The sequence below is a fragment of the Melioribacteraceae bacterium 4301-Me genome (assembly GCA_041538185.1).
In the GTDB taxonomy this organism is placed as follows: domain Bacteria; phylum Bacteroidota; class Ignavibacteria; order Ignavibacteriales; family Melioribacteraceae; genus Pyranulibacter; species Pyranulibacter aquaticus.
The window spans coordinates 461,372-519,042 of sequence record JBGORM010000001.1; the positions used below are offsets into that span (position 1 = coordinate 461,372).

Consider the following 57,671-nt stretch of genomic DNA (forward strand, 5'->3'; position numbering starts at 1 on the left):
ATGCAGTGTGTTTGGCAAAGGCGAAAGCGATTTTAACATGTGTAAGCTTTTGGCAGGCTCCGAAGGTACTTTAGCTTTTACCGTCGAATTGAAATTAAATCTGCTGCCTTTGTTCCCAAAAGTTGTAGGTGTAATTCCTATTCACATGAATTCACTTGAAGAAACTTTCGAAGCAAATTTAATAGCATTAAAATACAAGCCTGGAGCAGTAGAATTAATTGACAACAAAATTTTAGAATGTACAAAAGTAAATATAGGTCAACAAAAAAATCGTTTTTTTATTAAAGGTGACCCGGCAGCGCTTTTAGTAGTAGAGTTTGCACGCGATACAAAAGATGAAATAATGGAAATTGCTTCTCAATTGGAAAGTGAAATGCGAAAAGCTGGCTATGGCTTTCATTTTCCAGTGTTATTTGGAGATGATGTTAATAAAGTCTGGTCGTTAAGAAACGCAGGACTTGGATTATTATCTAATATTCCGGGTGATAAAAGACCCGAACCTTTTATAGAGGATACCTGCGTGCGTCCTGTAGATTTACCTAATTACATGAAAGAATTTCATGCGATATTAAAAAAAAATAATCTCGATTGTGTTTACTATGCTCACATTGGCTCAGGCGAACTGCACCTTAGACCCATGTTAAATCTAAAAGACTCATTCGATGTCAAATTGTTTTACTCAATTACTAATGAAATAGCTCATCTTGTAAAAAAATATAAAGGCTCGCTAAGCGGTGAACACGGAGATGGCAGACTGCGCGGAGAATTTATTCCAATTATTATTGGCCAGCATAATTATGAATTATGTAAAGAAATAAAAAAAGTATGGGACCCCAAAAATATTTTCAATCCGGGCAAAATTGTTGATACACCTAAAATGAACACTTCACTTCGATATGAAGTGGATAAAGGCACTCGGGAAATTCAAACGATTTATGATTTCAGTTCTACGAAAGGGATTTTAAGAGCTGCGGAAAGATGCAATGGCTCTGGTGATTGCAGAAAATCAGATTTAATTGGCGGTACTATGTGTCCAAGTTACAGAGCCACAAGAGATGAAAAAAATACTACTAGAGCTCGAGCAAATACTTTACGAGAAATTTTAACTCGATCGAAAAAAGAAAATCCATTTGACCATAAAGAAATTTATGAGGTGATGGATCTTTGTCTTTCATGCAAAGCATGTAAATCAGAATGCCCATCTAGTGTTGATATGGCAAAATTGAAAAGTGAGTTTTTACAACACTATTACGATGCAAACGGAATCCCTTTAAGAACCAAATTAATCGCTTATTTACCAAAAATAAATTCTTTCGCTTCAAACTTTTCTATAATTGTTAATCAATTCCTAAAGTTAAAGTTAATTAATAAATTAATTGGTTTTTCAACCCGCAGAAAAATCCCATTGTTATCTAAACAAACTTTTGTGAAGTGGTACAGAAAAAATAGTGGGAAATATTCAAAGAATAATTTTACTAAAGGCAAAATTTATTTGTTCGTTGATGAGTTCACAAATTATAATGAAGCAGATTTAGGAATAAAAACTTTTCTTCTACTTACAAAATTAGGATACGAAGTAATTGTCCCTAAACATCTCGAAAGCGGGAGGACATTTATTACAAAAGGTTTGTTAAGGAAAGCTAAAAATATAGCCAACGAGAATATAAAATTGTTGAAGGATTTTGTTTCCGAAGAAAATCCTTTAGTTGGTATTGAAGTTTCAGCCATATTAGCTTTTAGAGATGAGTACCTTGATTTGGTTAATTCTGATTTAAAACCATATGCGGAAAAAATAGCGAAATATTCTTTTACAATTGAAGAATTCCTTTCGTCTGAGATTAAAAAGGGGAAAATTTCTAAAGATTCATTCACGACTGAAAAAAAGAAGATAAAACTACATGGTCATTGTCAGCAGAAAGCTATTGCTTCCACTCAACCAACAATAGAAGTTTTATCATTTCCACTGAACTACCAAGTAGAAGAAATTCCTTCAGGTTGTTGTGGCATGGCTGGTTCATTTGGTTATGAAAAAGAGCATTATGAGATTTCAATGAAAATTGGTGAATTAGTACTTTTCCCAGCAATTAGAAATTTAGATGATGAAACACTTATTTGTGCACCAGGTACCAGCTGTCGACATCAAATAAAAGATGGGGTGCAGAGAGCTGCTTACCATCCTGTCGAAATTATTTATGATGCTTTAATTAAATGAATATATGTATGAACAAAAAATTTTATCAAGACAAGAGTAATATTTTTTTGATGGAAAGCGCTCCGGGTGCACAAACCATAATTAACGGAAAGCTTTACAATTACTTTGGCGGCACAAGTTATTATGAGCTTCATAATAATAAAGAAGTAATTAATGCGGCAATTAAGGCTTTGAATAAATATGGAATAAACAGCTCTTCATCACGCAACAGTTATGGCACAACACCACTTTTACTTGAGGTAGAAAAGCAAGCAGCAGAGTTCTTTAATTGCGAAGATTCTGTTTATTTAGCTTCAGGCTTTTTAAGCGACATTGCAGCTGTTCAGGCTTTGGTTAATATGAACTTGTTTGATTCTGTTTTTATCGATGAGATTTCACATTACAGCAATAACTATGCTGCAAAAATAAGCGGCAAAAAAATCAACAAGTTCTCGCACTTAAATCCTAATGACCTTGAAGAAAAAATAAAGAAAACATTGAAAAAAGGAGGACGTCCTTTAGTTATTACTGACGGCATCTTTCCAATTACAGGCAAAATCGCACCCATTAAATTATACTTGAATATTGTAAAAAAATATGATGGGATTATGTGGATTGATGATGCCCACGCTTTGGGAGTTATAGGTGAAAATGGCAGAGGGACTGCAGAACATTACAAATTAAAATCCAAGAGATTATATTTTGGCGGTACAATGTCTAAAGCATTAGGTGGGTTTGGCGGAATTATACCCGGTTCTAAAAAATTTATTTTAGAGATTAAGCAAAGTTATACTCAATTTGGCTCTACACCCCCGCCATCTTCTGCTGCCGCTGCAAGTCTGATGGGATTAAAAATCCTAAAAGAAAATCCGCAAATGAAAATTAAATTATGGGAAAATGCTCGAAAACTAAAAAACGGCCTCAAGAATCTTGGCGTTGAAGTAGATGATTCAGTGGTTCCAATTGCTGCTTTTAATTTAGATAGTTACGAATCAATGAGACGAGTGCATCAAAGACTAATGGAAAAACGAATAATGATTCAGCTTATCAATTATATCGGTGCAGGTAAATCCGGCTCGCTTCGGATTGTTGTCTTTTCAACTCACACTGAAGAACAAATAGAACATTTACTCTATGAACTAGGAAAAATTTTATGAGAAATAGTTCTTTTTAAGATTGATATTATTCTACAGGATATAAAGTATGCTAAACAGCACTTCTAATCTCAATAGAGAAAAACTTCTTTACTATGCCTCTAAATATGGAACGCCGCTTTATGTTTATGATGGTGATCTAATTGTTCGTAAGTATAAAGAGCTGTATGAATACATTAAGTGGCCTAAGCTGAAAATTCTTTATGCAGTAAAAGCAAACTACAATGTAGGTATCTTAAAATTGTTGAAAAGTGTTAATGCATCTTTGGATACTGTGAGTCCAGCAGAAGTTCATCTTGCATTGAAGTTGGGATTTTCTAAAGAATCTATTTTATATACTGCCAACAATATAACAGATAGTGAGATGGAAGAAGTTAAAAAGCTTGGTGTGCTTTTTAATATTGGTTCAATTTCACGACTCAAAAAATATGCAAAGGCATACCCTAATACTGAGGTTTGCCTAAGATTTAATCCGGATGTAGTTGCAGGTGCACATAAAAATGTTATGACAGGCGGCGATATAACTAAATTTGGTATTTTGTTATCAGAAGTTGAAGAAGCAAAAAGAATTGTTAAACAATATAATTTAATTGTAGTTGGACTCCATGAGCATACAGGTTCAGGCATTGCAGAGACCGAGAAAGTATATTTAAGTATGAAAAACTTACTTGCTATAGCTACAAAAGAAAATTTCCCTGACTTAAAATTTATTGACTTTGGCGGCGGCTTTGAAGTGCCTTATAAACCTATGACTCCTAAAATAGATTATGCAAGTTTTGGCGAAAAAATCAGTGAAATATTCTTTGAATTTTGCAGAGATTATGGAAAGGAATTATACATGTATTTCGAACCTGGTAAATATATTGTTTCGGAAGCTGGTACTTTATTGATTGAGGTTAATACTTTAAAACAAAATAGAGAAAGATTAATTGCCGGCACTAACTCAGGATTTAACCACTTAATTCGGCCAATGTTGTACGGTTCGTATCACCACATTGAAAATTTAAGTAACCCTCATGGCGAGTTAAAAATATATGATGTTGCCGGGAACCTTTGCGAAACCGGAGATTACTTTGCTGAACAAAGAGAACTTCCTGAAATACGCGAAGGTGATATTTTAGCTGTTAAAAATGGCGGTGCATACTGCTATTCTATGGGCAGTTTATATAATCTCCGTGCTTTGCCTGCAGAGGTGCTTGTGGTAAATGGAAAAGATATTTTAACAACGAAAAGATTATCGAACAGTGAACTGGCAGATTCATTGATTAATTCACATTTAGGATGAAATTGTTATTAATGTACAAAAGATTCAAATCTACAACGGCTGCATTTACTTGGATATGAAATTAATAGATTATAATTGGGACAAAAAATGAAAGCCATAACATTAATTTTATTACTAACTCTTATTGTGCCAATAACTGCTCAACAAGAAAAAATTCCTATGGTCGAGATTAACTATCCTGATAGTTTAAATGTAATAAGAAGAGCAGTATGGGGTTGGCTTCCACTGCAAGATACAATCAAACAACAACATGAATTTAAGTATATAAAGAGACATCTGAAAAATAAAATTATCAGCGGTTGTCATTCCCACGAAAGTGGGAATCTACTTTGAAAATAATGGATTCCCGTTTTCACGGGAATGACTCATCGAATTTTTCAGAAGTCTCTATATAACTGTTCATCATGGCGGCGTAGAATTTTATGATGAGGATAAAGTGATAGATAATATTAGGAATTTACAATCATGGAGCAGAACTGAAAAAAAGTGGATTGACATTCCATATCATTTTATGATTGATCTTGAAGGAAAAATTTATGAAGGCAGACCAATTAACTATCCAGGTGATACAAATACCGAATATGATCCGACAAATCATATTTTAATTGAAGTAACGGGGAACTATGAAATACAAGAACCAAATACGGAGCAATTAAATTCGTTGATTAATTTAATTACTTTCCTAGTAGTAAAATTTAAAATATCGTTAAACAATGTTAAAACTCACAGAGATTATTCAAAAATGACAGTTTGTCCAGGTAAAAATCTCTATAAGTTTTTTGAAAACGGTTATGTAATTTCGTCGGTTGAAAAAAATATGGGAAAAAATATTAATAGATAAAACTAGTCATCTATTGCAATAAGGTACAGCTTTCGTTATAAAGGTTTTAGATGGAGTAATTACCTTCTTTTTTTAGGTGGTTCCACTTTAGCTGGCTGTAATTCAACGTTAATTGACTCAGGAAGCAATTTATACATAGAACCTGTAAACATATCAATTAACATACCTGGTATAAATCCGTTTAAAGTGTTGCCCCAGAACCAGAAGGAAATTTTTCTTGTGATCTGCGTTTCATAAATGTCATAACCATCCAATTCAAATTTCACAATATGATTTGAATCCCTTGTTAAATTGATAACCTGGGGCGTAGTCCCATACTTTTTCCCATCTATAATGATTTTAGCATTCGGTGGATTTGTTTTTAAGTTAATATCCTGTGTGGTTGTGTTTAAAAATGTAGCGCAAGATTCTAATAATGTTATTAATAATAAAAATGGAAGTTTTCTCATCTCTTTTCTTTTTTGCTTTATTATCGAATTTTTTTTGTGAAAATTTATAAGAAAATATAACATTCTGTTGTTAATTGGAGTGAAATTTAAGTAGGAATTTACATATGCAGAAGTGGACTTGCTGCATCAATAGGTAAGTGCTGTCTGCTAAAGATTTGCTTCCCCTACGTTAATTCAAACAATGGTGTTAGTCCCAAGAGCAAATTTTTTAGGAAAAGATTAAGCCCAAAAAATTCATCTCTAACCACAAGGTGGTGAATTCTCATGAATTTTTTGGGTTAAAGAAAATGATTTAACAGATAATCTCGATGTAAGAAGGTATAATGAATTAACGGAGAAAGACTTTGAGAGAATAAAGAAATACTTTTACTGGCATCGCATGTTAATAAACAAAAATTAAGAATAAGGTAATAAGGTTATCTTCATTTTTGTTTTTGGTTTTGTTACTAAGGTTATTCAAAAAATAGGATAAGGTTTTGTTTATAGTATAATTGAGTCAAAGGCTCGTCAATTTCTGAATGAAACTATTATTACTCTATTGGAACTATATTAATCTGCTTATAAGTCAAATAAAATCATTTTAATTTATGGGCTCAAGGATACATCAAGAATTACTGTCCCCGTGAATTCTCTGTGGTTCTATGTGTAACTAATGAAGAGAGAGCCAATATCTCAACCAATTTTTTTTCATTGTCATTGCGAACGAAAAGAGTAAAGCAATCTCCAACAAAAGAAGGTAAAATGTTGAATTTTTTGTAGTAGGAGGTTGCTTTGTTATAACAACAGTTTTATTTGTTTAGCCAACCGATGAAAACAGATGTGAGAGCTGGAGGCTCTTGTTCCTATATTGATGAGAACAGATGATTCAAATGATATAGGGTTGAGATTCCTCAACCAACCATGCTTCCTTTAAAGCGAATTATTGATGCAATCTGGATTATTACCGATGCAAAAATGTATGATGGAACTACAAAACTGAGCGTAAACTTCAATCTGTGGCAAATAAAGACTTAGAGTTTATTAATAAAATCAAAAGTCTTTGTCTCATACTAATTGACAGAAATCAAGAGCTAAGCTTTATTTTTTCTATAGCATTATTTATTCTTTTTATTACCTCATCTTTACCTAATATATAGACAATATCATAGACCCCAGGGCCTGTGCTTTGTCCAGAAACAGCTAATCGTAGAGGGTGGATTAATTTTCCTTTGCTAATTTTTAGTTCTTCGGCCAATTGTGATAAAGCCTTTTCGTAGTCAGTTTTTTGTGGGTTTGTTAATTCAGCAAATTTATCCCTTAGTTTTTTTAATTGTTCAGGTGTTTCACTTTTCCAGCTTTTTTCAATTGCCTTTTGTTCATATTCGGTTGGTTCCTCGTAAAAATATTTACAATTGGTAATAAATTCTTTAACGAAGGTAACTCGTTCTTTCATTGCCTCGATTACTTGCATTAAGTATTCATCAGAAAATGAAGAATTTGAAAATTGTGATTGGGATAATTCTTTTTTCAGTAATGCCAAAAGTTCTGTTGTATTTTTTTTTCGTATATGTTCAGCGTTGAGAGCATTTAATTTTACAACATCAAAAACGGCGCTCGACTTATTAACGCCTTCGAACGAAAACTTTTCAATTAATTCATCTAAATAATAAAATTCTTTATTATCGCCGGCATTCCATCCTAATAAGGCAACAAAATTAATTAATGCTTCTTTCAGATAACCCTTATCTCTGTAATCTTCTACTGCTACGTCACCTTGCCTTTTACTAAGTTTGGTCCTGTCAGGATTAAGCAAGAGAGGTAAGTGTGCAAATATTGGTCGTTCCCAATTGAAAAAGTCATAAAGCAAAACATGTTTAGGGGTAGAAGACAGCCATTCTTCGCCTCTTATTACATGACTAATTTTCATTAAGTGATCATCTACAACATTTGCAAGATGATAAGTAGGGAAGCCATCACTTTTAATTAATATTTGGTCGTCAATATTATTGCTGTCAAATTCTACAATGCCACGTACAACATCGTTAAAAATAATCTTTTGGTTAGGTATTACATTAAGTCTTACAACCTTAGGAATACCACTTGAAAGTTTTTCTTCAATTTCTTTTTTAGTTAGGTTAAGGCAGTATTTATCATACTTTGCTTGTGGAAATTTTAGAAGCTGCTGCTCTTTTCTTAATTTTTCTAATCTCTCTTGAGTACAAAAACAATAATATGCATGGCCTTTATTAATCAACTCTTGCGCATGTTTAGTATAAATATTTAATCTTTCAGATTGTCGATAAGGTCCAAATTCGCCGCCAATATCAGGTCCTTCATCATATTGTAAGCCAATCCACTTAAGTATAGCAATAAGATTTTCTTCTGCTCCTTCTACGTATCTGTTTCGGTCAGTATCCTCTATTCTTAGAATAAATTTCCCATGATTTTTCTTAGCAAATAAAAAATTAAATAGGGCTGTTCGCAGCCCACCTACATGAAGATATCCAGTTGGACTTGGTGCAAATCTAACGCGTACTTCTGATAACATTGGCATTTTGTTTTTTTGTAAGAATTAGGAAGTCATTTATTATTCTTTTGAGTGTAGTATTTTATTTTATCAATAAATTCTTTACTATCAATTGGTTTAGGTATATAATCTGTTGCGCCTACCTCAAGGCATTTTTCGCGGTCGCCTTTCATTGCGAAAGCAGTTAATGCAATGATAGGCACATCTTTATAATTTGGCAGCATACGAATTTTTTCAGTAGCTTCAAATCCATTCATAATTGGCATTTGCATATCCATTAGTATTAAATCAAATTGGTCCTTCTTTGCCATTTCCAATGCAGCTTCTCCATTTTCTACAACAACAACATTTTCGAAATTATTTTTCTTTAGTAAACGGGTAACAATAATTTGCGAATGTTTATAATCTTCTGCTAACAAAATTTTTATTACATTTTCTTTTTTCAGTACTTCTTCAACCGGAGGGGGGAGTTCATAACGATTAATCATTGCATTAATTATATCGGCAAGATCCTCAATGTTTGTTGATTTTTTTTCAAGCAGTTCATCAAAAAGTCCTTCTATTTTTTCTAAGTCTTCCTTGTAATTTTCTTTCCCCGTATAGATTATTATAGGAAGATTTGTAAACTTTTTTTCGGATTTAATCATTTTGATTAATTCAAAGCCGTTTGGCGTAGGCATATCTAAGTCAACTATGGCAAGGTCAATGTTCTTATCTTTAATTAAGTCCATAACATTTGCAGAAACGCTTTCAGCAATTGCATTATACCCGACAGATTCAATTGCTTGTTTTATTAAATTTAATGTGGGTATATCATCATCAACGCAGAGAACGTTCGAATCTTTTTTCAGCTTATAACTTTGCAGTACCTCGACCAAAAAATTATAATTAATTGGTTTTACGAAGTATTCTACGGCACCCATCAAAAAGGCTTTTTGTTCTTCTGGCTCGATTGAACAAACAATTACAGGCGTATTTTTAGTGTTTGGATTGTTATGAATTGTTTTTAATAGTTCAAGACCGTTGATGTGAGGCAATTCAATATCTAATATTACTGCCAAATAATTTTCTTTGTTTATTAAATTTTTTATTTGCTCTTCATTGCTTACAATAGTGGGTTCGTAACCCCATTTATTCAAGTAATTGCTAAGCAATTTGGACGTTGCGTAATCATCCTCTATAACTAAAATTTTATTTTTAGTTTCGGACTTAGATAATTGAGTTATCTGATTTTTAATTTCGTCCATAACATCCCCGCTTTTAGTGAGCGTTATATTAAATGAAATGCCCGAGTTTTCTGTAAGATTAACAGATATGGTGCCTCCGAGAAGTTCAATGTATTTTTTAACAAGAGTTAATGATAAACCCGTGAGCGTGGTAGTTTTTATTTCATTGATGTCTTGAAGGGAATAAGGCTCAAAAAATTTTGCAAGTTTATCTTTGCTTAGACCTTTACTCGTATCTGTAATAGTAATGTTGAACTTTGTATCGGAGGCTTTTGATGCTTTGATTTTAATTTCTCCGCGGGCGGTTAATGCAATATTTACCTGAAGAAGATTAATAAGAATGTATCTTAGTTTTTGCTCGTCGATTGGGAATTTTTGCTGAAGCTCTTTAGAAATATCAACTACTAAATTTATGTTTGGATTTGTTAGTTTACTTTTAAATACAGTCGTGATATCGTTTATAACCGTAGAGAGACTAACGTTATTGATATTTATAGGGATGTTACCTTGGTCTATTTTGGCTAATTCAATAAGGTCATTTAATGTTATAAGTAAATTTTGGGATAATCGTTTTATTGTGCTTAACTGTTCGAACAAAGGCGTGTTTATGTTTTTTTCTGATAAAATAGTAGAATGAGATATGACTTGATTTGCTATATTTTTTAATTCTTGAGATGAATCAATAATTATTTTATTTATTGGCAATCTTGAAAAGCCTATTTCACCTCCTCTGGATGAAATCCACAGATTTAACAGACCTTGGATGAGCTTGATAATTTTCTCTAGAGATTCTTTATCATCTCTTGAAAATGGTGTTTTTTTTGCAATTTTTAGCAATGCTTGTTTCTTTAAATTAAGTGGGAATTTAATACAGTTTTCATATACAAGAAATTCTGATACCTGTATCTCGCAATTTGGATTAGAATGAATAGTATATTCAGAATTGTCTTTTAACAGTTGACAGCTCGAACAGCTGAAAGAAGAACCTTTTAAATAATTTTTTTTAGTGCCAACAGAACGACCTAGTACAAGCAAATTACTATTGCCTGTAACTTCGAATAAAGCTACAGTTTGAAGTTCTAATTCAGAGGCTAAATAGTTACAAATCTCCTCAGGAAATGAATCCAATCCTTTAATTGCGGAATCACTTAATCTATCTATTTCTTCTAAAATACTAAGCTTTGTTTTTGTTATCATTAACTAAGTTAGTTTTGGATAATTAAATTTCGTTGTTAAGTTAAAATAAAGAAATAATCAAAGTTTTGAAACCATTTTAAATTTATTAGATGCTATAAATTATCCAAAAAGTAATTGGTAATTTTATTATAAAGATGAACAGCATCTGGTCCAGTTACTCCATGAGGCTGGCCAGGATATGGAAAATAGTCTAATGGTATATTTAAATCAGCGCATTTTTTAGCGAATTCTAAGGTATGCTGCCAAACTACTGTAGAATCGGACGTACCGTGCACAAGCAGTAATTTCCCTTTTAAGTTTTGTACATAATTAAGCAAAGAGCTCTCTTTATATCCTTCAGGATTCTGCTGCGGGGTATCCATATATCTTTCTGTGTACATAACTTCATAATATTTCCAATCAATAACTGCACCGCCGCCAACACCAACCTTAAATGTATTGTTAGTTCTCAACATTAATGAAGTTGCCATAAATCCTCCGAAGCTCCATCCAAATACACCGAACTTAGTCGTATCTATATAAGGCAATGTTTTTAAATATGCTATACCAGTCATCTGATCTTTTACTTCAATGGTACCTAATCTTCTGAAAGTTGCTTGTTCAAAAGCTAAACCCCTGTTAGATGAGCCTCGATTATCGAGAGTAAAAATTACGTAGCCATGTTCTGCCATCTGCTGGAACCATAATGAATATCTACCATATCCCCAGCTGTCCGTTACTAATTGTGCATGAGGTCCACCATAAACGTAAACAATTACCGGGTATTTCTTAGTCGAATCAAAATCAACTGGGTAAATCATTCTGCAGTATAATTCAGTTCCTTCGTCATTTTTTATTTTAAATATTCTTATTCTTCCAAGTTTGTAATCTTTTAGCGGGTTTTCTGATGTTAGTAAATTTCTAAGAGTGTTACCACTTTCGTCTATTATGTTAATAACCCTAGGTGTGTGAATATTATTAAAATTATCAATAAAATATTTTCCATTATAACTGACTGAGACGCTATGGATTCCTTCTTCTTTTGTTAAATTTATTTTTTGACCATTTATTAAATTGATTCTGTAAAAATGTCTTTCGATTGGGCTAATTTCAGTAGAATAGTAGTAAACATAGTTGCCAGTGCTGTCGTAACCCTCGAAGTCTAACACTTCCCAATTACCTGAGGTAACTTGTTTTATTAAAGTGCCATTAATATCATATAAATAAAGATGATTATATCCATCTCTTCTAGATATCCAAATAAATTCGCTTGGGTGATTAGGTCTGAAATATAATGGGTTTAGCGGTTCTACATATTTATCATTTTTTTCTTCAAACAGAATTTGAATAGGTTCTCCGGAAGAAATGTCATACTTTTTTAACTGTAAATGATTTTGGTCTCGGTTCAAATGTGCTACAAAAATATATTTTTCATCTGGACTCCAAGTAACGCAAGTTAAATATTGATCAAGAGGTTCACCAGTTTTTAGCCATGTAGTCTCGTTTGTTTTAATGTTGTAGATGCCTATAGTTACATGGTGACTTGCTTGACCTGCCATTGGGTACTTAATATTATGTAATTTAGCGGGAGTTGAACTGATATCAACTATTGGATAGTTTGTTACCATAGTTTGGTCCATGCGGTAATAAGCAACATAATTACTATTAGGTGACCAAAAGATACCAGAATTTATTCCAAATTCGTTCCTATGCACAGCTTGACCATTTACAATATCGCTTATAGTATCATGGCTAATTTGAACAGTATTTTTTTCTGAAAGAGCAACAAAAAGATTATTGCCTTTTGTGAATGCAATAAATTTTTTGTTTGGAGATAAAGATATATCGCCTGTATTCTCATCAACTTGGTTGATTAGACGCATTTTTTTTAGTGGAACGTTGTAACTGAAAAGTTTATTATTTGTAAAGAATGTAAAATTTTCAGAGTTGACCCAATTAATGAGCGGAAAGTTGCTTAAATTTTTTATACCGTAATTCTGTAGTTGTGTTAGCAGTTCGCTTAATCTTATTAAAGTATCAACTTTGGTATTATATAAAGAACCCACGACCAAAGCCTGGTCAGCGTCGTTTGTAATGAAATAAAAATTTTCTGTGTTGGCTATCCAGTTTAATTGCTTAAGATTTTGAGGAGCTAACGAAGAATAGGAATTTATTACAACATCTTCTGTGGTTAATAATTTATTTTGAGCATTTACATAACAAAAAGAAAGTAAACTAATTAAAAAGAAAAAAAATTTTGCTTTCATACTACCGCCTTTTTATTTAAGAGAAAAATTTTTATAAAGGAATATATTCATTGTCTATTTTTTATTGAATAAGAATATTATTACAAAATCAAATATAAGATATTTACTCACTCAGGCGGTTCGACTTATAAGAAAAATAAAGATATAAAGCCCTTACCACTTCAATTAGTTCTTATTTTTTTTCTTTTTTATCGATAGGTAAGACCCTCTTTTCTAATATATTATCAATTAAGTTATATTCTTTCGCCTCTGCCGAAGTCATAAAAAAATCTCTGTCACAATCTTTCGTAATTTGTTCAAGGGATTTCCCAGTATGTTTAACAAGAATGTTGTAGATAGTGTCACGAGTTTTTATCATTTCCTTTGCATGAATTTCTATATCGGTTGTTTGTCCCTGTAGGCCACCAACCCAAGGCTGGTGAATCATTATTTTGGAATGAGGCAAAGCTGATCTCTTTCCTGGTTCGCCCCCAGCTAATAGTATGGCACCCATACTCGCAGCTAACCCAACACAAATTGTTGCTACTTTTGATTTAATGTATTGCATTGTATCGTATATGGCAAGTCCTGCTGATACACTTCCGCCTGGGGAATTTATGTATAAGTTAATATCTTTTTCAGGGTCTTCTGCTTCAAGAAATAAAAGTTGTGCTATTACAATACTTGCAACGTGATCATCAATAGCTTCTCCTAAAAATATAATTCTTTCTCTTAACAGACGGGAAAAAATGTCCATACCTCTCTCACCACGCCCAGTCTGTTCAATGACATAAGGTACAAGCTGATTATAAATTTGATTGTTCATTTGATTCGCCCTTTTCTTAGTTTTTGTGTTCAGGATTTACTTCTTTAACTTTATTGTTTTCAATAAGAAACTTAATGGCTTTTTCCTCTCTTAAAGAATTTAGTCTATCTGAATTTTTGTAATAATTAACTAGCTTTGCAACAGAAATGCCGGTAGCTTCGGATTCCTTTTTTGCTATTTCTTCAATATCAGTATCGTCTACTTTTATGTTTTCTTTCTCACATAGATTTTCTAATATAATTTGCCATTTGGCGTTCCATACAGCTCTTGGTTTATAATATTCCTCAACTGCTTTTTCATCAAAGTTTTTAAGATTATTTTTTTTAGAGGAATAATGTGACTTTTCCTGTTGAACAAAATTTTCTAAGATTGTATTTACATAACCTTGCGGAGGCTCAAAATCATTATTTTTCACGATGGCGTTTAATAGATTATTGAGATAAATATCTTCAGATTGTTTTTTGTAATAAGCTTCAATATCTTCTTTAACTTGTTGCCTTAGTTCTTCAATATTGTTTGCCTTGTTCTTAGAGATTTTTTTAACTAACTCATCTGTTAAGTCAGGATAAATAATTTTTTCAATCTTTAGGATTCTTGCCGTGTATCTATAAGTTACAGTATGTTTTTCATCTCCATGGTAATGTTCATCAACGAATTCAAAATTAAAATTTTCCCCGACCCTCTTATTTTTTGCATTGTTTATTATTTGTGGATTAACATTTTCGTCGCTGAGGTTAATAACTAAATTTTCACCCTTTGGTTCTTTAATTGGTTCGTTACTTTCATTATTTTCATTTATCCGCTGTAGATTAACAGTAATTTTGTAGTTAGCTCCATCAACAACTTCAGCATCCTCAAATTTCAAGTATGGTTTTATAAGATAGTCGATTTCTTTATCAATCTCATTTTCGCTAATCTTAAAGATTGGTTTTTCTATTGTAAGTCCTTTGTAATCTTTTAGTTCAATTTTAGGGAGGATTTCATACTGCACTTTAAATGATAATTTTGAATCAATAATAAAATTGATATCAGTTAGTTTTGGAGTGTTGATTGGCTTTAGTTTCTCTTTATCAACTATATCCCAAAATTTTTTAGTTGCAATTTTTTCGCTTGCTTGATATTCGATTGCATCGCGGTATAGCTTTTTCAATAGCTCAATAGGAACTTTGCCTTTACGAAATCCAGGTAGAGAAATTTTTTTTCTTTCTTCGTTGTATGCATTAGCTATTTCTTGAGAGATTTCATCATAGTTCAATGTAACCTCTACCTCTTGTAAGGAATTTGAAATATTATTTATTTTTACTTCCAATTAGTCCTCTACATTAAATGTGAAAAAATTTTTGTGCGAGAGGGGGGACTCGAACCCCCACACCTTGCGGTACTAGATCCTAAGTCTAGCGCGTCTGCCAATTCCGCCACTCTCGCAAAGACTTGCAAAATTAGTTTAAATTGCATGCAAAATCAAGAAATTGCCGTGCAAAGCCGATTTTCACAATTTCTACGTAAAATGATTTTGAAAATTAAATTAAATTTGGGATACTATAAAACTTTTATGAATTTTTTCTGCTAAACTTTGAATTAATTTTGATACTAAAAAAGATATGTTTTTCTTCATTTCCTGAAAATTTTTCATAACAAATAAGAATGAGTATCATCCGGAACAATATATATGAAAATTCTAAAATATAGTTTTTCATATTTACTAAAGTCTGTCTCACTCGCGTTCTATGAATATTGTTGTGAATTTGGGGTGCAACTTTTGCGCAATAAAGCAATCTATAAATCTTTAATTGAACATTTGTTTAGATTGTACGTAAGTGTAGTTAGTTATATGAATAAAGTAATGAATTTTTCCAGTTTTAGTAAGTTGCCAAATATGCTAACTATTTTATATGAATTAAGGAGTACTCATAATTCAATAAGCAATAAATAAAAAATATTATTAGACGAATGTAATTTCTATTTAGCAAGATAGTTGTTTTTTATATTTTTATTTATTAAAAAAAACGATAAATCTATTTTAAATTCTTCAACGATTCATAGATGGAAAATATAATAGGAAAAACAATTGATAATTATAGAATAACATCTGTTCTTGGCAGGGGCGGAATGGGGATTGTCTATAAAGCTTACGATACAAAACTTGACCGCTACGTTGCAATTAAGTTATTGAACCCCTCAGTTTACAGTAAACAAGGATTTGTAGAGAGATTTAAAAGAGAAGCAAAAAACCAAGCTAAGCTTTCACACCCTAACATAGTAACAGTTTATGGATTTATTGAATATTCAGACCTTTTAGGGATTGTAATGGAATATGTTGAAGGTGAAAGTTTAGAAAAGGTAATTCAAAGACAGGGCAGATTTCATTTATATGATGTAATATACATTCTTCGACAAGTATTACTTGGTTTAGGATATGCTCATTCAAAGGGATTTGTCCATAGAGATATAAAACCTTCTAATATCATCTTAAACAAGGAAGGCATTACTAAGATTATGGATTTTGGTATTTCAAAATCACTCTTTGATAAGGATGTAACTCAACCCGGCTCCAAAATTGGTACTATATATTATATGAGTCCAGAGCAAATAAAGGGGACTGACGTTACAAACAGAAGCGATATATACTCTATAGGCTGCACTGTTTATGAAATGCTGATAGGTGAGCCGCCATTTAATTACGATAATGAATTTGAACTTATGGAAGCTCATCTTAAGAAGAAAGCCCCCCGTATTTCTGACAAGCTGACTAACATTCCAGAAACTTTAGACCACATATTGCAAAGAATGATGGAAAAAAATCCCTTAGACCGTTATGGCTCATGTGAAGAAGTTTTTAATGATCTAGCGGAACTTGAAAAATTAGTAACTGAGCTTACAAATAGTTATTTTCAACAGCGTAAACCAATAACCCCAAAATCGAAAGTTTTATCTACTGCTGCGTTTGTACTTATTATTTTTGGTTTATTAGCTCTTTCTTGGTTTGTATATAATCAAGTGAACACCCTGTTAAAAAGCAATAAGTTAGATGAATTTAAAAAGTATAACATACAAAGCTTGTTCAGCTCAAGCGAAGATTCTGAAGAACTTCCAAAAGTTGAAAAGCTGAATAGTAACATCAAAGAGAACTTAAATGCTGTTATTTTTTTGGATTCAAAAAATGGATTTGTACTGGGCGATTCTGGTACTGTTGCGGCTACAAAAGATAGTGGTAAAACATGGCTACCAATTGAACTAGGTACTAAAAGAACATTTCATGATGCATATTTCTTCCAAAACGGTAAATCCTTTATAATTGGTGACTCTGCAACATTAATTTATAGTCGTGATTTTCTAAAATCCTTTCAAACTCTTTCTGTAAATGCTGCTGCTAATTATTCTTTTTTCCGAATAAAATTTATTGATAAAAATGTAGGATTTATATGTGGCGACAAAGGGCTAATTTTGAGAACTGAAGATGGCGGATTCAATTGGTATAAAGTTGAGACAAATTCAAAAGATTTGTTATTTGATATTGGTTTTGCAGATAAAAGTACAGGTTTTGCTATTGGTTGGAATGGCGAGATATTAAAGTCAAACGATAGAGGTAATACTTGGACTTCAATTGAAAAAGTTACTGATGATTATCTTAAGTCAATAGATTTTAATAAAAATGGGTATGGATTAATTGTTGGCGGAGGAGGTACAATAATAAGAACGAAAGATTACGGTAATAGCTGGGAAAAAAATAAAATCGATATTGACGGAGGCTTGCAAAAAGTACAATATATAAGCGATGATAATGTTTTGGCGCTCGGCGTCAAAGGAATGTTGTTGTTTTCAAATTCGAAAGGAGAGACCTGGCAAAAGGTAAACACAGGTGTTTTTTCAAAATTAAATAGTATGACAGTAAATCCATCAGGTCATGTTTTTATCGTAGGCACAGGTGGGACAATTCTTAAATTTTTATAATTTCTTAATAACAATATGGATAAATTCGTAATTCATGGCGGTAAAAAATTAACTGGTACAGTTAAAATAAGTGGGGCAAAAAACTCTGTCTTAGCTTTAATGCCAGCTTGTTTGTTGAATTCCGGGAAAAATATAATATACAACACACCTGAGGTTAATGATGTTTATACAATGATTAAACTCCTGAATTTTTTGGGGGTTGAGTCTGACTTTTCCAATAGTAAATTACTCTTGGATACATCACAAATTAAATCTCAAATTGCCCCTTATGAGCATGTTAAAAAAATGAGAGCTTCTATTTATGTTTTAGGACCTTTATTGTCACGATTTGGTTATGCTAAGGTTTCGATGCCTGGAGGATGTGCGTGGGGCCCACGTCCAGTTAACTTACACTTGGAAGCAATGAAAAAACTTGGTGCTGATATTAAGCTTGAAGAAGGCTATATAATTGCTAAATCACACAAATTAACTGGTAATAAAATACATTTTGATATATCATCAGTAGGAGCAACCGGTAATGCATTAATGGCTGCGGTTTTGGCAAAGGGTACAACAGTTATTACAAATGCTGCAATTGAACCCGAAATTACTTTGTTAGCTGAGTCATTAAAGAAAATGGGAGCAAGAATTAGCGGCATCGGAAGTTCAATACTAGAAATTGAAGGCGTAGAAGAATTAAGACCTGCTGAATTTGAGAACATATCGGATAGAATTGAAGCGGGTACTATGCTTGTTGCAGGTGCTATCACACATAGTAAAATCGCTATAGATTATAATTTCTCACACCATATTGAAATTATTATTGACAAACTTAAAGAAAGTGGAGCTAATTTATTAATTAACAATGGAATAATTGAATTAGATGCTACAAATTCTATGATTAATAGTGTTGATGTTACAACTGCAGTATACCCTGGTTTTCCTACTGATATGCAAGCTCAATGGATCGCTTATATGTCACTATCAAATGGCACAGCAACTGTTGTTGATAACATTTATTATGACAGATTTACACACGTACCTGAATTAATTAGATTAGGAGCAGATATTGAAATGCATAATAATAGTGCGATAGTAAAAGGTGTAAAAAAATTAAAGGGAGCAAAGGTAATGTCCACAGACTTACGAGCTAGTGCTTCTTTGGTTTTAGCTGGTTTGGCTGCAGAAGGTGAAACTGAGATATTGAGAGTTTATCACATCGATAGAGGTTATCAGAAAATAGAAGAAAAATTAAGAGCTCTTGGCGCTGATATTATACGAGTTTCTACCAAAGAGTATTAATGACATTGAGAATTCTACTTAATAGGAAAATTATATCTTTCCCTAATTTTGTTCTTTTTTTAGTTGCTATAGCAAATTTATTTTTTATACGCTTGCCACTTTTGAATGTATTTAGCTATGAATTTTCTGTTGTTAATGCAGTTGTTTTATCGTTTTTTGTTGGTCTTTCTATAATTTATTTCAACGTTAAGGACAGTAATTACATAAACAAATTAGAAATATTATTTAATGAAAAGTATTTTTATTTAAGTATAGTTCTAATTCCACTTTTAATTGCTACGATAAATAGTGCTCTTTTCTCTTTGTGTCCATTGGGTGATGGTTATCTTTTTTATTTAATTATTACTTTGCCGTCTATATTTTTTACAATTTCACTTTCTCTTTTATTATTAAATTTTACTTCTAGCAATTGGACTTATTTTCTTTTAATTGTTGTACTTATCATAATAATAGTAATATTACCTATAGCTGAGATATATTTTTATCCACAAGTTTATTTTTTTAATCCAGTAATAGGATACTTTCCCGGTGTAATTTATGATGAATATGTCCCAATTAGTATTAAATTAATTTCTTACAGAGCCTCAGTTTTATTTATATCTTTATTATTAATCTATTTATTACGTAATGGCAGATATAAAACGAAGCTAAAATTGCTTGTTTCTTTATTGATTTTTCTTTTTGCTTTTTTCGGCTTAGATAACATTTTAAAGTTAAATATGACTACAAATAATCTACAATCAAGATTAAATAAAATAGCGATTTCTAATGATTTTACAATAAATTACACAAATTTATCTAATAATAAGTATATATTCTTAATTACATTAAAACACGAGTATTATTTAAATCAAATAACACAAGAATTAAAGGTTTCACACATCACTCCAATTCACTCTTATATTTTTAGTAATAGTGAGCAAAAACGAGAACTTATTGGTGCTGGTAATGCTGATTTGGCGAAACCTTGGCTGAATCAAATTTATATAAATGAGGAAGATTTAGATGCCACATTGAAGCATGAGTTGCTCCACGTAATTTCAGCTAACTTTGGCACAACACCATTTAAGCTTGCTTCAAAGTTTAATCCGGCTTTAATTGAGGGTTTTGCTACTGCTTATGAAAATAATTTTGATGATTATCCTATACATGTTGTGGCAAAAATAGCAATGGACTCGGGCTATGATATTTCAATAGTGAACCTTTTTTCTGGATTTAATTTTTTTAATAACTATTCTACCCTTTCTTATGTGTTTGCTGGGTCGTTTATTAGATTTTTATCCGAGAAATATGGTGTGAATGTTATTAAAAAAATTTATGCTGACGGTGATTTTGTAAAGCACACTGGCAAAGATCTTGCAAAACTTGAAAGTAATTATAAAAAATATTTATCTGTTCTTAACGTCAATACTAATCCATTTGTTGCACAGTTGTATTTTGCTGGACATACAATTTTTAGAAAATTTTGCGTCAGGACAGCTGCAAAATTTTTAAGGGAAGCAAATAAACTTTATTATGAAGGTCGTTATAAAGATGCATATAAAAAATTTTTACAAATATACAGTTATACGAACTCCTATCCGGCCTTAATTGGGTGCGTTCAGTCTATGTTCAAAGTATCTGAATACAACCAAGCAAAAGAAATGATAACAAAACAAATAAATAAATTCACCAAATCACAATATTTTTTTAATCTACAATTGCTTCTTGCTGATGCTTATATTTTGACAAATAATATTGATTCAGCAAAGACAATTCTTAATAGAGTAATCTTAGAAAATCCTAGCCATCTATATACTAGTTTAGCTCTCTTAAAAGAAAAAATCCTGCAGAAAGGGATTGTTTTTTATAAAAACTTTTTAAATGCAGAAAAAGTAGAAAAATTTTACACAGCCTTAGAGGAATATAATAATTCAAAAGAAAAGCAATTAATACCAATTTTATTAAATTACGCTGAAACATCCGATTCAATTGCAATGAAGATTAAAAAGGTATTTTTTGATAACTTTAGAGTAGTAAACGTAGAAACTAGTTATTACGCTTTTCTTTTGTCAAAGTACTTTTTAAATTGCATGGATTTTTCAGCTGCAAAATATTTTGCCGAAATTTCTCTTGAGTTCAAAAAAAATAATTATTATAAAGATGTGTTAGAAGAAAACTCCAAAATGATAAGTTGGATTGCAAAGAATTTCAATACAGTTGAAAGTAGTATTAAGATAATTAAATAATATCGTAGGAGTAATAGTGCAGATAAATTTAGAAAATAAAATTACTCAGATACAGCTTTTACATAAAATTTCTCAACTCGCAAAAGAAAGAAATGAGAAAGTATTTTTAGTGGGAGGGTTTGTTAGAGATTTACTTTTAAATAGAATTGGAGACGAGCTAGATATATTAATAGTTGGGGATGGTCCTCAATTCGCAGAGCAATTAGCAAAACAAATTGGAATAAAAACCGTAACCGTATATAAAAACTTTGGCACTGCTCAATTTAAATATGAAAACTATACTTATGAGTTTGTAGGTGCACGTAAAGAATCTTATTCAAGAGCAAGCAGAAATCCCATCGTTGAAAAGGGAACGCTTGATGATGATATCAATAGACGTGATTTCACTATTAACACATTAGCAATCTCATTAAATGCAGAGGATTTTGGTCTACTATACGATAAATTTAATAGTCTTGATGATATAAGAAATCAAATTATAAAAACACCGCTTGACCCATATAAAACTTTTGACGACGATCCATTAAGGATTTTAAGAGCTTTTCGCTTTGCATCTCAATTACAATTCGAAATTGATGAATCGGTCTTAGAAGCTGCTGAAAAAATGGCAGAGAGATTAAAAATAGTTGCTCAAGAAAGAATAACAGATGAATTCTTAAAAATTTTATCATCCGCCAAACCATCAATTGGGCTGAAGTACCTACAAAAAACAAAAGTAATGAATATTGTGTTCCCAGAAATAGCTAACTTAGAAGGCGTTGAGCAACGAAAAGATTTTCATCATAAAGATGTTTTTTATCATACATTAATTGTAGTAGATAATATTTCTGCTATTACAGATAACATTTGGCTTCGTTTTGCTGCTTTGGTTCATGATATTGCTAAGCCACAAACAAAAAAATTTATTGAAGGAATAGGATGGACTTTCCATGGACACGAGGAAATTGGAGCTCGTATGATGAAAGAAATTTTTAATAGAATGAAGCTTCCTCATTCTAAACTTCCTTATGTAGAAAAACTTGTTAAATTGCATTTGAGACCTATTGCTTTAGTTGATGACCAAGTTACTGATTCAGCTATTAGGCGACTTATTGTTGCAGCTGGCGATGACCTTGACGATTTAATTAAATTATGCAGGGCAGATATAACTAGCAAGAATCAATCTAAGGTAAACAAATATTTAGAGAACTATGAAAAAGTAATGAATAAGGTACACGAAGTTCTGGAAAAAGATAAATTAAGAGCATTTCAATCACCAGTCAGAGGCGATGTAATAATGCAAGTCTGCAACTTAAAACCTTCTAAAAAAGTCGGCGAAATAAAATCTGCTATTGAAGAAGCTATATTAGAAGGTAAAATAGCTAACAATTTTGATGAAGCTTATAATTACCTCCTAAAAATAAAAGACAAGTTTTTATCTTCGGAATCATAAAAATTTTAAAAAATTTCTCTCCAACTAATTTTTTTGTAACTTTTGTATTGATGATTTCGTCAAAACTGTTAAAAAATTTAATTAATAAATTTCTGTTGAGAAGGAGAAAACTAATGAAACAATTAATTCTTTGTCTTTTTTTTATCTTTACAATGCCAACTCTTGCTCAGAAAACTTTAACTTTGGATGATGCTGTTAAAATTGCTCTTCAAAGAAATCCGGATTTAATTAAGGCAAAAAACAACTTAGAAACCTATAAATCCCAACTTAAAAGTGCTTACGGAGATTTGCTACCAAGCTTAGGAACTCAGGCTACGTGGAACTGGCAAAGGATAAATGATGCTGGTGGAGTACAAAGAGACTTCTTTGGCAACCTTGTTAATATTCCTCCTTCACAGACAGACAACCGCTATTATCAAGTAGGTTTTGGCGGCAGTGTTGTTCTCTTTAATGGCCTAGCCAACTGGGCAAATATCTCAAAACAAAGTGATAATCTTGAAGCAGCAAGGTTGAACCTTGAGAAATTTAAACAAAATATTGTATTGCAAACCTCAAGTTATTACTATGCTGTTTTAAATGCTGAAGAGTTAATGAAAGTGCGTGAAGAAAATGTAAAGTATAATCAAAAGTTTTTAGAGACAGTCCAAGAAAGACACAGATTAGGTGCAGTGGCAATTGCAGATGTTTACAGTCAACAAGTTCAATTAGGAAATGCAGAATTACTGTTGATTCAAGCTCAGAATACGTATGAAACAGCTAAAAGCAACTTGCTTAATTATTTAGGATTAAATGTGTTAGAAGAATATAAATTTGTTGATCCTTATGGCGAAAAAGATTCCATTAATACAGATAAATATATGAGTATGTTCGATGATGTAACTGTTATGGTCAATCAAGCTTTAGCCAACAGAAAGGATTTTAAAGGTCAACAATTATTATTAAATGCAGCCAAAAGCGGCGTAACTATTGCAAGAGGTGGAATATTTCCTTCATTGACCGGCAATTATTCTTTTGGTACAAGCGCAACCGACCCAAATAATTTATTTAACAGAAAAACTTGGAGCGTTGGACTTACATTAAGCTTACCAATATTTTCTAATTTCAATACTGAAAACAATATTGAATTTGCAATGGCTTCAGAAAAGAATGCCGAAGAAGATTTAAATACGCTTCAAAGACAAATTAAAATAGAAATTAAGCAAGGCTACCTCGACTTAACGGCTGCAAAGAAAAGTTTAGACGTTGCAACTAAAAATGTTGTCTCTGCTGAAGAAAATAGAAAGGTAAATCAAGAGAGGTATAATTTAGGCTCAGGTACAATCTTAGATGTTTTACAAGCTGATAGAGATTACACTGATGCCTTAAGAAATAAAATTGATGCACTTTATAACTTCTATAAAGCTAAGGATGCGTTAATGAACTCCTTAGGCAAACTTGATTATAAAAAATATGAATAAACTTAAGGGAGCTAAATAAAATGGCAAACGGGAAAAAAAAGAATAAGAAAAAGCTTTTCATTTTTGGTGGATTGGGTTTACTTCTACTTATTGTAATACTGCTTGTTGCATTTGGCGGTAATAAAGAAACAATTATACAGGTTCAAACTGAATTAGCTGCTAAGAGAACTATTACTCAAGTTGTTTCAGCTACTGGCAAAATTAATCCGGTTTTTCAAGTAACAATTAGTGCTGAGGCAACTGGAGAAATTGTAGAACTTCCTGTAGAAGAAGGTGATAATGTTCGTAAAGGACAATTGCTTTTAAGAATTAAACCTGATATTTACATTGCTCAAAAAAATAAAGCAGAAGCGACACTTGCTCAAGCAAGAGCAACTTTACATTCACGTCAAGCAGCTTTAGACCAAGTAGAGGCTGATTATAAAAGAATTCAAGGTTTGTACGGTAAAGGTCTTGCAAGCGATGCCGACCTTGAAATGGCAAAATCAAATTACTTGCAAAGACTGGGCGATTTGAACGCACAAAAATCTTTTGTCCAAAATGCTGAAGCAGCATTAAAAGAAGCTATAGAAAACTTAAATAAAACTACAATCTATTCTCCAATTAATGGAACCATTAGCAAAAGAAATGTTGAGTTGGGTCAGCGTGTTTTAGGTAGCGGTTACAGCCCCGGAACAGAACTGCTTACTGTTGCGGATTTAACAAATATGGAAGCTACTGTTGACGTTGATGAAAATGACGTTGTTTTGGTCTCTGTCGGTGATACAGCAAAAATTAATATCGATGCATTTGGCGATAAAGTATTTAAAGGTGTTGTAACCCAAATAGGCAACAGTGCTAAAACAACTGGACTTGGTACTCAAGATGAAGTTGTTAATTTTGAAGTAAAAATAAAATTGTTAAATCTTGATCCTGCTATACGACCTGGGATGTCATGTGATGCTGAAATCCAAACTGAAACGAAACAAAATGTGGTCTCCGTTCCAATACAAAGTGTTACTGCTAGAACTGTCATGCCTCAGATGACAACTGCAGATAAATCTGATGATAGTGGAGGTTTAACTACTACTACAGAGACGAAAAACGGCAAAAATAACAAACCAAAAGAAGTAGTTTTTATTGTTAAAAATGGACAAGCGAAAATGGTTGAAGTAAAAACTGGCATAAGCGACGATACTTACATTGAAATTGTAAGTGGATTACAAGGCGGTGAAGAAGTTATTGTTGGTCCTTATAGAGCAGTTTCGAAAGAACTGGAAGATGGTTCTAAAATTTCTGTGCTATCAAAGAAAAAAATGTTAGAAAAACAAAATTCTTAATAAAATGAGATTATTATGAATATTATAAAAATTGAGCATATTTCTAAAATTTACCAAGTCGGTGCCGAGGAAGTCCATGCTCTAAGAGATATTTCATTGCAAATAAATAAAAATGAATATGTAGCTATTATGGGTCCGTCCGGTTCAGGTAAATCTACACTTATGAATATTTTAGGTTGCCTGGACACACCTACAAAAGGTTTGTATAATTTTAAGGGCCATAATGTTAGCGAAATGAACGATAATGAATTAGCTAAAATTAGAAATAAAGAAATTGGTTTTGTTTTTCAAACTTTTAATTTATTGCCTCGATCAGATGCTTTGCACAATGTTGAATTACCTTTAATATACGCAGGTGTTCCAGCTTCTGAAAGAAGAGAAAGAGCAATTGCAGCTTTGGAAAACGTTGGATTGCTGGATAGAATTCATCATAAACCAAATGAGCTTTCGGGTGGACAGCGACAAAGAGTTGCGATTGCAAGAGCTCTGGTTACAAGACCAGCTATTATTCTTGCTGATGAACCAACTGGAAATCTTGACACAAAGACTGGCGAAGATATAATGGCTCTTTTTAATCAAATTTACGAACAAGGTAATACAATAATTTTAGTTACCCACGAAGAATATATTGCCGAACATGCAGAAAGAATAATTAGAATTCGTGATGGCTTGATTGAAAAAGATGAAAAAGTGATTAAAAGAGTAATACCTAAAAAAGAAAGTGTAGCCTAAATATTCTGACAGGGAGAGTTAATGAAAAATTACTTGTTTGAACTAAAAGAAGGCTTGTTGATATCTTTACGTGCTATCCGAGCAAATAAAATTAGATCTGTTCTCACAACTTTAGGAATTGTAATTGGAGTAGCTTCTGTTGTACTTATGTCGACTGCCATTAAAGGAATTGATAATGCTTTTCAAAAAGGAGTTTCATCACTTGGTTCTGATAATCTCTACATTGATAAGTGGGAATGGTTCAACAACGATATACCTTGGTGGCAATTAAGAAACAGAAAGAATTTAACATTAGATGACTATCGCAAATATGCTGAATTAGCAAAATTACCTCTTGCTACTGCCCCAACTGTCTGGAGTGTGCAGTCAATTAAGTTTAAGAATACAACAGTAGAATCGATATTTATTACAGGCACCACTTCTGATTACATAAAAACAACTAATCTAACATTTAACGAAGGTAGATTTTTTAACGATTTTGAAAGTAGAGGAGCTAGAAATGTAGCCGTACTTGGTGCAACTGTTGCTAAAAATTTATTTCCTCGTGGGCATGCAATAGGTCAAGAAATAAGAATAAAAGGGCAAAAGTATAAAGTTTTGGGAGTATTAGCTGAACAAGGTAGTTGGGTGATGGGAAGCTTTAATCCAGATAATCAAGTATTTATACCAATACAAAATGTCTTTAAGTATATGCAAAGCCAATCTTTTAGAAGTATTACAATTAATGTACGTGCGCCAAACAGCCAAATGATTGAAGCTGTTAAAGATGAGGCTATTGGAATAATGCGTAAAATAAGAGGATTAAAATATAATGAGCCAAACGACTTTTCTATTAATCAACAGGAAGGATTGTTAAACAATATAAATCAAACAGTGGGTGTAATACAAATAGCTGGACTTTTTATTACTGGGTTAGCTTTGTTTGTCGGTGCAATTGGTATAATGAACATTATGTTTGTCTCTGTTAAAGAGCGAACAAAGGAGATTGGTATCAGAAAAGCAATAGGAGCTAAAAAAAGAGCAATACTGACTCAATTTATAACTGAATCGGCTGTTATTTGTCTACTTGGCGGATTGGTTGGACTTTTAATTGCAGTGTTGCTTAGTATGATTGTAAATCAATTCCTTCCAACATCTGTTCAAATTGATGCGGTTATATTAGCCTTTTTTATTTCACTAATTACTGGCGTTTTGTCTGGGTTAGCACCTGCTTATACAGCATCTAACTTAGACCCAGTGGAAGCTTTGAGGTATGAATAAATGGAAATATTAGAATTATTTAAAGTCGCTTTCAATTCACTTAGAACTAATAAATTACGTTCAGCACTTACAATTTTAGGTATTGTTGTAGGTATTTTTTCAATTATTGCTATAAGTACTGTAATTGAAATGCTGCAAAGCAGTATTGAACAAGGTGTCTCTCAATTAGGGCAAAATACTTTTCAAATACAAAAATGGCCACCAGTTAGAACTGGTGGCCCTGGTGAATTTGCCAAATATAGAAACAGACCCGACATAACATTGGAAGAATTCTACGCATTAAAAGAAAAATTGACCCAAGCTAAGTATGTTGCAGCTGAACAATGGTCAGGCGGTAAAAGGTTTACTTATGGAAATAAAGAAACTAATCCTAATGTTTCATTTGCAGGTGTTACACCAGAAGCATTCCCAAATAACAAATGGATAATTGATAAAGGTAGAGCAATAAACGAAAGAGACTTGCAAAGATATGAAAATGTAGTTGTCCTTGGGGCAGATATTGCAAAGACTTTATTTGATTACATTGACCCTATCGGCCAAATAATAAAAGTAGATGGACATAAATTAAAAGTAATTGGTGTACTTGAAAAGCAAGGTAGCTTTTTTGGACAAAGCCAAGATAATTTTGCAATTACACCATTAACAACATTTCAATCCTTTTATGGCAAAAGAAGTAGAAGTATAAATATTACAGTTATGTCATATGGAAAAGACGATTACGAAAATCTTATTGAAATTGCTGAAGGTTATTTTAGAACAATAAGAAAATTGTCGCCTACAGAAGAAAATGATTTCTCAATATTTTCAAACGAATCCGTTCTTACCCAAATTAATGATATAACTGCCGGGGTTAGAATTGGCTCTTATGTTGTAGCAGCTATTGCGCTGCTTGCCGCAGGTGTTGGCATCATGAACATAATGCTTGTTTCAGTAACAGAAAGAACAAGAGAAATTGGAATACGTAAAGCTATTGGTGCTAAGAAGTCTAATATATTAACTCAATTTTTAATCGAGGCTGTTGCCTTGTGCCTAAGCGGTGGAATAGTTGGCATTATTTTGGGCATTATCGCCGGCAATGTTGCTGGTTCCTTTTTAAATGCTTCGGCTGTTTTGCCTTTAGATTGGATAATGATTGGCGTTATATTGTGTGTTGTTATTGGAATTGGATTCGGCACATATCCAGCTTATAAAGCTTCTAATCTTGATCCTATTGAAGCACTGAGATACGAATAATAATTGCAATTCTTTTACAATCTTTTGATTCTTTTTATTTAGTATCTACTAAAAAATTTTTATCAGTACATTTTAATTCAGCCTGCACATTAGGAAATTATATATTTACCCCGAATTCCCATTTTATTTTTTAAATAACCTTAGTAACATCATCAAACAAAAATGAAGATTAACTACCTTATTCTTAATTTTTCTTTCTTCAAAGAATAATTGGTTGAGGGGACCATAACCCTATAACCATTGAAGCATTCGTTTTCATTGGCTGCAGCAAAAAAGTTCATCATCTTACTTTTTGTGTCGGAGATTGCTTCTTTACTTCGTCCGTACGGAATAACAGGATAATGAATCGTAGTTGTAGATGCTTCCGTTGCTTTGATGAAAAAATTTAAGGACTCCAAAGAATGACAGTAATTTTTTATTCTATTATAAATTTCTTTTATCATGCCAAAAACACGACTCAAGTGATGGTATTTAGAATTTTGTAACACACAAGTAAGTAAGCCCACTTTCAAGTTTCTGTTTTTCTTTTATATAAAAGGACACAATTAAGTTCCATTTTTTATTGTTATACTTTGGTTTTCATGGTCGCTTAACTGTGAAGTCCGTCAGTAATTTTTAACTTTTCTGCTTTTTAATTTTATAATAACAATATTATATTGCACAATAAAAAATTAACCTAACCTTATGCAAAATTTTCTTATAGAACTAAAGGAACTTTTACTAATTGCATTAAGGGCAATTAGAGTTAATAAAATGCGCTCTGTTCTAACTACTCTTGGAATAATAATTGGAATAGTTGCGGTTACTACAATGTCAACAGCAATAGTTGGACTTCGTGAGGCTTTTATCAATTCGATCTCCTCACTCGGTAGTGATGTTTTGTATGTCGATAAATTTCCGTGGTTTATGAGTGGGAATTGGTATTTACTTCGCAACAGGAAAGATATAACATACGATCAGTACGAAAAATTAAGACAGATTTTTACTGATTACGAAGCTATGGCACCTAACAAAAGGAGCTTTGGAGTAAATGTTAAATATGAAGGTAAATCTGTTACCTCTACTTTAGTAACTGGAACTACAGAAGAATATTCCAGAACGAGCAATATTGTCCCCGAAGATGGAAGATTTTTTACAGAGTTTGAATCAAAAGCTGGCAGAAAGGTTTGTTTAATTGGCAAAGATATTAAGGATGCATTGTTTCCCAATATTTCGGCAGTAAATAAAATCATTAAGATAAACAACACACCTTTTAAGGTTGTTGGTGTGATAGAAAAGCAGGGCAGCGGCTTCTTGGGTATGTTTAGTATGGATGGACAAATTATTATGCCGCTTAAAGCTTTTGAGTCAATTATTGGAGAAGCTCGTAATAGAATGAGAATTGATATAAAAGTCAAAGATATTTCTAGAATTGAAGATGTAAAAGAAGAAATTATTGCTGCAATGAGGACTATACGCAAAGTTCCTCCTGGTAAACCTGATGATTTTGCAGTGAATCAGCAAGAGGCAATAAAAGATATGTATGATAAAACTGTTGGTGTTATTGCATTAGCGGGGATTGCAATTACTGCATTGTCCTTGTTCGTTGGTGCTATTGGTATTATGAACATTATGTTTGTATCGGTCACCGAAAGAACTAAAGAAATTGGTATTAGAAAAGCAATTGGTGCAAGAAGAATTTCAATTTTATTACAATTTCTAATTGAAGCTGCAATTATATGTATGATTGGGGGCATAATAGGTATACTAGTTTCTTTTCCATTAAGTTTGATTATCAATCAGTTTTTGCCCACTTCGATGCCAATTTACATTGTGATTTTAGCGCTTTTAATTTCTGCAACTGTAGGAATAATATCAGGTATGTTGCCTGCTATTAGAGCTTCAAAATTAGACCCAGTTGAATCTTTGAGGTACGAATGATAATCCAGATTTTTGAAAGCATTAAGCTCGCTTTGTCTTCTATTACGACAAATAAATTAAGATCAATTTTAACCTTGTTAGGCATAGCAATTGGCCTTTTTTCTATAATTATTGTTATGACGGCAATTTCAGCAATTCAGCAAAATATTGAAGATGTTTTTAATTCAATTGGTACTAATAATTTTATAATACGTAAATATCCGGCACTTCAATTTGGTCCACACGACCACAATAAATATCGAAACAGAAAAAACCTAACGGTTGAAATAGGTCAAAAACTAAAAGAAATAACCACTCTTCCAAAGGCAATTGGTATATCGATGGGCAATGGTGGTAGAGTAGTTAAGTTTAATAATGAAAAAACTAATCCAGAAATTTATGTATGGGGTGCAAACGTTGATGAAGTATTAACCTATGAATTAACCTTAAAAGAAGGCCGCACTCTTAGTAAAGCGGATGTGGATTATAATAAACCAGTGTGTGTAATTGGTTATGGTATATATGAAAAGTTTTTTCAAAAGATTGACCCAATTGGCAAGCAAATAAAAGTGGATAATTACAATTTTCAAATCATTGGTGTATATAACAAAAGAGGAAATGTATTGGGTCAGTCACAAGATAATTATGTTGTAATACCTTTGGGTGTTTTTCAAAAAGTTTATGGTGAACGCAGAACCACAGAATATACTGTGATGGCCAGAAACAAAGATTTATTGGAAGCAACCTTAGAAGAAGTTGTAGGTGCACTTAGAACACTTAGAAAAGTCCCTCCGGGTAAAGAAAATGACTTTGAAATTATTACAAATGAACAGCTTATTGAACAATTTAACGATTTAACAAAGTATTTTAAACTTGGCGCCTTCGTTGTGGCAGTTATTGCGCTTATCGCCGCTGGCGTGGGAATTATGAACATCATGCTGGTAAGCGTTACAGAAAGAACAAAAGAAATTGGAATTAGAAAAGCTATCGGCGCTACTAAACTTGCTATCAGATGGCAATTTATAGTAGAAGCTGTTGTTTTAAGTCAAGTTGGAGGTTTAATTGGAATTTTAGCTGGATTGATTGGTGGTAATTTTGTTGCTCTGTTATTAGGGGTAAATGTAATTGTCCCAGTTTTGTGGATTATTATTGGGCTGTTAGTTACTTCGTTTGTCGGCGTTTTATTTGGAGTTTATCCGGCAATTAAGGCTTCTAACCTTGACCCGATTGAGGCACTTAGATACGAGTAATTTTAAGTGCATTGTATCTTCTAAGTTGAAAGTTTACTTTAGTCGTGTATCTATAAATAACCTTAGATTAATTTTGAAATAACAAATTGTAACTTATAGCTGATTAACTTTGTCGATGAAAAATGAGACTCGTTTCATTCAATTTTCTTCTTAACAGAGATTAAAAAATTACCATTTTATTAATTAGATATAGACGATTTCTCAGTTAATTAATGTTAAGGAACATACAATCCTATTGAGCATATTGCTACTAATTTTAATTCAATAAACGCATACCTCAATTTGAAAAATATTCTAAAAAGAATAGTTTTCTTTTTTCTTTTCTTATTTTCCCATCCATTGGTAGCTCAGAATAATTACTTGGTCTCAACTGTTACAGATACATTTAAGGTTTCTGAGAATAATTCATATAAAATTTCGTCTGTAAATATTATCCCTTTTAGTGAAACTGTAAGAGTAGGAAACAAGCCTCTAAGTCGTAATGAATATTTAATCTCATACTCAAAAGCTTTTTTCCAATTAATTAACAGTAAAAATTATTCTTTGAATGATACAATTTATATCACCTACAGCACTGTAAAAATTTCATTAAGAACCACATACAACAGAAGAAAATTAATTATAAAGTATGATAAGAAGCTGAAAGACACTATTAAAACTGAAGAGTTAGGTTCGATAAATTTCTCATCGGAGTCTATTTTCGGGAAAAACATTCAAAAAAGCGGTAGTTTAGTTAGAGGTATAACTATTGGGACAAATAACGATTTTACAATTAATAGTGGACTGAGATTACAACTTTCAGGAAAATTATCCGACGAAATTGAAGTAGTTGCTGCCCTAACAGATGAAAATACACCAATTCAGCCTGAAGGCAATACTGAAACATTAGAAGAGCTTGATAAAGTTTTTATAGAAATTAAACACAAAAATGCTGTTGGTACTTTTGGGGATTACACATTAACTGATAAACTAAGCGAGTTCTCACAGCTCAATAGAAAGCTGCAGGGCCTCAAGGCTGAATTTTTTTTCGGCAACAACGCGGGTGTAATTTCTTTTGCGAGTTCGCGTGGTAAGTTTGCTACAAATCAATTTTATGGTCAAGATGGAAATCAGGGTCCTTATAGACTTACAGGAGCCAATAATGAAAGAGATATTATTATAATTGCAGGTAGTGAACGCGTTTACTTAGACGGTGAAGAGTTGAAAAGAGGGGATAATAATGATTATGTGATTGATTATTCAAATTCTGAAATTAACTTTACACCAAAAAGAATAATTACCTCTGCAAGCAGAATTTCTGTTGACTTTGAATACACTGATAGAAAATTTCAAAGGAATTTTTTCGGCGCTAACTATTCAACTAAATTTTTGAACGATAAAATTAAATTTGGCTTAAGTTATTATAGGGAGGCTGACGACCCAAATAGTCCTATAGATGTTTCATTAAACAGCGATCAATTAGAAATATTAAAAAAAGCAGGTGACGATAGAAACAAAGCAATAGTTAGCGGAGTTTCTTTAGCACCACCGGATTCTTCAGGTAAAATTTTAGGTATTTATTCAAAGGTTGATACATTGATTAATAATCAACCTTTTAGTTATTATGTATATAAACCAGGAAGTCCAGGCTCTATTTATAACGTTTCCTTTACTTATGTCGGTTTAGGAAACGGAGATTATTCAAAAGAAAGTATAGGCAATTTTAAATTTGTCGGCAAAAATTTGGGCTCGTATTTACCAGTAATTTTTCTGCCAATGCCGGAAATAAAACAACAAGCTACTTTCTTTATGTCTTCTGAAATTTTAAAGGATGTTTTTGCCAATGTAGAAATTTCAGGAAGTTCTTGGGATAAAAATAGATTTTCTAACATTGATGATAATGGGAATTTTGGTTATGCACGCAAATTTTATTTAAATGTAGAACCTCGTGATGTGAATATTGGAAAAATTAATATTGGTAAAGTTGGGTTTAAGTATAATGAAAGATTTCTGCAAGATAATTTCTCAGCATTGGACAGAATTAATGATGTTGAATTTAATCGCTATTACAATATTCCGACTTTAGCTTTGGGTAATCAAATTTTAAGAGAAATTTCTTTATCATTAATACCGATTAAACAAATCACATTTTTTTCCCAGTACGGTTATTTAAAACAAGGCGATACCTTTAGTTCTGATAGATATTTAACTCAACTTTCAATTAATAATGAAAGCAAATATTCTGCTAACTACACTTTGGATTACGTTAAAAGTAAAAACACTGCAATAATTACTAAGTGGAACAGGCAAAATGGTGCGATCGAATATAATTTAGGCTTTGTTAAACCTAAGATTGATTTTTTATATGAAGACAAAGAGGAAACATTGCCTCAAAAACCCGATTCACTTATTCAATCGAGTTTAAATTACATTGAAATTGGGCCCGGAATATCAATAAATAAAATAAAAGGATTGAACTTTAACCTAAAGTATTCCTTCAGAAGAGAATCTTTTCCACTAAACGGAATAATGAAAACTCAGTCAAACGCTTTTACACAGCAATATCAAGTTAGCTATAACGCATCAAAAGTATTTTCAACTTCTGTAAATGTTGCTTTTAGGGATAAGAAAATTACCAGTGACTTTAAAAAGCATGGTTTAGTAAATAATCAAACTGTTCTTATTCTTTCGCAATCTAAGTTTAATTTTTGGCAAAATGCAATTAAAGGTGACCTTTATTATCAAGCATCAACTGAACAAACTTCAAAGCTTCAAAAAGTTTTTGTACGTGTTCAGCAGGGAACTGGCAATTACAAATATTTAGGTGATTTGAACAATAATGGAATAGCAGATGAAAACGAATTTGAACCAACGATATATGATGGTGATTATGTGTTAGTTACTTATCCAACAGACCAGCTTTATCCAGTAATGAATTTAAAATTAAATACAAGATGGAAAATTGAATTTGCTGATTTCTTCAAAGAAAAAAATTTTTGGGGGACTATATTCAACCCAATTTCTACTGAAACTTCATTTAGAATTGAAGAAAACAGTAATTTAACCGATACGAAGCAGATTTATTTATTAAATCTGTCAAAGTTCTTAAACGACTCAACTACCATTCAAGGGGTACAATATTTTCAGAATGACATAAATATTTTTAAAAACAAAAGTGATTTCTCTTTAAGGTTTCGCTATATTCAGCGTAAAAATTTGAATCAATATAGCACCGGCTTAGAAAGGGGATATTTTAACGAGAGAAGTCTTAGAATTAGATTTAATATGTTAAAAGAAATTAATAATCAAACAGATATAATTTTCCAGAATGATAACTTAATATCTCCGCCAGCAACAAACAGAGCTAGAGAAGTTAAAAGTGCAAATTTTGTTAGCGATTTCTCTTATCGACCAATAAGTAATTTGGAATTTGGATTTAAAATAAGTGCTGGTCAAAGCCAAAATTATTACACGTCAATTCCAACCGTAATTAATAGTAATTCTTTGGCTTTAAGATTAACATGGTCATTAGCAAATTTAGGCAGAGTAAGAACTGAACTCCAGCGAACTGAATTGACAGCAAATTCTTCAAATGTGAATATCCCTTTTGAAATAACAAAAGGTAATGTTATTGGTAAAAATTATTTTTTGCAATTTAACTTCGATTACAATATTGCTAGTAATTTGTTACTTACCTTTTCTTATAATGGACGTTTACAAGGAGATACAAAAATAATTCACACAATGCGTGCAGAAGCTAGGGCCTACTTTTAATTTATTAATAAAGGATTTTTTATAATGAAGCTTGGTTCTAAAATTATCGAGGCACACATATTTAAACAAAGCAATTTTGATGTTGAATTCCTTTTACTTAAAAGGGCAAAAGATGTTGTTTACCCGAACCTTTGGCAGATGGTTACCGGTTCTATTAATCCTAACGAAAAAGCATACGAGGCAGCGCTTAGAGAAATCAAGGAAGAAACAAATTTAATCCCACGGAAATTTTGGGTAGTACCTAATATTAATTCGTATTATTCGCCAGAGGACGACCAAATAATTGAAATACCTGTATTTGCATGCTTAGTAGATAATTACTGCCAAGTAAAAATTTCAAGCGAGCATGCAGAATATAAGTGGGCCAAAATTGAAGAGGCAATGAAACTATTGGCTTGGCCGGGGCAACGAAAATCGATTGAAATTATATACAGCTATATAACAAATGAAAAATCTTTTTTTGACTTGCTTGAAATTAAATTATGAAATGTTGACTTAAATGTAGCTTCTGTAATTTTGTAGTTTAATTTCCGTTTAGTTTTTCTTTATTATTAAGTGCTATTTAACGATTTTTGTAACAAAAATTAAAGGAATTAAAGTGTCTCTTTTAATAGTCGGTTCAATTGGTACAGATGATATCGAAACACCATTTGACAGCATTAAAAATGCTTTGGGTGGCTCAACTACTTATATATCACTTGCTGCAAGTTATTTTACTGCTCCAATAAGCATTGTGGGGGTTGTAGGCGATGATTTTGATAAAGCCTTCATTAGAACTTTTGAGGAACATAATATTGATTTGGAAGGACTTCAGATTGTTCAAGGTGGTAAAACATTTCGTTACGGGTGCAAATATCAATATGATTTAAACGTGAGAGATACTTTGTATACTGATTTGAATGTATTTGAAAATTTTGATCCAGTTATTCCAGAAAAAAGTAAAAAAAGCAGCTTTGTAGTGTTAGGGAATATAGCACCAAAATTACAAATGAACGTTCTTAAACAACTATATAATCCTAAATTCGTAGTTTGCGATACAATGAACTTTTGGATTGAAAGAACTAAAGAAGAATTATTGGAGGTCCTAAAACTCGTTAACGTGCTTATTATAAATGATTCTGAAGCAAGACTATTAGCCCACGAACCTAATCTAATAAAAGCTGCTCGACTTATAAGAGAACTTGGACCTGAATATTTAATTATAAAAAAAGGTGAACACGGAGCTATGCTCTTTGCTGATAATACTGTTTTTTCGGCTCCAGCCTATCCAATGGAAAACATTTTTGACCCAACCGGTGCTGGAGACGCTTTTGCCGGAGGTTTTACCGGTTATCTTCATAAAACTCAAACCATCGATCTTGATAATATTAAACGAGCTGTAATTTATGGCAGCGTTATGGCTTCTTTTTGTGTAGAAAAATTCAGCACAAAAGGATTGGAAGATTTAAGCTATTTGCAAATTCATGACCGTTTCTTGGAATTTCGAGAACTAACTAATTTTTAATTAATGCAAAAAATAAGAACTATAGAATTTGATAACGGCAATCTCATCTTTCTTGACCAAACAAAACTTCCTTTAGAAGAAAATTATATTGCAACTAACGACTACGAAAGAATTGCCTTAGCAATTGAACGATTAGAAATTAGAGGCGCACCAGCAATAGGTGTTGCCGCAGCTTATGCGATAGCTGTTGGATTACTATCAGACCAAACCGAGAGTAACTTTGAAAAAATTAATCGCCGATTAGCCATGACTAGACCGACTGCAGTAAACTTATTTTGGGCATTAGATGAAATGAAAAAAGTCTATTATGCAAATAAAAATTCAAAGATTTTGCTACCACTTTTATTTGAAAAAGCAAATGAAATACTGCAGGATGATATAAAAAAGTGCGAAGCAATTGCAGTAAATGGGAATAAAATATTTTATAAAAAATCTAACGTGTTAACTCATTGCAACACTGGCAGTTTAGCAACTGCGGGCAACGGAACAGCTTTAAATGTTATTAAAAAAGGATTTGAAAATGGATTTGTACAACACGTGTTCGTTGATGAAACTCGGCCTTTAATGCAAGGCTCTAGGTTAACTGCTTTTGAACTTGATAAACATGGAATTCCTTTTACAATAATAACAGATTCTACAGCAGCTTTTTTAATGAAACAAGATAAAATTGATTTAGTAATTGTTGGCGCTGATAGAATAGCTTTAAACGGTGATACTGCCAATAAGATTGGTACTTACAATCTTGCGGTTTTGTCAAATTATCATAAGCTTCCTTTTTATGTTGCAGCTCCAACATCTTCGATTGATAAAAATTGTAGTAATGGCGATGAAATTAAAATTGAACTTCGTGATAAAGCAGAAATTACTCATATAAAAAATGTACAAATAACAAAAGATAATTACAATGTTTACTCTCCAGCTTTTGATGTTACTCCAAATAACTTAATTACCGCTATCATTACCGAAAAAGATTTTCATTTACCTCCATATTATTTTAAAAATGTCTGAGTTACTAAAAACAGAAGCAGTAGTATTAAACAAAATTAATTTTGGGGATACTAGTAAAATAGTTCACTTTTTTACAGAAGAGTATGGGAAATTATCTGCAATATTAAAAGGTGCCCGTTCTCCAAAATCAAAAATTGGGGTAGCACTTGACTCATTTAATATAGTGCAAATAGTTTTTTATAAAAAAGAAACAAGGGACATTCAAATTATTAGTCAAGTTGATTTGATAAAACATTTCCATAAGATCAATGAAGACTTAGAAAAAATGAAATATTCTTCGGCAGTTATTGAATTGCTACATAATTTGACTGCAGAGTACGAGCCGCATAAAAAATTATATAAAGGCACAGTAAGAATTCTTGAAATGATTAACGAAGCTAAATATACTCCAAAGTTTTTATTCGTCAAATATTTTATTTTTTTTATAAAAGAAATTGGTTACGAAATTCCTTATGAGAATTGTACCAACTGCGGTAAAAAATTAGTTAATGAAAAAAGAATATCCTTTAACTTAGAGAAAGGTTTTTTGTGTGAGACTTGCAGAAGTGTCAGCGAAAGTTTTTTCGATTTCACAAAGGAACTTTTCAATTTTTTTGTTTGTCTAAACTCCAAAATTAATAATGTTAGTTATGAACATGATGACCTCAATAAAATTATATTTTTTTTAGAGAAGTATTTAATGTATCATGTACACGAGTTTAAAGGTTTGAGGTCAATTAAACTATATTAAGAAATAAATAATTGGAGGTATAAAAAAATGCAGCGAAGAGGTATTATAGGAACTGTATCATTAATTATAATCGGGATTGTATTCGGCGTAGTGTTGGTCTCAGGGTTTGGCTGGATAAAACCAAGTTATGCTGATATTCAAATTGGAGCTACTAAACCGCCTGTTACAACCCTTGATCCACAAGCCGAAGCATTTAATAACGCTTTTATAAATGTCGCCCAAAAGGTGACCCCATCTATTGTACAAATTAATGTCGTTAGCAAGGTCAAAAACTCTATACCAGATGAATTTAAATGGTTTTTTCCGTTCAAAGATATACCTAAAGAAGAATTAGGATCTGGAAGCGGTATCATAATTTCCCCCGATGGATATATATTAACTAATAATCATGTCGTAGAAAATGCAGAACAAGTTGAAGTTACGTTGTACGACAAAAGGCAGTTCGATGCAAAAGTTATAGGAACTGACCCGCTTACTGATTTAGGTGTAATAAAAATTGATGCAACAGATTTACCAGTTGCTTATTTGGGTGATTCGGACAATATTAAAGTAGGCCAATGGGTTATGGCAATTGGTAATCCATTGTCGTTAACTTCTACTGTAACCGCAGGAATTATTAGCGCAACCGGCCGAAACATTAACATAATAAAAGATAAATATGGCGTCGAGAACTATATTCAGACCGATGCTGCTATTAATCCAGGTAACAGCGGCGGAGCTTTGGTCGACTTAAATGGTGCTGTTATTGGAATTAATTCTGCAATTGCTACTAATGGTATGACTCAAAGTTATATAGGTTACGGATTCGCAATACCAATTAATATTGCAAAGTCGGTTGCGCACGATTTAATTGCTCATGGTAAGATTACTCGCGGTTACATTGGTGTTAGTATTACAGAGGTGGATGCTCAAACCGCTAAGGCAATTGGACTTAATGAGCCAAGAGGTGTTATGATTCAAGAAATATTGAAAGATGGTGCCGCATCTAAAGAAGACATCCAAGCCGGTGATGTAATACTTAAAATTGATGGGAAAGAAGTCAATCGACCCAACGAACTACAGGCTTATATTGCTACAAAGCGTGCTGGAGATAAAGTTGTTTTAACTTTATTTAGAAACGGCAAAACGATTGAAAGAAGCGTAACCCTAAAAGCTAATAGTAAAGATAATGACGTAATTACTGCTTCTGATAAGAAAGATAGAAATATTGATGAGGATATGAATAAGACTGAAATAACCTTAGATGACCTAGGAATGACTGTAAGGAATTTAACCTCTCAAGAGAAATCGGATTACAATGTAAAGTCTGGTATTATGATAACAGATGTAAAACAATTTGGCAGAGCATATAATCAAAAGATTCCAGAAAATACAGTTATAACTCAAGTCGATAAGAAACCTATTGAATCCATTGGTGAATTTAAAAAGATTATTGAGAGCAAACGAGGCGGTGCGGTTCTTCTAAGAATTGTTGATAGTCAAGGCAATTCAAGATTTGTAGGGTTGGAAGTTCCAAATAAATGATGCGCTCCCGTTAAAAAAAGCGCTCTAATTTAGAGCGCTTTTTTTATATTGCGACGTAAAAAAATACGGTTAAAGAATGCTTAAATATTACACTGCTGGTGAATCTCACGGGAAAGGATTAACAACTATTATCTCAGGAATTCCTTCCAACTTAGAAATTAATCAAGAGTATATAAATAAAGAACTTAAAAGAAGACAAGGCGGCTACGGTCGTGGTCTTAGAATGAAAATTGAATCTGACACTGCTGAAATATTAAGCGGCGTAAGATATGGTAAAACTCTTGGCTCACCTATTTCGTTGTTTATTAAAAACAAAGATTGGGAAAACTGGACGGAAATACTTAGTACAGAAAAAATTGGAAAACATGCCGATAAAATTACCGTTCCAAGACCAGGCCATGCAGATTTAGTTGGAGTAACAAAATACAATTACGATGATATTCGAAACTCAATAGAAAGATCAAGTGCGAGAGAAACTGCAGCGAGAGTTGCAGCGGGCTCAATAGCAAAAATATTTTTAGAAATATTCAATATTTACATTGGCAGCTTTGTTGAGAGCATTGGCGGGGTTTATCCAGCTAATAATTTCCTTAACCAGTTGTTTGAAAACAAATTTAAATCTGCTGCTAATACAATTAACTTGAAAGCAGATAAAAGTCCAGTGCGCGTTTTAGAGAAAAAACAAGAAGAGAAAATTATAAGCAAAATCAAAACTGCCAAGAAAAAAGGCGATACATTAGGCGGTACGTTTGTTGTTGTGGCTACTGGAGTGCCCGTAGGTTTAGGCAGTTTTGTTCATTACGATACAAAGTTAGATGCTGATATCGCACATGCTTTTATGTCAATTAATGCAGTTAAAGGTGTAGAAATTGGAACGGGCTTTTCTTCAGCAGAAATTTTTGGGTCACAGTCTCATGATGAAATAGTTATTAAAAATGGTGTCCTAAGCAGACGAACAAATCGAGCAGGTGGAATTGAAGGTGGAACTTCAACCGGACTACCAATAATAGTACGTGCAGCAATGAAACCGATAGCTACATTAATGTCTCCAATTTCTACTGTTGACCTTTCTACAATGAAAGAAATTAAAGCACGTAGAGAAAGAAGCGATTTTGTTGCAGTGCCCGCATGTGCTGTAATTGGCGAATCAATGCTGGCATTAGTTTTAGCTAACAAGTTTTTAGAAAAATTTGGAGGTGACTCTATTGAAGAAGTTATGGATAATTACAATTCTTATATAAAAAAAATTCCTTTGAGAATTAAAAAGAATTTTAAAAGCAGGTAATTGATGATAGAAATAAAAAAGTTCGTCTTTAATCCATTTCAAGAAAATACTTACTTAATTTGGGATACTAACTCTAAATGCACTGCCGTCGTTGACCCAGGCTGCAGCAGTCCTTACGAGGAACAGCAAATAGCTGACTTCATAAAGACCAATTTATTGTCAATAAAATTTTTGATAAATACTCACTGCCATATCGACCATATCTTAGGCAATAAATTCATCAAAGAAAATTATAAATGTGAATTTTGGGCACCAGATAAAGATGTTTTTATGCTAAAATTAATGGAAGAGCATGCTAAAAATTTTGGAATGAATTTGAAAGAATCACCTCAACCCGATAAACTAATTTCTGAGGAAATTGAGTTAAATCTTGACGGAACTATAGGCAAATTTTTATTTACTCCTGGTCATACACCTGGTGAATATTGTATTTATTTCCCCTTAGAAAGTGTTTGTATTACTGGCGACGTACTTTTTAAAGAGGGAATTGGAAGAACAGATTTATGGGGAGGAGATTATAACTTGTTAATCAATTCAATTAAAACAAAACTGTTTACTTTACCTGAGGATGTTAAAATATATCCTGGACATGGTGAACCAAGTACAATAGGATATGAAAAATTACATAATCCTTTTCTTATTTAAATTGATTTATGAGTTCTTAATGGATATATTGTTATTTAGAACAACTTTTTAATTAAACAAAAATGACCGTAGTTACTTCTAAAAAAAATAAAAGTAAAGAATATTTTTACGTTATTATAACGCTGCTATTTATTTATCTAATCCTATTTGAATTTATTTTACCTATCAATTCATTTTTACCTAAGCCATCGTTATTAAAAGAATCGTTTAGCTCGCTTTGGAGTCAATATAATCTTCTACAACATCTTGCATTAACTACCACTTTAATATATGCCTCACTAATTATTTCATATTTAGCTATAGAAATTTTTTCGGGCATATTCGTAAGTCTATTTGTAAATTTTCCTGGAATTATACTTTTATCAAGAATATTTAAATTTTTTTCGCCTTTTGTGATGACGATAATATTATACTTTTGGCTTCATAATTCAATATTAAGCGAATTTATTTTTTCCACTGTTATATCACTCATCTTTATGTTAAGTATTCTTGCTAAAGAGATAAGTACCATCCCACATTATTATGTTGAGTCTGCTCTTTGTCTCCAATTAAATAAAAAAGAATTATATAAAAAAGTTTTTTGGAAATATTCACAAGTAGAAATTTTTAGTCAGTTGAGGAGTCTTCATTATTATTTGTGGACATTCGTTTTGTTATATGAATATATTGGAAAAATAAATGGAATTGGAGCTGTTTTTTATTTGATTGTTGAATACAGGGACTTATCTGCATTAATTTTAATAGGTTTAATTGTTTTTATTTTGATTTGGATAGGCGAGGGAATTATTATTATTATCAATAAGAGACTTATATTTTGGAAAAAGGAATAAAGTTAAGCATGCTCACAGTTAAGAATCTAACAAAGGAATATATTGATTATGCTGGTTATAAAAAAACTATATTTACAGATATTAGCTTTGATATAGACGAAAAAAAAGTTAATACTGTAATTGCACCAGTTGGCTCAGGAAAATCTACTTTATTGAGAATAATTGCTGGCTTAATAAAATTTGACAGCGGTGAAATCAATAAACAGAAAGATTCAAAAATTGTTTTCATTCCTTCTAAGCCTTCATCTTTCCCTTGGTTTAATGTTGAAGAGAATATTAAATTATTTGCAGAAGACAAATCCGATAAAGCCGTTTTAAACTTTATTGAGAAGGTTGGTCTTGAAGGCTATGAAAAACACTATCCACATAACAAAAGTATTGGATTTAGATATAGAATTGCTTTAGCCCGAGCATTGGCAGCTGGTGGAAACATAATATTACTTGATGAACCATTTAATGATATTTCAGCGGATTATAAATACGATATTTACAATTTAACTCGACAAGTTGTTAAAGAGTTAAATATAACTATCTTATTAGCAACTACAGATATTACGGAAGCAATTTTTCTTTCCGATAAAATTATTTTATTTAAAAAAAATGCAAAGGGCAGACTTACAGAATTAGCAGTTAATTTTCCTGAAAAGCGTACTGAGGATATATTAACTAATGAGACAGCCGAAAAAATTAAAAACGAAGTAGAACGATACTTTAAACAAAACTTATCAAGACAATTTTTTAAAATAACTTTTTAAATAATGGAGAAAAAAATAGAAAAACTTCTTCAGTTGCGTCAGTTGGCATTGTTAGGCGGTGGAGAAGAAAAAATTAAAAGCCAACACGAAAAAGGCAAACTCACAGCTCGAGAAAGAGTTCAACTTTTGGTCGATCCAGGCAGTTTTAACGAAATTGATATGTTTGTCAAACACCGCTCATCTGACTTTGGGTTAGAGCAGCAAAAGTTGCTGGGCGATGGAGTAGTAACTGGCTATGCAACAATAAATGGAAGAGCTGTTGCAATTTACAGCCAAGATTTTACTGTTTTTGGTGGGTCACTTTCTAAAGCTCACGCTGAAAAAATATGCAAGATAATGGATGGCGCAATGAAACTTGGTATTCCTGTTATTGGGTTAAATGATTCCGGCGGAGCGCGAATACAAGAAGGTGTAGTTAGTCTTGGAGGTTATGCAGATATTTTTTTGAGAAATACATTAGCCTCAGGTGTTATTCCACAAATTAGTGCAATTTTAGGCCCTTGTGCAGGAGGTGCTGTTTACTCACCAGCAATTACTGATTTTATTTTCATGGTTAAAGGTACAAGTCACATGTTTGTTACAGGTCCTAATGTCGTAAAAACTGTTACACATGAAGAAGTTAGTTTTGAAGAACTTGGCGGTGCTGAAACTCATGCTACAAAAAGCGGTGTAGCGCACTTTATATATGATAATGAAGTAGAGGTATTTCAAAAAATAAGAGAGTTGCTGGAGTATCTTCCTTCTAACTGGAGAGAAACACCACCACAAAAAACTTTTAACTTTGAGCAAGATTTATTTATTCCAGAGTTAGATGAAATTGTGCCGGATAATCCTAACAAACCTTATGATATGAAGAAAATAATTAAGCTGATTTTAGATGACGAAAAATTTTTAGAAGTGCATGAAAATTATGCTCAGAACATAATTGTTGGATTTGGAAGAGTTGGAGGAATTTCTGTTGGTGTGATTGCAAACCAGCCTATTGTGCTGGCTGGTGTTTTAGATATTAATGCTTCCGTAAAAGGTGCAAGATTTGTAAGATTCTGCGACGCATTTAACATTCCTTTATTAGTTTTAGAAGATGTACCTGGATTTTTACCAGGTACAGAGCAAGAATGGAACGGCATAATTAGACACGGCTCAAAATTACTATTCGCATTTTCAGAAGCAACCGTACCTAAAATAACAGTCATTATTCGAAAGGCTTATGGTGGTGCATACGACGTTATGAACTCTAAACACATACGAGGGGACTTTAACTTTGCCTGGCCTACAGCAGAAATTGCAGTGATGGGTCCAAAAGGCGCAGTTGAAATAATTTTTAGAAAAGAAATTTCTAAAAGCGATAATTCTCAAGCACTGATTGAAAAAAGGGTTAATGAATACACTGACAAATTTGCTAACCCTTACGTTGCAGCCGAATGGGGTTATATTGATGATGTTATTATCCCTCATGAAACAAAATTAAAATTGGTCAATGCGTTCCATCTTCTGAAAACTAAAGTTGATTCTAATCCTAAAAAGAAGCATTCTAATATACCTTTGTAAAATTTTTTGATAAATACAGAGTAGAATTAACACCTTAGATAGTAATAGAATAATTGAATTATTTCACAATTAACTTGACAATATTTCCATAAGACTTTAACTTGCAAAAGAAAAAATACAAAAGGAGTTTTAGTGCGAAGGATAATTTTTACCATTACTGCAGCTATCTTAACAATCTTTCTCTACTCTTGTGGTGTTATTACTCCAGTTGCCAAAAATAATCAACAGCAAACAAAGGATACAGTTAAGACAGCCCAAACAACAAATGTAATTAATGAGATGATGGAATCTGCTAGGAAAGATTATGTAAATGCTCTTTATAAACAAAAATTAGGTTTTAAGACAGAGGCACTAAATCTTTATGAATCAGCATTATCAAAAATAAACTCGATTAGTTATTATCCGACTGTTGAAGAGAATGAATCCTTTTTGGAATTAGAAAATTCAATAGTTGAAGACTATCAAAAATATGTAGAGAGCTTAGATGAGTTACCAAAAGATGTCTCTATTTCTGCTTTAGAAGAATGGATAAACAAAAACATATCGGACGTAGAAGGGCAAAATCAAGATTCAACAAATACAGAAGAAGAAGAAGTTCAAAATACTGTTATTGTAATAGGTGATTTTTCTTTGGATGTGAACAGATACGTCGAACAATTTATTGAATATTTTACTGGAAGAGGAAGACAATATGTTGAATTATGGTTGTCACGCTCCGGTAAATATTTTCCAATGATGGCTAAAATTTTTGCAGAAGAAAAAGTACCACAGCAATTAATATTTTTAAGCATGGTTGAAAGCGGCTTGAATCCAAACGCAAGATCTTGGGCAAGAGCTGTTGGTCTTTGGCAATTTGTTAGAGGCACAGGAAGATTATACGATTTAAATGTTGATTTTAATGTAGATGAAAGAAGAGACCCGGAAAAAGCAACAAGAGCCGCTGCAAGGCACTTAAGAGATTTATATTATTCTTTGGGTGATTGGTACTTAGCCATTGCAGCATATAATACTGGCGAAGGAAATGTTCGCAGGGCAATGAGACGCGCAGGTTCAAGTGATTTTTGGAAAATTAGACCTTTTTTGCCGCGAGAAACAAGAAGTTACGTTCCACAATATATTGCAATTACTTTAATTGCAAGCCAACCAGAAAAATATGGCTTTACAAATATTCAATACGAAAAGCCTACTGAATACAAAGTCTATAATGTAAATGAAGCTACTGACTTAAACATTTTGGCTAAATGTGCTGGCATTAGTGTTGACTTACTAAAAGATATGAATCCTGAATTGCTGCAGCCTTATACACCGCCAGATTACAAAGGTGGTTACCCATTAAAAGTTCCTGCTAAAACTTATGATGCATTTGTGCAAAACCTGTCATCCATTCCAGATGATGCGAGACTAAAGTTTGTGATGCATGAGGTGAAACGCGGCGAAACTCTTTCTCAAATTGCTGAACAGTATAACGTTGATTTAAATCAGCTAGCGGAATTAAACAACATCTCTGTTAGATCTCGAATTAGACCTGGCGAAGAATTACGTATACCAACACAAAATTATAATTTCGACGATTCTGCTATTAATACCGACACTATGCTAGCAATTGAAGATGAAATTGCATCGATTGATTCGGTGGCACCTTACCAATTCCAAGTTACTGATGCTACTAACCCGGATAAATTTATGAAGATTTATAACGATATAGGCCATGATTCAGTAAAAATAATTATTCCTGATAATTCCGAGCCTGTTCAATATACAGTTAAAAGATATGATAATTTAGTCGACATTGCAGATTTGTTCGATGTTAGAGTTTCGGATATAAGAAATTGGAATAACCTGCCATATACTTCAACAATACATGTTGGTCAAACATTAACAATGTATGTGCCTAAGGACAAAAAAGACTATTATGCAAAACTCGATGCAATCTCAAAAAATGAGAAGTTGGCACTATTATCTGCAAACTCTGGAAATGTGTGGATTGAACATAGGATTAAAAATGGTGAAAATCTTTCCACCATTGCATCTAAATATGGAGTTACAGTTGCTCAAATTAAAGAATGGAATAATTTAAGAAGCGACATTATTCACCGCGGAAAAAAAATAATGATTTATGCTGGTGATCCTAAATACTTGAGCTATACTAAATCTAATAACACTGCCAGTGAACAATATGTAACTAAATATAAGGTTAAAAGGGGTGATTCTTTAAGTGAAATTGCGTTAAAGTTTGGTGTTTCGGTTGCACAGTTAAGATTATGGAACAGGCTGTCATCTAATCGAATTGTTGCAGGTACTTATCTTAAGATTCATGGTAAAGATAATCCAATTTCTTATGGAGACAACACAACCAAAAAAGATGCTAATGAAATTAGCTATAGAATCAAAAAGGGTGATACTATTAGTGAAATTGCTAACGCTTTTAAGGTGAAAATTTCTGATATAAAAAAATGGAATAATCTTCATGACGATATTTTAATTGCTGGACAGAGTCTTACAATTTACACACATAATGACGTTTCTGCTTCTGAAAATGCAACTTCAGTTGGTGATGAAATAACTAATGATTCTATTTACTATATTGTAAGAAAAAACGATACTCTTGGAGAAATAGCTCGTAAGTTTAACACTTCGGTCAATGTTTTAAAAAAATGGAATGACCTTAGTAATAACCTGATTAAAGTAGGTCAGCAGTTAATTGTAAAGCAGCCGCTTGGAAATACAGCAACAAAAACATCACCTAATAAAAAGAATAAAATAACTAAGAAAGGCATTGACAAGAACGCTAAAATTCATAAAGTTAGAGAGGGCGAATCTTTGTGGACTATTGCTAAAAAGTACAATGTGAAAGTAAACGATATTATTTCATGGAATAATTTAGAAGATGATAAAATTAAAGTTGGACAAACACTAAAAATATTTTAATTAATTAACAATTTAGTAGTTCTTTAACATATTTTAAAAAAGTCGTTAGGGGTGCCCCTCATTATAGTGCTGAGTGGCTGAGAACATACCCTTGAACCTGATCTGGATAATACCAGCGTAGGAAAACGGCGGCGAGAATAATTAAGTATAAGCCGTTTTCCCGTAACGGCTTTTTTATTTCTCAAAAAAAGGAGGGATAAAATGAAATACTTAATTATTCTTTTTTTTATTTATTCATGCACTCTTTTTGCACAAATTAAAGGAAGAGTCTTGAAAGCATCAGACCAATCACCATTACCTTTCGCAAACATTATAGTAGAAGGTAAAAACATTGGAACTTCTTCTGATTCTTCTGGTTATTTTACCTTAAGTTATCAACTAAACTTAAGCGATAAAATTAAAATAAGTTACCTTGGTTACGAGCCTAAAATTTTTTCGGTGTCGGAATTCACTCCAAATGTAGTTAAAAACATTTATTTGAATAGTAAATTAATCCCTAGCCAGACTATTTTAGTTGAAGCCAGCATAGGTGAAGAAGGGAAAACCCCAATAACTTTTTCTAAAGTTAATCGGGCAGAGATACAAGCTGATTATATAGTACAGGATATTCCTCAAATACTCAGTAGTCTGCCATCAACCACTTTTTATTCAGAAAATGGAAATGGCATTGGTTATAATTATCTTAGTATCCGCGGTTTTGACCAAAGGAGAATTTCTGTTTCTATAAATGGTATACCTCAAAACGATCCTGAAGACCATAATGTTTATTGGCTTGATTTTCCCGACTTGTTGGATAATACTGAACTAATTCAAGTACAAAGAGGAGCGGGTTCTGGAATAATTGGTTATCCTGCTATCGGAGGTTCAATTAACATTATCACGTCTTCCTTTACAGATAAACCAACAATTAATTTTAACAGTTCAGTAGGTAGCTACAATACTCGTAAATATAGTTTTAGTTTTGGAAGTGGATTGATTTCTAATAAATATTCCTTCTATGCAAAGCTTTCTCAAATACTGAGCAGTGGTTATAGAAATTCCAGCTGGACTAACTTTAAAGCCTATTATTTCTCAGCGGTAAGGTACGATAAAGATTTTATAACTCAATTAAACTTGTACGGCGGACCAATAGCTGATGGCTTAGCTTATGAAGGATTACCAAAGTTTGCTATCAAAGATAAGAACTTGCGAAGAGCAAATTATTCTTATTGGGAAGCAAATAATAATAATTACACTTATACATTGGAAAGGAGACCCGAAGAAATTGAAAACTTTTTTCAACCTCATTTTGAATTGTTAAATGAATGGCAAATTACTCAAAATATTAAATTTAACAGTGCTCTTTTTTTAGTATTAGGAAATGGCTTTTTCGATTATGATGGTTCATGGGCAGATACTTCATACTTCCGATTAACAGCTCAGAACGGTTTTCACCCAACTCAAAATCCAACTGATGCTCTAATACGTGCACAAGTAGATAATACTCAATGGGGATGGATACCGCGGCTAAGTTTTAAACATGAAAATGGTGACTTAATTTTTGGCGGTGAATTTAGATTACATAGTTCGGTTCACTGGGGAAGTATTAATTATGGAAGTAATCTGCCAGAAGGTCTAACTAAATCTTTCCGTTATTATTATTACGAAGGGGGCAATAATATCTTTAACTTCTTCGTACATGAAAATTACTATTTAAATGAACGCTTTAGTTTATTAGGCGAACTTCAATTTGCATATCATAAATATCAAATAAAAAACGAAAGATACCTTTCAAATAATTTTTCTTTAAGTGACCTTTTCGTTAATCCAAGATTAGGAGTTAATTTTAGTTATAATAATAACTTAAGCTTTTACTTTGCTTTTGCACGTACGACTCGTGAACCACGACTTAAAAATTACTATGATGCGGCAGAGTCAAGCGGTGGCAGCGTACCGCAATTTAAAGTAAATCCAGATGGAAGTTATGATTTTTCTAAACCATTGGTTAACCCGGAAACTATGAACGATTTTGAATTTGGTGCCGATTATAATGCTAACAATGTTGCTTTCTCTGTTAATTTATTTTATATGCTTTTTAACAACGAAATTGTTAAGCAAGGACAAGTGGATAGATTTGGACAGCCAATCACTGGAAATGCTGATCAAACAATTCATAGAGGAATTGAATTAACCGCTTCTGTTAAATTCAATAAATGGTTTTCATTTATAGTTAATGGTACGCTCAGCGATAATTATATTTCTAAAGGAATTAATTACATTAAATCCAATGGCCAAACTTTTCCTCTTGATTTAAGCGGCAATAGAATAAGCGGGTTTCCTGATGTGATGTTTAACGGAATTATAAAAATAAATTATAATAATTTTTATGCAAATATTTCGGCTAAGTATGTCGGCAAGTATTACTCTGATAATTACGACAAAAATTTAGCTAAGTATCTTAAGCTTTATCCTAATTTTATTGACTATACTGACAATGAAGTTCCTTCATACTTTACTACTGATGTATATTTAAGCTACGATTTGAATCTTGATTTGTTTTCTGGACCTGTAAAAATATTTGCACAAATTAATAATGTATTTGATAATTTGTATGCTGCTTATGCAATTGGCAAAAGCTTTTTCCCTGCTGCTGAAAGGACATTCTTATTTGGTTTTAAATTTGGCATATAATGAAAAAATGTATAATAATAGCAAATGGACAAAAGCCTTCTAAGACAGTACTAAACTTTTTAACGAAAAAGAATTACAATACTATCTTTTGTGCTGATGGCGGTGCTAACCATGCTTATTCATTGAAAATAATCCCCGATTTCATAATCGGGGATTTGGATTCTATTAATAAAAAAGTGTTGGAATATTACTCCAATAAGTGCAAAATAATTAAATATAAAAGTCAATATAGTACTGATGTAGAAAAATGCTTAAAGTATGCAATAAGAAAGGGCTTTACTGAAGCAATATTATTAGCGGCTACTGGAGATAGACTTGATCATTCATTTTGTAATTTGGGTATTGTTCTAAAATTTTATGATAGTATAAAAATAAAAATTGTTCATCAGAAATCCTTTTTATTTGCAGCCTCTGGAAATATAAAGTTCCAAACAATAAAAGATGAGCAAATTTCTATATATGGATTCAATTCAAAAACTAAAATTACTTCTCACGGCTTAAAGTACCCATTAAAAAATACAGCTCTGCCATTTGGAGTTAAAGAAAGCACCAGCAATTCTGCAACAGGAAGTTTAGTAAGGTTAAAAATTACTCGCGGCAAAGTTTTCGTTATCCGTCAATTCGAAATAATTAAAAAATATGGTTTCATTTAGCATTTTAGATGCCTCCATAATAATTCTTTTTTTTCTGCTTGTAATAGTTATTGGATTTATACCGGAAAAAGTAAAAGTAGAAGATACAGACGGTTATTTATTATCCGGTAGGAAAGTTGGTCTACTGTTATTTGTGTTAACTAATGTTTCTACATGGTACGGTGGCATATTAGGTGTAGGTGAGTTTACGTATAGATACGGTTTGTTAAGTTGGGTAACTCAAGGGCTACCATATTATATTTTCGCCGTAATATTTGCACTTACTTTTGCAAAAAAAATACGTCAAGCCTCATTGTTTACAATACCTGATAAATTGGAAGAAACTTACGGCAGAAAAGTAGGACTGTTTGCCGCAATAATTGTAGCTGTTCTTGTCTCACCTGCACCATACTTGTTAATGGTGGCGAATTTAATTGCCTTAATATTTCATATAGATTTATTTTTTTCTTTAATATTAGCTGCTCTTTTATCTATGATATATTTGTTTAAAAGTGGTTACAAATCAGATTTGTATACGGATGCATTTGAATTTTTTGTTATGTTTTTAGGATTTATTGTTATAGTTCTTTTTGCAATTAATAATCTTGGAGGTGTTGAATATTTAACTAAAAGGCTGCCGGCAGCTCATCTTTCAATTACAGGCGGTGCATCGCCCGAGTACTTAATTGTGTGGTTTCTAATTGCATTATGGACTTTTGTAGACCCTGGATTTCATCAACGTTGTTACGCTGCTAAAAATGGGGACGTGGCAGTTAAGGGTATTATTATATCAGTTTTCTTTTGGGCATTGTTTGACTTTTTAACAACTACAACTGGCCTTTTTGCACGAGCAGAACTACCTAACTTAAATGACCCGGTTTTGTCATTTCCATTATTTGCTGAAAAAATTCTAACAAGTGGTTGGAAGGGATTGTTTTATTCTGCAATGTTTGCAACGATTCTTTCCACTTTAAATAGCTTTATGTTTTTGAGCGCAACAACTTTCGGCAGAGATTTTATATATAAATTGAGTGTTAGTAGGAATCAATTAAAAATAACAACTTACACCAGGTGGGGACTAATTTTTTCATCTGTTATCTCTATAATTATTGCTTTGTTTTTTAAGTCAGTAATACAAATATGGTACACGATTGGCAGTATTTGTATTCCTAGCTTAGTCATATTAATCATTAGTTCTTACTATGCAAAAATTAAAATTCATTCTGCTTTTGCTTTAATAGAAATGGTAGGGGGAATATTTTTTAGTTTAATATGGTTTTTTGTAAGAAGTAATTTTATCACGAATGTTTTTCTAAGGGATATAGAGCCTATGATTATTGGATTGGTATTTGTTCTTATTTTTCATTTATCTGTTTTAATTTTTCAGAGGAAGAAGCCTTTCTTTGGATTAAGGAAATTATAATAGATAAAAATAGGCAGGCGATAATGATTGATAGTGAAATTAATGTGGGTATCTTGTAAAAGTCAGATATCATCATTTTAATTCCAACATAAGCTAATATAATTCCAACACCATATTTTAAATAAGTAAACATTTGTACTATACCTGCAATAGCAAAATATAGTGCGCGTAAACCTAAGACAGCAAAAATATTAGAAGTGATTACAATAAAAGGGTCGCGTGTAATAGCAATAACAGCAGGAATGGAATCAATAGCAAAAATTAAGTCAGCGGATTCAATTAGTAAAAAAGTTAGAAATAAAGTAGTAACATATTTTTTACCATCAATTTTTGTAAAAAAATATTTTCCTTCGTAATTAGTTTGTATATGAAATCGTTTTGAAACGAACTTTATAATCTTATTATTATCTAAGTCAATTTTCTCTTGCTTCCCGAGCAGCATTTTATAAGCAGCATAAAAAAGCAACAGCCCAAAGATGTAAATTATAGGATGAAAAATTTTTATTAATGTTACACCGGCAAGTATAAATACAATTCTCATTATAATAGCACTTAAAATTCCCCATTTAAGAACATGCGGTTGAAATTCATCTTTTATGTTCATAACATTAAATATCATAAGGAATACAAAAAGATTATCAACTGATAAAGATTTTTCGATGAGATAGCCGGCAAGAAATTCAATTGCTTTTTGCTTGCCATCGTCGTGTAAAATTAAAATTAGAATGTTAAAAAGAAGAGCGGTAATTATCCAAATTCCGCTCCATATAAGACTAACTTTTATTCCTATTTTACCAATTCGATGCTCTGTTGCATAAAGATCAATATAAAACATGATTGCAATGGTTATAATGAATATTCCCCAAAAGATTTCGTTATCAAGCATATCATTACCTTTAAGGCAGCAAAATAGCACAGGCAATTACTGTAGTCCACAACCCGTGTTTATCGCCTTGAGCAGATTGGGTAACGTTAAATGTTCTTACTATTTTGCCGGACATTTTATAGACTTGTTCTCTTTCGTTCCATGCTTTTTCGGGGTCGAAGTCAATTCCTAACGTGGTTGCAAGCATTGTAGCAGCTAGGTCTTCTGCATATTCACCAGCATTTTTTTCTGTTTCTCCAAATGGATGATGTTCTGATAAATAGCCGTACATTTTTTTGTCGGATGGAATTGCAACGCCGATTGAAGAGGCAATTAAGCGGTTTGGTTCATTCGTTGAGTTCCTAGCCATAACGCAATGTGTAATTTGTCCAGGTGAAAGTAACCTTAAACCCTGTTCCTTTGTAATTCTTTTGCATCCTACCGGAAAGATGCTGCTAACTGTTACTAAATTACAAATTTCAATTCCTGCGCTACGTAAAGCTAACTCAAAAGATGCCAGGTACTCCTTATGTTTACCTACACCTTTTGTAAAGAAGATTTTCTTTGGAACGTACAATTATTCACCTCCATTTATTTTGTTGTTAGTTTAATAAAATTTCTTTTGCCAACTTTTAATATCTTAGGGTTGTCAATTTTTACGACCATCTTAACATCGGTTACTTTTTCACCATCTAACGAAACACCGCCTTGTATAACTAATCTTCTTGCTTCACTTCTTGTCGGAGCAAAACCTACTTTAACTATTAAATCTAGGATATCAAGTTCGCCATTCATTGAAAATTCACTCATCTCATCAGGCAGCCCCTTGTTTACAAAAATTCTGTCGAACTCTTCTTCCGCCTTAATGGCTTCATCTTTTGAATGATACATTTCAACTATTTTTCGAGCTAATTTTCTTTTTATATCACGTGGATTAACTTCTTTGTTTTCAAGCTGTTGTTTAATTTGTTTTAATTCATTATTTGGTACATCTGTGGCTAATTCGAAATAAGTATAAATAAGTTCATCTGAAATTGAGAGGGTCTTCCCATACATTTCTTTTGGAGGTTCAGTAATGCCGATGTAGTTGTTCATTGATTTGCTCATCTTCTCAACGCCATCAATTCCTACGAGCAGTGGCATGGTTAAAATGACTTGAGGTTCTTTGCCAAATTCTCTTTGAATATCTCTGCCAACAAGTAAATTAAATTTTTGGTCAGTACCTCCAAGTTCTACATCACTGTCAATTGCTATTGAATCCATAGCCTGAGCAAGTGGATATAGTATTTCGTGCAAACTGATTGGGATGCCATTTTTGTATCGATTTGTAAAATCATCCCTTTCTAACATTCGTGCTAATGTATATTTAGAGGCAAGCTTAATTACATCGGCAAAGTTCATTTTTCCCAACCAATCTGAGTTGTATACAATTTTTGTCCTTTTGGGGTCAAGAATTAGAGAAGCTTGCTCAAAATAAGATTTCCCGTTTTCTCTTGCTTCTTCAAGCGTTAACGGCGGTCTAGCTGAATTTCTACCTGATGGGTCGCCAATCATACCAGTAAAATCACCGATAATTAAAATTGCTAAATGACCAAGTTGTTGAAAGTGAGATAGTTTTCGTAAAACTACTGTATGACCTAAATGCAAATCGGGTCTCGTTGGGTCACATCCTAATTTTATGTTTAACGGTTTGTTTTCTTTTATTGATTTTCCGAGTTTTTTTACCAAATCTTCTTCAGGTATGATTTCAACGGCACCTCTTTTTATTAAATCCATTTGTTCGTTGATAGGTGGGAAGTGTGTTTTGCTCAATTCTAATTATTCTCCTCTGGTTATTTATATTTTCTGTCTAATTCTCTTTGTGCTTCTCTTTTTGCTATTTCTTCTCTTTTATCATATTTCTTTTTGCCTCGAGCAACTGCTAATTCAACTTTAACTTTATTTTTCTTAAAATAAAGTCGAAGAGGAATTAATGTATTACCTTTTTCTTGAACTGCTCGCATGAGTTTTCTAATCTCATTCTTTTTTAACAATAATTTTCTTTTTCTAAATGGTTCATGGTTATTTATACTTCCTTGATCATAAGTGCTAATGTGTGAACCGTGCAGCCAAACCTCACCATTGTCTATAGTAGCATAACTATCTACCAAATTGGCTTTATTTTGCCGCAAAGCTTTAACTTCTGTACCCAATAAAGAAATGCCAGCCTCGTAGGTTTGCAGTATAAAGTACTCATGCCTTGCCTTACGATTGACTGTAATATTTTTCTCTTCTGTGCTTTCACTCATAATCAAAATTTTGAAAACCAAATTTATTTTTAATGAAAAATAAACGCAAGGAAACAATAAAATTAGATACTTTTTGCAAAGTCGTTTAACTAATCGCTTTGATATATAAAATAACTTTAATAAAATTGCAAAGAAATTAATTTGTCTTCTAATGCCTGAGAAACACTATTACGAACAAAAGGAATACACCGAAAAGTACATCATTCCATTTTTTGAGCGATATTTGCCTCAATATAAAAGTTTTCGTGTTTTGGAAATTGGTTGTGCAGAAGGCGGATTGGTAGAAGTTATGAGTAAACACTGCGCTGAGGTAATTGGTTTAGAGTTGAGCCAAACTAGAATTGATATAGCTAAAGAGAAAAACCCTAATTTGGAAATTATTCAAGGTGATATAACAGATGTTAATTTGACTAAAAAATTGCAGCTTCAGTTTGATCTACTTATTATGCGTGAGGTTATTGAGCATGTACCGGATAAACATGCAGCTTTTAATAACTTGAGGAAGTTGTTAAAAAATGAAGGTTACTTATTTATTTCATTCCCTCCAAAATATTCACCCTTTGCGGGGCATCAGCAAATTGCGCATTCTTTCCTAAAAATTATACCATATTTACATCTATTTCCTAGCTCATTGCTTAAAAAAATTTCTAATGTTCTTAATGAAAAAAAAGATTTTGTAGATGAAATAAAGTACAATTATCATACAGGTTTATCAATAAATTACTTTGAACATTTATACTCATTATATGGATTTGTCCCAATCGTTAGCGAATTGTATTTGTTTAGACCAATATATAAACTTAGATTTGGGTTGCCAGTAATTAAACTGATTGATATTCCTTTAATTCGCGAGGCTATTACTTTTGGATGTGAAAACTTGCTGCAAAAAAAATTCTAACTACAGCAAATATTTTATGAAAATGATATCAAAAATATTTTTAGTGATAATTTTACTAATAGGAAATTTTACCATTGCTCAACAAAAATTTCATGTTGAGTTTAATCAGCTTAAAGGCGAACTAACTCTAAAAGATAATTACAGAAAAGATTTCGGTCGTTATCATGGTTACGAAATTCCACTTTATAAAGGAGATGGCGTTGTTTTTATAGCTTATTCTGAAAGTTTTAAACCCTCCTTAGTTTTAGTTACACCTAACGGTAATGTTTTTAAACAAAGTAAAAATAATAAAAGCGACTTTGTACAAATTAATGCAAAAATACCAGAGTCAGGTAATTGGATATTGTATGTAGTTGGTGACTCATCCGCTCTTGGAAGTTATGAATTACAATATGGTTTTGCAGATAAAAATTCCCTCTCTCCCGGTGAAAATCCAGATTTTT

Annotated in this window: 44 protein-coding genes, 1 tRNA gene and 1 riboswitch (2 of these 46 running past the window's edge); of the genes, 33 read left to right on the plus strand and 12 right to left on the minus strand. The window is 32.2% G+C overall.

Translation table 11 applies throughout. The annotated features are described in order from the left end of the window. The 5 genes from ABRY23_01980 to ABRY23_02000 all read left to right on the plus strand — a co-directional run. Positions 1-2,212 carry the 3' portion of an FAD-binding and (Fe-S)-binding domain-containing protein gene (locus ABRY23_01980; GenBank protein ID MFA3781817.1) on the plus strand. It extends 716 nt beyond the left edge of the window, so the window shows 2,212 of its 2,928 coding nt (coding positions 717-2,928); its start codon lies off the left edge, out of view; its stop codon occupies positions 2,210-2,212. Positions 2,213-2,220: 8 nt separating this feature from the next. Then, entirely contained in the window at positions 2,221-3,348 is a 1,128-nt protein-coding gene (locus tag ABRY23_01985; GenBank protein MFA3781818.1) for an aminotransferase class I/II-fold pyridoxal phosphate-dependent enzyme, read from the plus strand. 46 nt (positions 3,349-3,394) lie between these two features. After that, the gene (gene lysA / locus ABRY23_01990; protein ID MFA3781819.1) at positions 3,395-4,630 is read left to right on the plus strand and encodes a diaminopimelate decarboxylase; all 1,236 of its coding nucleotides are present in this window, start codon (positions 3,395-3,397) and stop codon (positions 4,628-4,630) included. A gap of 87 nt (positions 4,631-4,717) precedes the next feature. Further along, positions 4,718-4,963 (plus strand): hypothetical protein, encoded by a 246-nt coding sequence (locus ABRY23_01995; GenBank protein ID MFA3781820.1) that lies wholly within the window; start codon positions 4,718-4,720, stop codon positions 4,961-4,963. Between the two features lie 58 nt (positions 4,964-5,021). Continuing rightward, a complete protein-coding gene (locus ABRY23_02000; protein ID MFA3781821.1) occupies positions 5,022-5,471 on the plus strand; it encodes a peptidoglycan recognition family protein in 450 nt (149 codons plus the stop codon). Between the two features lie 59 nt (positions 5,472-5,530). On the opposite strand, the gene ABRY23_02005 is transcribed toward ABRY23_02000, so the two are convergent. The 7 genes from ABRY23_02005 to ABRY23_02035 form a co-directional block, all read right to left on the minus strand. Then, positions 5,531-5,920, minus strand: a complete 390-nt coding sequence (locus ABRY23_02005) for a PEGA domain-containing protein (protein MFA3781822.1) — start codon at positions 5,918-5,920, stop codon at positions 5,531-5,533. A 1,063-nt stretch (positions 5,921-6,983) separates the two neighbouring features. Further along, a complete protein-coding gene (gene gltX, locus ABRY23_02010) occupies positions 6,984-8,453 on the minus strand; it encodes a glutamate--tRNA ligase (GenBank protein MFA3781823.1) in 1,470 nt (489 codons plus the stop codon). 26 nt (positions 8,454-8,479) lie between these two features. Beyond that, positions 8,480-10,849: a response regulator gene (locus ABRY23_02015; GenBank protein MFA3781824.1), complete on the minus strand. Its 2,370-nt coding sequence runs from the start codon at positions 10,847-10,849 to the stop codon at positions 8,480-8,482. A gap of 92 nt (positions 10,850-10,941) precedes the next feature. Beyond that, a complete protein-coding gene (locus tag ABRY23_02020) occupies positions 10,942-13,095 on the minus strand; it encodes a S9 family peptidase (protein ID MFA3781825.1) in 2,154 nt (717 codons plus the stop codon). Between the two features lie 172 nt (positions 13,096-13,267). Then, positions 13,268-13,900: an ATP-dependent Clp endopeptidase proteolytic subunit ClpP gene (gene clpP, locus ABRY23_02025; GenBank protein ID MFA3781826.1), complete on the minus strand. Its 633-nt coding sequence runs from the start codon at positions 13,898-13,900 to the stop codon at positions 13,268-13,270. A gap of 16 nt (positions 13,901-13,916) precedes the next feature. Further along, positions 13,917-15,209, minus strand: a complete 1,293-nt coding sequence (gene tig / locus ABRY23_02030; GenBank protein MFA3781827.1) for a trigger factor — start codon at positions 15,207-15,209, stop codon at positions 13,917-13,919. 34 nt (positions 15,210-15,243) lie between these two features. Beyond that, positions 15,244-15,325: transfer RNA gene (locus tag ABRY23_02035), tRNA-Leu, on the minus strand. A gap of 618 nt (positions 15,326-15,943) precedes the next feature. On the opposite strand from ABRY23_02035, the gene ABRY23_02040 reads away from it, so the two are divergent. The 9 genes from ABRY23_02040 to ABRY23_02080 all read left to right on the plus strand — a co-directional run bounded on the left by ABRY23_02040 (position 15,944) and on the right by ABRY23_02080 (position 28,793). Beyond that, entirely contained in the window at positions 15,944-17,851 is a 1,908-nt protein-coding gene (locus ABRY23_02040; protein ID MFA3781828.1) for a protein kinase, read from the plus strand. Between the two features lie 15 nt (positions 17,852-17,866). Then, a complete protein-coding gene (gene murA / locus ABRY23_02045; GenBank protein MFA3781829.1) occupies positions 17,867-19,132 on the plus strand; it encodes a UDP-N-acetylglucosamine 1-carboxyvinyltransferase in 1,266 nt (421 codons plus the stop codon). Then, positions 19,132-21,360, plus strand: a complete 2,229-nt coding sequence (locus ABRY23_02050; protein MFA3781830.1) for a tol-pal system YbgF family protein — start codon at positions 19,132-19,134, stop codon at positions 21,358-21,360. The genes murA and ABRY23_02050 overlap by 1 nt, the downstream gene beginning before the upstream one ends. 16 nt (positions 21,361-21,376) lie before the next feature. After that, positions 21,377-22,792, plus strand: a complete 1,416-nt coding sequence (locus ABRY23_02055; protein ID MFA3781831.1) for a CCA tRNA nucleotidyltransferase — start codon at positions 21,377-21,379, stop codon at positions 22,790-22,792. A gap of 113 nt (positions 22,793-22,905) precedes the next feature. After that, positions 22,906-24,249 carry a TolC family protein gene (locus tag ABRY23_02060; protein ID MFA3781832.1) on the plus strand — a complete coding sequence of 448 codons (1,344 nt, stop codon included), beginning with the start codon at positions 22,906-22,908 and terminating at the stop codon, positions 24,247-24,249. A 20-nt stretch (positions 24,250-24,269) separates the two neighbouring features. Beyond that, entirely contained in the window at positions 24,270-25,568 is a 1,299-nt protein-coding gene (locus ABRY23_02065) for an efflux RND transporter periplasmic adaptor subunit (GenBank protein MFA3781833.1), read from the plus strand. 15 nt (positions 25,569-25,583) lie between these two features. Continuing rightward, positions 25,584-26,300, plus strand: coding sequence for an ABC transporter ATP-binding protein (locus ABRY23_02070; GenBank protein ID MFA3781834.1), 717 nt, complete (start codon positions 25,584-25,586; stop codon positions 26,298-26,300). 21 nt (positions 26,301-26,321) lie between these two features. After that, positions 26,322-27,560 carry an ABC transporter permease gene (locus ABRY23_02075; GenBank protein MFA3781835.1) on the plus strand — a complete coding sequence of 413 codons (1,239 nt, stop codon included), beginning with the start codon at positions 26,322-26,324 and terminating at the stop codon, positions 27,558-27,560. Further along, the gene (locus tag ABRY23_02080) at positions 27,561-28,793 is read left to right on the plus strand and encodes an ABC transporter permease (protein MFA3781836.1); all 1,233 of its coding nucleotides are present in this window, start codon (positions 27,561-27,563) and stop codon (positions 28,791-28,793) included. A gap of 173 nt (positions 28,794-28,966) precedes the next feature. On the opposite strand, the gene ABRY23_02085 is transcribed toward ABRY23_02080, so the two are convergent. Further along, positions 28,967-29,236: a hypothetical protein gene (locus ABRY23_02085; GenBank protein MFA3781837.1), complete on the minus strand. Its 270-nt coding sequence runs from the start codon at positions 29,234-29,236 to the stop codon at positions 28,967-28,969. A gap of 241 nt (positions 29,237-29,477) precedes the next feature. On the opposite strand from ABRY23_02085, the gene ABRY23_02090 reads away from it, so the two are divergent. From ABRY23_02090 to ABRY23_02170, 17 genes are all read left to right on the plus strand, one after another. Further along, complete coding sequence (locus ABRY23_02090; GenBank protein ID MFA3781838.1) at positions 29,478-30,713, plus strand: ABC transporter permease; 1,236 nt, start codon at positions 29,478-29,480, stop codon at positions 30,711-30,713. Next, entirely contained in the window at positions 30,710-31,942 is a 1,233-nt protein-coding gene (locus tag ABRY23_02095) for an ABC transporter permease (protein ID MFA3781839.1), read from the plus strand. Before ABRY23_02090 ends, ABRY23_02095 begins: the two co-directional genes overlap by 4 nt. Positions 31,943-32,224: 282 nt before the next feature. Then, positions 32,225-35,695, plus strand: coding sequence for a hypothetical protein (locus ABRY23_02100; GenBank protein ID MFA3781840.1), 3,471 nt, complete (start codon positions 32,225-32,227; stop codon positions 35,693-35,695). 24 nt (positions 35,696-35,719) lie between these two features. Further along, complete coding sequence (locus ABRY23_02105) at positions 35,720-36,181, plus strand: NUDIX pyrophosphatase (protein MFA3781841.1); 462 nt, start codon at positions 35,720-35,722, stop codon at positions 36,179-36,181. A gap of 112 nt (positions 36,182-36,293) precedes the next feature. Further along, on the plus strand, positions 36,294-37,199 hold the full coding sequence (locus ABRY23_02110; protein MFA3781842.1) for a PfkB family carbohydrate kinase: 906 nt from the start codon (positions 36,294-36,296) through the stop codon (positions 37,197-37,199). 12 nt (positions 37,200-37,211) lie between these two features. Continuing rightward, positions 37,212-38,207, plus strand: a complete 996-nt coding sequence (gene mtnA / locus ABRY23_02115) for an S-methyl-5-thioribose-1-phosphate isomerase (GenBank protein ID MFA3781843.1) — start codon at positions 37,212-37,214, stop codon at positions 38,205-38,207. Further along, complete coding sequence (recO, locus tag ABRY23_02120) at positions 38,200-38,937, plus strand: DNA repair protein RecO (protein ID MFA3781844.1); 738 nt, start codon at positions 38,200-38,202, stop codon at positions 38,935-38,937. The genes mtnA and recO overlap by 8 nt, the downstream gene beginning before the upstream one ends. A gap of 27 nt (positions 38,938-38,964) precedes the next feature. Further along, positions 38,965-40,461: a Do family serine endopeptidase gene (locus ABRY23_02125; GenBank protein ID MFA3781845.1), complete on the plus strand. Its 1,497-nt coding sequence runs from the start codon at positions 38,965-38,967 to the stop codon at positions 40,459-40,461. A 76-nt stretch (positions 40,462-40,537) separates the two neighbouring features. Beyond that, a complete protein-coding gene (gene aroC / locus ABRY23_02130) occupies positions 40,538-41,746 on the plus strand; it encodes a chorismate synthase (protein ID MFA3781846.1) in 1,209 nt (402 codons plus the stop codon). A 3-nt stretch (positions 41,747-41,749) separates the two neighbouring features. Further along, entirely contained in the window at positions 41,750-42,391 is a 642-nt protein-coding gene (locus ABRY23_02135; GenBank protein MFA3781847.1) for an MBL fold metallo-hydrolase, read from the plus strand. 62 nt (positions 42,392-42,453) lie between these two features. After that, complete coding sequence (locus tag ABRY23_02140) at positions 42,454-43,221, plus strand: ABC transporter permease subunit (protein ID MFA3781848.1); 768 nt, start codon at positions 42,454-42,456, stop codon at positions 43,219-43,221. After that, entirely contained in the window at positions 43,206-43,976 is a 771-nt protein-coding gene (locus ABRY23_02145; GenBank protein ID MFA3781849.1) for an ATP-binding cassette domain-containing protein, read from the plus strand. The genes ABRY23_02140 and ABRY23_02145 overlap by 16 nt, the downstream gene beginning before the upstream one ends. A gap of 3 nt (positions 43,977-43,979) precedes the next feature. Further along, complete coding sequence (locus tag ABRY23_02150) at positions 43,980-45,524, plus strand: acyl-CoA carboxylase subunit beta (protein MFA3781850.1); 1,545 nt, start codon at positions 43,980-43,982, stop codon at positions 45,522-45,524. Positions 45,525-45,656: 132 nt separating this feature from the next. Then, entirely contained in the window at positions 45,657-48,452 is a 2,796-nt protein-coding gene (locus ABRY23_02155) for a LysM peptidoglycan-binding domain-containing protein (protein ID MFA3781851.1), read from the plus strand. A 37-nt stretch (positions 48,453-48,489) separates the two neighbouring features. After that, positions 48,490-48,593, plus strand: a riboswitch (TPP riboswitch). A gap of 60 nt (positions 48,594-48,653) precedes the next feature. Beyond that, entirely contained in the window at positions 48,654-51,122 is a 2,469-nt protein-coding gene (locus ABRY23_02160) for a TonB-dependent receptor (protein MFA3781852.1), read from the plus strand. Further along, positions 51,122-51,775, plus strand: a complete 654-nt coding sequence (locus tag ABRY23_02165) for a thiamine diphosphokinase (protein MFA3781853.1) — start codon at positions 51,122-51,124, stop codon at positions 51,773-51,775. Before ABRY23_02160 ends, ABRY23_02165 begins: the two co-directional genes overlap by 1 nt. Beyond that, positions 51,762-53,177 (plus strand): sodium:solute symporter, encoded by a 1,416-nt coding sequence (locus tag ABRY23_02170; GenBank protein ID MFA3781854.1) that lies wholly within the window; start codon positions 51,762-51,764, stop codon positions 53,175-53,177. The genes ABRY23_02165 and ABRY23_02170 overlap by 14 nt, the downstream gene beginning before the upstream one ends. Here the strand turns inward: ABRY23_02170 and ABRY23_02175 are convergent. From ABRY23_02175 to smpB, 4 genes are read right to left on the minus strand one after another with little or no spacing between them, the layout of a single operon-like run. Further along, a complete protein-coding gene (locus ABRY23_02175) occupies positions 53,110-54,063 on the minus strand; it encodes a TerC/Alx family metal homeostasis membrane protein (protein MFA3781855.1) in 954 nt (317 codons plus the stop codon). The two genes, ABRY23_02170 and ABRY23_02175, sit on opposite strands and share 68 nt — an antisense overlap. Positions 54,064-54,073: 10 nt before the next feature. Next, positions 54,074-54,619, minus strand: a complete 546-nt coding sequence (locus ABRY23_02180; GenBank protein MFA3781856.1) for a pyruvoyl-dependent arginine decarboxylase — start codon at positions 54,617-54,619, stop codon at positions 54,074-54,076. A gap of 14 nt (positions 54,620-54,633) precedes the next feature. Continuing rightward, a complete protein-coding gene (tyrS, locus tag ABRY23_02185; protein MFA3781857.1) occupies positions 54,634-55,818 on the minus strand; it encodes a tyrosine--tRNA ligase in 1,185 nt (394 codons plus the stop codon). 56 nt (positions 55,819-55,874) lie between these two features. Beyond that, the gene (gene smpB / locus ABRY23_02190; protein ID MFA3781858.1) at positions 55,875-56,330 is read right to left on the minus strand and encodes an SsrA-binding protein SmpB; all 456 of its coding nucleotides are present in this window, start codon (positions 56,328-56,330) and stop codon (positions 55,875-55,877) included. Positions 56,331-56,481: 151 nt separating this feature from the next. Between smpB and ABRY23_02195 the strand changes: the two genes are divergently transcribed. Both ABRY23_02195 and ABRY23_02200 read left to right on the plus strand, forming a co-directional pair. Further along, on the plus strand, positions 56,482-57,228 hold the full coding sequence (locus ABRY23_02195; protein ID MFA3781859.1) for a class I SAM-dependent methyltransferase: 747 nt from the start codon (positions 56,482-56,484) through the stop codon (positions 57,226-57,228). Positions 57,229-57,244: 16 nt separating this feature from the next. Further along, on the plus strand, positions 57,245-57,671 hold the 5' portion of the coding sequence (locus tag ABRY23_02200; protein MFA3781860.1) for a hypothetical protein. The gene runs 413 nt beyond the window's last position; 427 of the gene's 840 nt are visible here — the first part of the coding sequence; it begins with the start codon at positions 57,245-57,247; the stop codon falls past the right edge of the window.

Coding starts and splice junctions, on each gene's coding strand:
- ABRY23_01985 (MFA3781818.1), top strand. CDS start 2,221: ATGAACAAAAAATTTTATCAAGACAAGAGTAATATTTTTTTGATGGAA.
- lysA (MFA3781819.1), top strand. CDS start 3,395: ATGCTAAACAGCACTTCTAATCTCAATAGAGAAAAACTTCTTTACTAT.
- ABRY23_01995 (MFA3781820.1), top strand. CDS start 4,718: ATGAAAGCCATAACATTAATTTTATTACTAACTCTTATTGTGCCAATA.
- ABRY23_02005 (MFA3781822.1), bottom strand. CDS start 5,920: ATGAGAAAACTTCCATTTTTATTATTAATAACATTATTAGAATCTTGC.
- gltX (MFA3781823.1), bottom strand. CDS start 8,453: ATGCCAATGTTATCAGAAGTACGCGTTAGATTTGCACCAAGTCCAACT.
- ABRY23_02015 (MFA3781824.1), bottom strand. CDS start 10,849: ATGATAACAAAAACAAAGCTTAGTATTTTAGAAGAAATAGATAGATTA.
- ABRY23_02020 (MFA3781825.1), bottom strand. CDS start 13,095: ATGAAAGCAAAATTTTTTTTCTTTTTAATTAGTTTACTTTCTTTTTGT.
- clpP (MFA3781826.1), bottom strand. CDS start 13,900: ATGAACAATCAAATTTATAATCAGCTTGTACCTTATGTCATTGAACAG.
- ABRY23_02040 (MFA3781828.1), top strand. CDS start 15,944: ATGGAAAATATAATAGGAAAAACAATTGATAATTATAGAATAACATCT.
- murA (MFA3781829.1), top strand. CDS start 17,867: ATGGATAAATTCGTAATTCATGGCGGTAAAAAATTAACTGGTACAGTT.
- ABRY23_02050 (MFA3781830.1), top strand. CDS start 19,132: ATGACATTGAGAATTCTACTTAATAGGAAAATTATATCTTTCCCTAAT.
- ABRY23_02060 (MFA3781832.1), top strand. CDS start 22,906: ATGAAACAATTAATTCTTTGTCTTTTTTTTATCTTTACAATGCCAACT.
- ABRY23_02065 (MFA3781833.1), top strand. CDS start 24,270: ATGGCAAACGGGAAAAAAAAGAATAAGAAAAAGCTTTTCATTTTTGGT.
- ABRY23_02070 (MFA3781834.1), top strand. CDS start 25,584: ATGAATATTATAAAAATTGAGCATATTTCTAAAATTTACCAAGTCGGT.
- ABRY23_02075 (MFA3781835.1), top strand. CDS start 26,322: ATGAAAAATTACTTGTTTGAACTAAAAGAAGGCTTGTTGATATCTTTA.
- ABRY23_02080 (MFA3781836.1), top strand. CDS start 27,561: ATGGAAATATTAGAATTATTTAAAGTCGCTTTCAATTCACTTAGAACT.
- ABRY23_02085 (MFA3781837.1), bottom strand. CDS start 29,236: ATGATAAAAGAAATTTATAATAGAATAAAAAATTACTGTCATTCTTTG.
- ABRY23_02090 (MFA3781838.1), top strand. CDS start 29,478: ATGCAAAATTTTCTTATAGAACTAAAGGAACTTTTACTAATTGCATTA.
- ABRY23_02095 (MFA3781839.1), top strand. CDS start 30,710: ATGATAATCCAGATTTTTGAAAGCATTAAGCTCGCTTTGTCTTCTATT.
- ABRY23_02105 (MFA3781841.1), top strand. CDS start 35,720: ATGAAGCTTGGTTCTAAAATTATCGAGGCACACATATTTAAACAAAGC.
- recO (MFA3781844.1), top strand. CDS start 38,200: ATGTCTGAGTTACTAAAAACAGAAGCAGTAGTATTAAACAAAATTAAT.
- ABRY23_02125 (MFA3781845.1), top strand. CDS start 38,965: ATGCAGCGAAGAGGTATTATAGGAACTGTATCATTAATTATAATCGGG.
- aroC (MFA3781846.1), top strand. CDS start 40,538: ATGCTTAAATATTACACTGCTGGTGAATCTCACGGGAAAGGATTAACA.
- ABRY23_02135 (MFA3781847.1), top strand. CDS start 41,750: ATGATAGAAATAAAAAAGTTCGTCTTTAATCCATTTCAAGAAAATACT.
- ABRY23_02140 (MFA3781848.1), top strand. CDS start 42,454: ATGACCGTAGTTACTTCTAAAAAAAATAAAAGTAAAGAATATTTTTAC.
- ABRY23_02150 (MFA3781850.1), top strand. CDS start 43,980: ATGGAGAAAAAAATAGAAAAACTTCTTCAGTTGCGTCAGTTGGCATTG.
- ABRY23_02160 (MFA3781852.1), top strand. CDS start 48,654: ATGAAATACTTAATTATTCTTTTTTTTATTTATTCATGCACTCTTTTT.
- ABRY23_02165 (MFA3781853.1), top strand. CDS start 51,122: ATGAAAAAATGTATAATAATAGCAAATGGACAAAAGCCTTCTAAGACA.
- ABRY23_02170 (MFA3781854.1), top strand. CDS start 51,762: ATGGTTTCATTTAGCATTTTAGATGCCTCCATAATAATTCTTTTTTTT.
- ABRY23_02175 (MFA3781855.1), bottom strand. CDS start 54,063: ATGCTTGATAACGAAATCTTTTGGGGAATATTCATTATAACCATTGCA.
- tyrS (MFA3781857.1), bottom strand. CDS start 55,818: ATGGATTTAATAAAAAGAGGTGCCGTTGAAATCATACCTGAAGAAGAT.
- smpB (MFA3781858.1), bottom strand. CDS start 56,330: ATGAGTGAAAGCACAGAAGAGAAAAATATTACAGTCAATCGTAAGGCA.
- ABRY23_02195 (MFA3781859.1), top strand. CDS start 56,482: ATGCCTGAGAAACACTATTACGAACAAAAGGAATACACCGAAAAGTAC.